General features: G+C 36.0%; 48 protein-coding genes and 4 riboswitches (2 of these 52 cut by a window edge). Of the genes, 12 read left to right on the top strand and 36 right to left on the bottom strand.

What is annotated here, in order from left to right; translation table 11 throughout:
- Positions 1-1,665 carry the 3' portion of a phosphoenolpyruvate carboxylase gene (gene ppc, locus HP569_RS03115; protein ID WP_182199691.1) on the top strand. Its footprint begins 1,101 nt before the window's first position, so the window shows 1,665 of its 2,766 coding nt (coding positions 1,102-2,766); the start codon falls outside the window, past its left edge; it ends in the stop codon at positions 1,663-1,665.
- A 204-nt stretch (positions 1,666-1,869) separates the two neighbouring features.
- Positions 1,870-2,079, top strand: coding sequence for an aspartyl-phosphate phosphatase Spo0E family protein (locus HP569_RS03120; protein WP_220464443.1), 210 nt, complete (start codon positions 1,870-1,872; stop codon positions 2,077-2,079).
- Between the two features lie 261 nt (positions 2,080-2,340).
- On the opposite strand, the gene HP569_RS03125 is transcribed toward HP569_RS03120, so the two are convergent.
- Positions 2,341-3,336: an LCP family glycopolymer transferase gene (locus HP569_RS03125; protein WP_182199693.1), complete on the bottom strand. Its 996-nt coding sequence runs from the start codon at positions 3,334-3,336 to the stop codon at positions 2,341-2,343.
- A 244-nt stretch (positions 3,337-3,580) separates the two neighbouring features.
- On the opposite strand from HP569_RS03125, the gene HP569_RS03130 reads away from it, so the two are divergent.
- Positions 3,581-4,522, top strand: coding sequence for an EAL domain-containing protein (locus HP569_RS03130; RefSeq protein ID WP_182199694.1), 942 nt, complete (start codon positions 3,581-3,583; stop codon positions 4,520-4,522).
- Between the two features lie 66 nt (positions 4,523-4,588).
- Here the strand turns inward: HP569_RS03130 and HP569_RS03135 are convergent, their stop codons facing one another.
- On the bottom strand, positions 4,589-6,334 hold the full coding sequence (locus HP569_RS03135; protein ID WP_182199695.1) for a phospho-sugar mutase: 1,746 nt from the start codon (positions 6,332-6,334) through the stop codon (positions 4,589-4,591).
- Positions 6,335-6,809: 475 nt separating this feature from the next.
- On the opposite strand from HP569_RS03135, the gene HP569_RS03140 reads away from it, so the two are divergent.
- Positions 6,810-7,766 (top strand): ribose-phosphate diphosphokinase, encoded by a 957-nt coding sequence (locus HP569_RS03140; protein ID WP_182199696.1) that lies wholly within the window; start codon positions 6,810-6,812, stop codon positions 7,764-7,766.
- A gap of 81 nt (positions 7,767-7,847) precedes the next feature.
- Here HP569_RS03140 and HP569_RS03145 read toward each other — a convergent pair whose 3' ends face one another.
- The 19 genes from HP569_RS03145 to HP569_RS03235 all read right to left on the bottom strand — a co-directional run bounded on the left by HP569_RS03145 (position 7,848) and on the right by HP569_RS03235 (position 26,266).
- Positions 7,848-8,534, bottom strand: coding sequence for an LrgB family protein (locus HP569_RS03145; protein WP_246366903.1), 687 nt, complete (start codon positions 8,532-8,534; stop codon positions 7,848-7,850).
- Entirely contained in the window at positions 8,531-8,896 is a 366-nt protein-coding gene (locus HP569_RS03150; RefSeq protein ID WP_182199697.1) for a CidA/LrgA family protein, read from the bottom strand. The genes HP569_RS03145 and HP569_RS03150 overlap by 4 nt, the downstream gene beginning before the upstream one ends.
- A 93-nt stretch (positions 8,897-8,989) precedes the next feature.
- Positions 8,990-9,871, bottom strand: coding sequence for a LysR family transcriptional regulator (locus HP569_RS03155; protein WP_182199698.1), 882 nt, complete (start codon positions 9,869-9,871; stop codon positions 8,990-8,992).
- Positions 9,872-10,022: 151 nt separating this feature from the next.
- On the bottom strand, positions 10,023-10,754 hold the full coding sequence (nagB, locus tag HP569_RS03160; RefSeq protein WP_182199699.1) for a glucosamine-6-phosphate deaminase: 732 nt from the start codon (positions 10,752-10,754) through the stop codon (positions 10,023-10,025).
- A 10-nt stretch (positions 10,755-10,764) separates the two neighbouring features.
- Positions 10,765-11,937, bottom strand: coding sequence for an N-acetylglucosamine-6-phosphate deacetylase (gene nagA, locus HP569_RS03165; protein ID WP_182199700.1), 1,173 nt, complete (start codon positions 11,935-11,937; stop codon positions 10,765-10,767).
- A 141-nt stretch (positions 11,938-12,078) separates the two neighbouring features.
- Positions 12,079-12,345 (bottom strand): AbrB/MazE/SpoVT family DNA-binding domain-containing protein, encoded by a 267-nt coding sequence (locus HP569_RS03170; protein ID WP_182199701.1) that lies wholly within the window; start codon positions 12,343-12,345, stop codon positions 12,079-12,081.
- Between the two features lie 115 nt (positions 12,346-12,460).
- Complete coding sequence (gene cyoE, locus HP569_RS03175; protein WP_246366904.1) at positions 12,461-13,378, bottom strand: heme o synthase; 918 nt, start codon at positions 13,376-13,378, stop codon at positions 12,461-12,463.
- 222 nt (positions 13,379-13,600) lie between these two features.
- Positions 13,601-15,295 carry an FAD-dependent oxidoreductase gene (locus HP569_RS03180; protein ID WP_182199702.1) on the bottom strand — a complete coding sequence of 565 codons (1,695 nt, stop codon included), beginning with the start codon at positions 15,293-15,295 and terminating at the stop codon, positions 13,601-13,603.
- A 185-nt stretch (positions 15,296-15,480) separates the two neighbouring features.
- Positions 15,481-16,464, bottom strand: coding sequence for a Gfo/Idh/MocA family protein (locus HP569_RS03185; protein WP_182199703.1), 984 nt, complete (start codon positions 16,462-16,464; stop codon positions 15,481-15,483).
- Positions 16,465-16,521: 57 nt separating this feature from the next.
- Positions 16,522-17,964, bottom strand: a complete 1,443-nt coding sequence (locus HP569_RS03190; protein WP_182199704.1) for a DEAD/DEAH box helicase — start codon at positions 17,962-17,964, stop codon at positions 16,522-16,524.
- A 103-nt stretch (positions 17,965-18,067) separates the two neighbouring features.
- Positions 18,068-18,928: an aldose epimerase family protein gene (locus tag HP569_RS03195; RefSeq protein ID WP_182199705.1), complete on the bottom strand. Its 861-nt coding sequence runs from the start codon at positions 18,926-18,928 to the stop codon at positions 18,068-18,070.
- A 691-nt stretch (positions 18,929-19,619) separates the two neighbouring features.
- The gene (locus HP569_RS03200; RefSeq protein WP_182199706.1) at positions 19,620-20,927 is read right to left on the bottom strand and encodes a hemolysin family protein; all 1,308 of its coding nucleotides are present in this window, start codon (positions 20,925-20,927) and stop codon (positions 19,620-19,622) included.
- 157 nt (positions 20,928-21,084) lie between these two features.
- Positions 21,085-22,182, bottom strand: coding sequence for a methionine biosynthesis PLP-dependent protein (locus HP569_RS03205; RefSeq protein WP_182199707.1), 1,098 nt, complete (start codon positions 22,180-22,182; stop codon positions 21,085-21,087).
- A 73-nt stretch (positions 22,183-22,255) separates the two neighbouring features.
- A riboswitch (SAM riboswitch) is annotated at positions 22,256-22,373 on the bottom strand.
- A gap of 116 nt (positions 22,374-22,489) precedes the next feature.
- Positions 22,490-22,693: a hypothetical protein gene (locus HP569_RS03210; RefSeq protein ID WP_182199708.1), complete on the bottom strand. Its 204-nt coding sequence runs from the start codon at positions 22,691-22,693 to the stop codon at positions 22,490-22,492.
- 56 nt (positions 22,694-22,749) lie between these two features.
- Positions 22,750-23,610, bottom strand: coding sequence for an ROK family protein (locus HP569_RS03215; protein ID WP_182199709.1), 861 nt, complete (start codon positions 23,608-23,610; stop codon positions 22,750-22,752).
- A gap of 203 nt (positions 23,611-23,813) precedes the next feature.
- Positions 23,814-24,233: an arsenate reductase (thioredoxin) gene (gene arsC / locus HP569_RS03220; RefSeq protein ID WP_182199710.1), complete on the bottom strand. Its 420-nt coding sequence runs from the start codon at positions 24,231-24,233 to the stop codon at positions 23,814-23,816.
- A 13-nt stretch (positions 24,234-24,246) separates the two neighbouring features.
- Complete coding sequence (locus tag HP569_RS03225) at positions 24,247-25,545, bottom strand: arsenic transporter (protein WP_182199711.1); 1,299 nt, start codon at positions 25,543-25,545, stop codon at positions 24,247-24,249.
- Positions 25,546-25,564: 19 nt separating this feature from the next.
- Positions 25,565-25,909 (bottom strand): ArsR/SmtB family transcription factor, encoded by a 345-nt coding sequence (locus HP569_RS03230; RefSeq protein WP_182199712.1) that lies wholly within the window; start codon positions 25,907-25,909, stop codon positions 25,565-25,567.
- 48 nt (positions 25,910-25,957) lie between these two features.
- Entirely contained in the window at positions 25,958-26,266 is a 309-nt protein-coding gene (locus HP569_RS03235) for a hypothetical protein (protein WP_182199713.1), read from the bottom strand.
- A 43-nt stretch (positions 26,267-26,309) separates the two neighbouring features.
- On the opposite strand from HP569_RS03235, the gene trhA reads away from it, so the two are divergent.
- Positions 26,310-26,957: a PAQR family membrane homeostasis protein TrhA gene (trhA, locus tag HP569_RS03240; RefSeq protein ID WP_182199872.1), complete on the top strand. Its 648-nt coding sequence runs from the start codon at positions 26,310-26,312 to the stop codon at positions 26,955-26,957.
- A 116-nt stretch (positions 26,958-27,073) separates the two neighbouring features.
- Here trhA and HP569_RS03245 read toward each other — a convergent pair whose 3' ends face one another.
- Positions 27,074-28,207: a DEAD/DEAH box helicase gene (locus HP569_RS03245; RefSeq protein ID WP_182199873.1), complete on the bottom strand. Its 1,134-nt coding sequence runs from the start codon at positions 28,205-28,207 to the stop codon at positions 27,074-27,076.
- A 155-nt stretch (positions 28,208-28,362) separates the two neighbouring features.
- On the opposite strand from HP569_RS03245, the gene HP569_RS03250 reads away from it, so the two are divergent.
- Together HP569_RS03250 and HP569_RS03255 are read left to right on the top strand one after the other, a co-directional pair.
- Positions 28,363-29,085 (top strand): metallophosphoesterase family protein, encoded by a 723-nt coding sequence (locus HP569_RS03250; protein WP_182199714.1) that lies wholly within the window; start codon positions 28,363-28,365, stop codon positions 29,083-29,085.
- Positions 29,086-29,270: 185 nt separating this feature from the next.
- Complete coding sequence (locus HP569_RS03255; RefSeq protein ID WP_182199715.1) at positions 29,271-31,052, top strand: methyl-accepting chemotaxis protein; 1,782 nt, start codon at positions 29,271-29,273, stop codon at positions 31,050-31,052.
- A 38-nt stretch (positions 31,053-31,090) separates the two neighbouring features.
- Here the strand turns inward: HP569_RS03255 and HP569_RS03260 are convergent, their stop codons facing one another.
- The 3 genes from HP569_RS03260 to HP569_RS03270 are packed head-to-tail and all read right to left on the bottom strand — an operon-like array spanning position 31,091 to position 35,730.
- Positions 31,091-32,350: a glycosyltransferase family 2 protein gene (locus tag HP569_RS03260; RefSeq protein WP_182199716.1), complete on the bottom strand. Its 1,260-nt coding sequence runs from the start codon at positions 32,348-32,350 to the stop codon at positions 31,091-31,093.
- Positions 32,351-32,353: 3 nt separating this feature from the next.
- On the bottom strand, positions 32,354-34,093 hold the full coding sequence (locus HP569_RS03265; protein ID WP_182199717.1) for a polysaccharide deacetylase family protein: 1,740 nt from the start codon (positions 34,091-34,093) through the stop codon (positions 32,354-32,356).
- Between the two features lie 20 nt (positions 34,094-34,113).
- Positions 34,114-35,730, bottom strand: a complete 1,617-nt coding sequence (locus tag HP569_RS03270) for a DUF2334 domain-containing protein (RefSeq protein WP_182199718.1) — start codon at positions 35,728-35,730, stop codon at positions 34,114-34,116.
- A 183-nt stretch (positions 35,731-35,913) separates the two neighbouring features.
- Positions 35,914-36,020, top strand: a riboswitch (SAM riboswitch).
- Between the two features lie 113 nt (positions 36,021-36,133).
- Between HP569_RS03270 and HP569_RS03275 the strand changes: the two genes are divergently transcribed.
- Positions 36,134-37,765, top strand: coding sequence for a sodium:solute symporter family protein (locus HP569_RS03275; protein WP_182199719.1), 1,632 nt, complete (start codon positions 36,134-36,136; stop codon positions 37,763-37,765).
- Positions 37,766-37,820: 55 nt separating this feature from the next.
- On the opposite strand, the gene thiT is transcribed toward HP569_RS03275, so the two are convergent.
- The 11 genes from thiT to HP569_RS03330 form a co-directional block, all read right to left on the bottom strand.
- Complete coding sequence (thiT, locus tag HP569_RS03280) at positions 37,821-38,390, bottom strand: energy-coupled thiamine transporter ThiT (RefSeq protein WP_182199720.1); 570 nt, start codon at positions 38,388-38,390, stop codon at positions 37,821-37,823.
- Between the two features lie 67 nt (positions 38,391-38,457).
- Positions 38,458-38,555, bottom strand: a riboswitch (TPP riboswitch).
- Positions 38,556-38,613: 58 nt separating this feature from the next.
- On the bottom strand, positions 38,614-40,857 hold the full coding sequence (locus HP569_RS03285; RefSeq protein WP_182199721.1) for a putative bifunctional diguanylate cyclase/phosphodiesterase: 2,244 nt from the start codon (positions 40,855-40,857) through the stop codon (positions 38,614-38,616).
- Positions 40,858-40,936: 79 nt separating this feature from the next.
- Positions 40,937-41,015: riboswitch (cyclic di-GMP riboswitch) on the bottom strand.
- A gap of 168 nt (positions 41,016-41,183) precedes the next feature.
- Positions 41,184-42,389: a dicarboxylate/amino acid:cation symporter gene (locus tag HP569_RS03290; protein WP_182199722.1), complete on the bottom strand. Its 1,206-nt coding sequence runs from the start codon at positions 42,387-42,389 to the stop codon at positions 41,184-41,186.
- Positions 42,390-42,605: 216 nt separating this feature from the next.
- Positions 42,606-43,841, bottom strand: a complete 1,236-nt coding sequence (locus tag HP569_RS03295; RefSeq protein ID WP_182199723.1) for an NAD-dependent epimerase/dehydratase family protein — start codon at positions 43,839-43,841, stop codon at positions 42,606-42,608.
- Positions 43,842-43,962: 121 nt separating this feature from the next.
- Complete coding sequence (locus tag HP569_RS03300) at positions 43,963-44,850, bottom strand: ROK family protein (protein ID WP_182199724.1); 888 nt, start codon at positions 44,848-44,850, stop codon at positions 43,963-43,965.
- 86 nt (positions 44,851-44,936) lie between these two features.
- Complete coding sequence (locus tag HP569_RS03305) at positions 44,937-46,331, bottom strand: glycoside hydrolase family 1 protein (protein ID WP_182199725.1); 1,395 nt, start codon at positions 46,329-46,331, stop codon at positions 44,937-44,939.
- A 6-nt stretch (positions 46,332-46,337) separates the two neighbouring features.
- On the bottom strand, positions 46,338-47,183 hold the full coding sequence (locus tag HP569_RS03310) for a MurR/RpiR family transcriptional regulator (protein WP_182199726.1): 846 nt from the start codon (positions 47,181-47,183) through the stop codon (positions 46,338-46,340).
- 63 nt (positions 47,184-47,246) lie between these two features.
- Positions 47,247-49,895: a glycoside hydrolase family 38 N-terminal domain-containing protein gene (locus tag HP569_RS03315; protein ID WP_182199727.1), complete on the bottom strand. Its 2,649-nt coding sequence runs from the start codon at positions 49,893-49,895 to the stop codon at positions 47,247-47,249.
- Positions 49,896-49,921: 26 nt separating this feature from the next.
- Positions 49,922-50,383 (bottom strand): PTS sugar transporter subunit IIA, encoded by a 462-nt coding sequence (locus HP569_RS03320; RefSeq protein WP_182199728.1) that lies wholly within the window; start codon positions 50,381-50,383, stop codon positions 49,922-49,924.
- A 4-nt stretch (positions 50,384-50,387) separates the two neighbouring features.
- Positions 50,388-51,854 carry a PTS fructose transporter subunit IIC gene (locus HP569_RS03325; RefSeq protein ID WP_182199729.1) on the bottom strand — a complete coding sequence of 489 codons (1,467 nt, stop codon included), beginning with the start codon at positions 51,852-51,854 and terminating at the stop codon, positions 50,388-50,390.
- Between the two features lie 250 nt (positions 51,855-52,104).
- Entirely contained in the window at positions 52,105-52,668 is a 564-nt protein-coding gene (locus HP569_RS03330; protein WP_182199730.1) for a TetR/AcrR family transcriptional regulator, read from the bottom strand.
- Positions 52,669-52,812: 144 nt separating this feature from the next.
- On the opposite strand from HP569_RS03330, the gene HP569_RS03335 reads away from it, so the two are divergent.
- The 4 genes from HP569_RS03335 to HP569_RS03350 form a co-directional block, all read left to right on the top strand.
- Entirely contained in the window at positions 52,813-54,876 is a 2,064-nt protein-coding gene (locus tag HP569_RS03335) for an efflux RND transporter permease subunit (RefSeq protein WP_182199731.1), read from the top strand.
- Positions 54,877-54,878: 2 nt separating this feature from the next.
- Positions 54,879-56,711, top strand: coding sequence for a YhgE/Pip domain-containing protein (locus HP569_RS03340; protein ID WP_182199732.1), 1,833 nt, complete (start codon positions 54,879-54,881; stop codon positions 56,709-56,711).
- Positions 56,712-56,884: 173 nt separating this feature from the next.
- The gene (locus tag HP569_RS03345) at positions 56,885-57,211 is read left to right on the top strand and encodes a four-helix bundle copper-binding protein (RefSeq protein ID WP_182199733.1); all 327 of its coding nucleotides are present in this window, start codon (positions 56,885-56,887) and stop codon (positions 57,209-57,211) included.
- A gap of 273 nt (positions 57,212-57,484) precedes the next feature.
- A protein-coding gene (locus HP569_RS03350; protein ID WP_182199734.1) for a MurR/RpiR family transcriptional regulator crosses the window boundary here: on the top strand, positions 57,485-57,671 show its 5' end (the start). 620 nt of this gene lie beyond the right edge of the window; only the first 187 of its 807 coding nucleotides appear in the window; it begins with the start codon at positions 57,485-57,487; its stop codon lies off the right edge, out of view.

Genomic DNA, 57,671 nt, shown 5'->3' on the forward strand with positions numbered 1-57,671 from the left:
CATTTGATTCAAGATAGCTTGATCACGCATCATTCATCTACTAATCCGATTAAACTGTTGCGTAAAGTTATTCGTCAGGTAGAAGTATTTGGCTTCCATTTAGCTACACTTGATGTGCGTAACCATAGTGGAGAACATGAATCAGCAATCGCAGAAATTTTGCGTCAGGTAAATATTGCACCAACATATAAAGATTTAAGCGAAACTGAAAAGTTATCTGTTCTAAAGAAAGTATTAGAGGATCCTCGTCCACTCATTTCAATTTATGACGAGTTCTCAGATGAAACACAAGAGATGATCAACACATTCAGAATGATAAAAGATGCAAAAGACATTTTTGGCGAACGTGCTATTGAAGTGTATTTAATTAGTATGACTGCTGCAGTAAGTGATATTCTTGAAGTTCTTGTCCTTGCTAAAGAAGTAGGTCTATACCGCGTCTATCCAAATGGACATGTGAAGAGTCGTTTGCATGTTGCACCTTTATTGGAAACAATTGATGATTTGAAAAATGGACCTGAGATGATTAAACAGTTATTTGATATCCCATTATATCGCAAGCACCTAGAAGCGCGTGGTGAGCTACAAGAGATTATGCTTGGCTATTCAGATAGTAGTAAAGATGGTGGAACATTAACTGCTAACTGGGAGTTATATCAAGCACAAGAAGAGATACATTCGATCGCCTCTTCATACGGCGTGAAATTAAAATATTTCCATGGTCGCGGCGGATCCTTAGGTCGTGGTGGTGGACCACTTTACACAAGCTTACTATCACAACCTCCTGTTACACTAGGAGATGGTGTGAAGATTACTGAGCAAGGTGAAGTATTGTCCTCACGTTATTTATTAACTGATATTGCTTATCGAAGTCTAGAACAAGCAACAACAACAATGATGACTTCTATAGCAGGACTAGCCGAGGATACAGCTCATAAGGAAGCTCCAACAAAAGAAGCGAAACAAGCAATGAGCGATATTTCTAATTATGCATTAAAGAAATACCAATCGTTAGTATTCGAGGACGATGGTTTCCTAACTTACTTTAATCAAGCAACACCTTTAAACGAGCTAGGTGCATTGAATATTGGTTCAAGACCAATGAAGCGGAAAGGCAGCGATCGCTTTGAAGACTTACGCGCAATTCCGTGGGTATTTGCTTGGACACAGAGTAGACAACTACTACCAGCTTGGTTTGCTGCTGGAACTGGCTTCCACAAATTTATTGAAGAAACAAATAATCTAGAACTATTGCAAGAGCTTTATGAAAAATGGCCGTTCTTCCAATCAACCATTAATAATTTACAAATGGCTCTAACAAAAGCTGATCTCCTTACAGCCAAAGAGTATACCAAAATGGTTACGGACGAAACGGTTCAAAAACGAATCTATGACCAAATTGTTGAAGAGTATCAATTGACTAAAGCGATGGTATTAAAAATTTCGAAACAAGAAGAGTTAATGGATCATAAACCAAACATTAAAGAATCTGTTCGATTACGTAATCCACTAGTTGATCCTCTAAACTTGATTCAAGTAAACTTAATTTCACAGCTTCGAGTTGAAGATACAAAAGGTGAAAACGAAGCAGTGTTAAGTAATCTATTAAACGAAGTATTACTAACAATCAATGGTATTGCGGCAGGACTTCGTAATACAGGTTGATTTGTTGACAAAGAGCTATTCTCAATAACAGGAGAATAGCTCTTTTTTATTTATAAATACAAAAAAGTGATAAATAATTACAAAAATAGTACTTTATCAGCATTTTTTCAATTTTTAAACAAAAATCGACAGAATTAGCTAAAGGCATTCTATTTACTTTCAAGTTTCTTTAGTATAAACTAACACTATCAACGTATATATTGGGTGGTGAGGATAATTCCATTCCTTCAAGAGAATAATAATAAATTGAAACAATCAGATAAAGAAAAACTAGAAAAAATAGAAGAACTAAGACATCAAATGTATCAGCATTTTGATAATACACAAAACAAACAAGACATTGTAGCTATCTCGCAAGAACTAGATAAACTAATTTATGATTATATTGCATCAACAAATAAAAGATGCAAATAACCACACTCCTTTTCCGTCTTCTTCTAATAAACCGCTTGTAGAATCACTTAAATTCATTGTTTTATTTGTGCAGATTTATCGACACCACTTGTAAAAAATACAATTATGTTTAAATGTCTAACTGTGATTTTATCATTGCATGAATTTATTAGCACTTAATATTAGGATCTAGTCCACATTTTTTTTATTATTTACGGTTTATTTGACAAAAAGACGCCACAATGGACGTCTTTTTTTTACTGAAATTATATCATTATGTCACTAGTTAGCGATCATATCATGTACTTTATTAATTTCTTCTTCTGGAACAATCAAGTAATAAACACCACCTATTGTCTGTCCTGTCCCCTCCAACATATAATTACTGATATTTTTTCTTGTATTGCGATAATTTAGAAATAGATTTTGCATATCAGCAAAGTCCATATTTGTTTCTACATTTGTACCTAATACATCTAAGATTTCACTTATTTTCGTAACAGAACCAATACTTGCACCTTGATTAATGATTCCCTCAATTACTTTTCGTTGTCTCTTGGTGCGACCGAAATCACCCTCTGGATCTTGTTTTCTCATCCGAACATAGCCTAGCGCTTGAGCTCCATTTAACTGAATTTCGCCTTCTTCATAACGATATCCTTTTTTATAATAGCCCGAATCTACCCATGAAATCTCATTCTGAACAGTGATTCCACCAACAGCATCGACCAGCCCTTCTAATCCCTCCATATTGACTTTTACATAATAATCTAACTCAATATCAAGGAAATTCTCCACTGTATCTACCGCCATATTGGATCCACCTTTTGCATAGGCGTGATTAACCTTCTCTGTTGTCCCATTGCCCACCAAGTCAACTCTAGTATCTCTCGGAATACTAATAATTTGAATACTATCATCACTAGGATTAATAGAAAGAACCATCAAAGCATCGGAACGACCACTATCATTCTCTCTCTCATCTACACCTAACAGTAATACGTTCAAGCGTTCTTTATTCTTTATTTTATCCTTGCCGACTGCAGTATCAATACTATCTATCCCTTGATGAATCTCCCCTTCGACTGTTTGCTTAGCATCCCACCAAATAGAGAAAAGGAAACCAGCGATTCCCAAAATAAGAAGGATAAAGATAATTAGTACAATTTTCAAGCCTTTTCTTTTCTTTGTTTTTTTATTATTTAATCTGCTTTCGCTCACCACAAAGGCACCTCTTCCTATCGTTACATATTGTTCTTTAATCAAAAATGCATGCATCTTAATGGACGTATGAGTCACGTAAAAAGTTTCACTAATTATGTCACATTATAGTTTTAAATTCAACAACAACAAAAAAGTTCTGGGTATTTAGGATTAGTTTTGTCTAAATTAGGGAATTGTGGAGTATATAAAAATACCTTGCTTTGTATTTGACTTAAAGTGAAGGAGAGAAACGAGGAGATATTCGTTGGCTTGTAGAAATTGTATAATAAAAGAGCTTTCTATTGAAATAGATTTAAAGATGAAGAAAGGCGAAGAAACCTTTTCGATAATTATCGAACATTTACGTCGAAGAAATATACCCTTTCAGATCGAAAATAACCATGTTTTCACTACTGAGCAAGGCGTTACGATGATCGCTGATTTTGTCCAGGACCATCTTAATATCAATAATGTTTTTTACAGAATTCACGACCATGAATGGGAATCATTAGCTAACATTGATCAAGTGATAGATGCAAAATGGATTGATGATGTCATTCAAAACAAACAGATTCATTGTCACTATCAACCTATTATAACAGCAGACCAAAAAATATATGGTTTCGAGTTATTAGCACGATTTACAGATGCAAAAGGCGAAACAATTTATCCAAATGTAATCTTTAATGCGGCTAGGAAACGTGGCCGCTTATATGCGTTGGATCGATTATGCAGATTAACTGCTGTACGATATGCTGCGAAAATTCCAAATAACTTAAAAGCATTTATTAACTTTATTCCAACTTCCATTTACTCACCAGCTTTTTGTTTGCGTTCAACGACCTTGTTAGCTGAGAAACTAAAGTTAGATACAAACAGACTTGTTTTTGAAGTAGTCGAAACAGATAAGGTCCAAGATGTGGAGCATTTAAAAGAAATTCTACACTACTATCGTACACGCGGGTTTCATTACGCATTAGATGATGTTGGAGAAGGATATAGCACAATAAACCTTTTAGCCGATTTAAAACCAAATGTGATGAAATTAGATATGAAATATGTTCAAGGTGTTGCTGGTGATCATAAGAAACAACAAGCTGCGATGTCTTTTTTAGAAAAGTCAATCGAAATTGGATCGATTCCTCTAGCAGAAGGGGTAGAAACGGAAGAAGACTATCTTTGGTTAAAACAGAAAGGATACGAATTATTTCAAGGATACCTTTTTGGTAAGCCCGCCCCTGATATTCAACTTTCTGTTTAAATTTTATTGTATAACAAAAAGTGAGGAACCATCTCATCACAAGATTTCCTCACTTTCCCTAAAAAATTATGCTTGGTTTGTTAATGCATGAACACGTGTCATAATTTCTGTTTCTATTTGACTTAATTTTTCCTTCGTTGCTTCAGCAGTATCTCCATTCACTGCGAAATAGAATTTAATCTTCGGTTCTGTACCTGATGGGCGCAAGCAGAACCATGAGCCATCTTCTAGCTTATATTTTAATACGTTTGATTTTGGCAATGTAATCGTTTCTGTTTTTCCATTACTAGCGTAGGTTCGCTCACTTGATTGATAATCTTCAATCTCAACAACAGAATAACCTAATACTTCTTTAGGAGGATTTGTACGAAACGCTGTTAATAACGATTGAATTTGCTCTGCTCCATCTTTTCCTTTTAATGTAAGAGATTGCAATGACTCATAATAATAACCATATTGCTCAAACACTTCTAGTAATCCTTGATATAATGTTTTTCCTTTTGTCTTGTAATAAACTGCAACCTCAGCCGCTAGCATACAAGCTTGAACTGCATCCTTGTCTCTTGCAAAATCGCCAATTAAATAACCGTAGCTTTCTTCATATCCAAATAGGAATTCATATTCACCAGTTTCTTTATACATTTTAATTTTTTCACCGATAAATTTAAATCCAGTTAATGTGTCCATAATATGCAATCCGTGTGTGTCTGCGATTTTTCGTCCAATTTCAGATGTAACAATCGTTTTAAATACAATCGCATTATTAGGAAGTATGCCTTGACGTTTCTTTTCTGTAATTAAGTAATGTAATAAAAGCGCTCCAACTTGATTTCCTGTCAATACTTGATATTTACCTGTTTCATCTTTTACTGCAACACCTACTCGGTCAGTGTCCGGATCGGTTGCCAACAAGATATCTGCATTTACCTTTTCACCTTGTTTTATTGCCAATTCAAATGCTGCATGCTCCTCCGGGTTTGGTGATTTAACCGTAGAGAAATTAGGATCAGGAAGCTCTTGTTCTGCCACCACTTCTACCTGCTTAAAGCCCATTTTTTTGAGACCTTCACGAACAGGGATATTCCCCGTACCATGTAGCGGTGTATAAACGATTTTAAAATCATCTGCTACTTGTTTAATACTGTCTGGATTAACGACAATCGTTTGCAATTGTTGCTGATACGCCTCATCAACTTTGTCTCCTATGATTTGTAGCAAGCCACTTTCTTTAATTGCAGCTTCATCAGCAACAGCAATTTCTAATTCATTTTCAACTTCATTTACTTTTTCTACTACTTCATCAGCTGGTCCTGGAGGTAGTTGTCCACCATCAGATCCGTATACTTTGAAGCCATTATATTCTGGTGGGTTATGACTTGCTGTAATGACAATTCCGCTATACGCATTTAAATATCTCACAGCAAAAGAAAGCTCTGGTGTTGGACGTAGCGCATCAAAAACATATGTCTGAATTCCATGATGACTAAGTGTTTTGGCTGATTCCATTGCAAATAAAGGCGATTTAAAGCGTGAATCATAAGCAATCACTACTCCACGTGTCTTTGCTACTTCACCATGTGCTTCAATATATCTCGCTAAACCTTCAGCAGCCTTGCGAATGGTATAAATATTCATACGGTTAGAGCCTGGTCCTAATTCACCACGCATACCACCAGTGCCAAATTCCAGTTCTTTGTAAAAACTGTCCTCTAGCTTCTTCTCATCACCTTCTATTTCATTTAATTGGGTTTTTAATTCTTCGTCTAGTTCAACGAAATTTTTCCATCTCTCATAATTACTTTTCCAATCCATCTTGATTTCCTCCGATCAATACGATAGCTTATCATCATTAAATTTCAAACAAACATATTAACTATTTGTATGAAAAGAAAACAATCTTATTCATATTTTTTATGCATTAAAAAGATGTATTTATTAATGATAATCGCTACACCATTTGTTTAACTTTTCATATATGTAATCCTTACTAATAACATATTATAACAAAGAATAATTTTATAGTCGCTATTTCTTTATAAAAATATTTAACAAACTGGTTACTAGGTTGTTTCATTTATTAAAAGATTGCCAAAACACAAAAAAATTTCTATTTTTTCAATAGAAGATAACTGGCATTATTTCATCATTTGTTTTACAATTGTTCTATAACTGTAGAACAAAATACCATCTACAGTCGTACATTTTTTACATAGAGGAAAAAACAAGGCGTCAAGCCAAAAGTGCTGTTATATAACGGACTATTTAACTTTTGAAAAAGGAGCGATCATTGGTGTCAACGTATAAATTAGATGAACTAAAAATATTTACTTTAAGCTCTAACCCCACATTAGCAGAAAAAATTGCAACACACACTGGTGTAACATTAGGTAATTGTTCGGTGAAAACATTCAGTGATGGAGAAGTGCAGATTAATATTGAAGAAAGCGTTCGTGGATGTGACGTATATGTCATTCAATCGACATCTGACCCTTCTGATCAGCATATTATGGAACTACTCATTATGCTAGATGCGCTTAAGCGAGCTTCTGCGAGAGAGATTAATGTTGTTATTCCTTATTATGGTTATGCGCGCCAAGACCGTAAAACAAAAGCACGTGAGCCAATTGTCGCAAAACTCGTATCAGATTTAATTGAAGCAGCAGGTGCATCACGTATCATGTTACTTGATATTCATGCGACCCAAACACAAGGATTTTTTGATGTTCCAGTAGACCCGTTAACAGGAATTCCTATCCTTGCCGCTTATTTCTCTGATAAAAAATTCGATGATGTTGTCGTGGTTGCACCAGATCATGGAAGTGTTAAACGTGCACGACGTTTCGCTGATCGTTTAGCAGCTCCAATCGCTATTCTCGATCGACGTGGACCAAGAGATGTAGATGCACCTCAACTAAGTGTCGTTGGTGATATTGAAGGGAAAACCGCAATCATTATTGATGATATCGTTGACACTGGAAGACGTATCACAACAGGTGCACAAGCATTGATTGAAAATGGTGCAAAAGAAGTATATGCAACATGTACACATCCTGTATTATCAGGTATTGCAACAGAAAAAATTGATGCATCACCGATCAAGGAGCTTGTAATTACAGATACTATTCCTATTCCAGATGAAAAATGGAGTACTAAAATGACACAACTGAGCACCGCTGCATTGTTTAGTGAAGCTATTTTGCGTGTTTATCGTCAAGAATCAGTAAGTCCATTGTTTGAAGAATAGCATCTTAATTAATCATTAGATTTTTCCCATTAAAAAAAGCGATATTATACTAGCGCAAAACTAGTGTAAATCGCTTTTTTATTATATAAATGCAACAAGTGTTGGGATTAAAAATTTTCCTAAAACAATCGTAATGGTCGCTGCAAGGATCATTGCTAATGTGGAAAAGGTTGTTGCCTGCTCACCATAATCCATTGCTTTATTAGTTCCTACACCGTGTGCACTCATTCCTAATGCAAGTCCTTGTGCAATAGGTGAAGTAATTGCAAACCGCTTAATAACTGCTGGACCCATAACTCCACCAACAATACCAGTAATAATAACAAAAACAGTAGTTAAAGTTGGTAATCCACCTATATCTTTTGAGATTTCCATTGCAATCGGAGTAGTGATCGATCTCGGAAGAACACTAATTAAGAAGTTCCGGTCAATATGCAACAGCATGGATAAACCATATGAAGTGAAAATAGCAATGAGTGACCCAGCGGTAATACTAATCATAATTAGGCTTAAATGTTTTTTTAATAAGGCCAAATGCTTGTATATCGGAATAGCGAACGCAATCGTTGCTGGACCTAGCATATGTGTTAGGAAAGCAGCGCCATCCATATACTTTGCAGCTGGAATATTGAATAAAGTAATAACTAAAATAATTAATATAGGAGTAAGCAGTAACGGATGAAATAAAGGAAAAGTAATTTTTTTGTTCAATTGTTTGGTTAACCGATAAAACAAATAAGTCATTACCGTTGCGAGTAAAATAGTCACTCTACATGCACTCCCTTTTTCTCTATCCAGTCTGCAATAAACGCAGTTAAACTCATCACAATAAACGTACTGATTCCGATAATAATTACGATCTGTACACCCTGCCAACTAGCAATTTCATTATAATTAACGATGCCAACCGCTGATGGTATAAAAAACAGTAATAACTCAGCCATTAACCAATTTGCACCTTTTTCTACCCATTCTAATTTCACAATTTTTAATACTAAGGCAAGGAATAGTAAGACTAAGCCAATGATCGAAGCAGGTAATGGAATAGCAAATAACTGCTTTAAGGCTATTGCCAAAAATAAAAAAAGATGAATAAATAATATTTGAACAATTATTGTTCCAATCCTCACAACGAACACTCCTGACCAACGTTTAATCTTTCCTATAGTATACACGCGGTACAGGTATTCGTATAATACATATATTTTATAATAGATATAACTTTAGGTTATATCTAAAGATTGAATAAAATGAATAAATCTTTGTCCAGCATGGGAAAGGTATTTATCTTTCTTTTTTATGATAGCTAGGTTCCATGGAATTTCAGGCGTTAAATCAATTGCTTGAATCGCTTGATTTTTCACTTTTTTACAAATCGACTCTGGCAAAATAGCGATCCCTAGATTAGCCGCGACCATCTCTGACATTAAGTCCCACTGAGAGCTTTTAAATAGAATATTAGGCTCATATCCAGCATCTAAAAAGCGTTGCCATATCATGTCATGTAACGCAAAGTCCTCATGATAAAAAATAAATTCTTCATTTTCTAACTCGCTTAAATCAACGGTCTGTCTGGCTGCAAATGCATGATCACGATGAACAATTAACTGCATATTTTCCTTAAAAAACGGAAAGATTTCAAATTGACTTTCATCAATTGGTAATACAGTAACACCCAGATCTAATTCTCCATCAGCAACACTTCTAACCACCTTTGCACCACCATGTTCAGTAATAGTAATTTTTATATTTGGATATGCTTGATGGAACGTCGCCAATACGTTTGGAAAGAATAAGCTTCCAATGATAGGAGGTAACCCAAAATGAATCTCTCCACGCTTTAAATCTGTCAAATCATGCAAGATCGTCATCATATCTTCAATTTGTTCATTCATTTTTTTAGCATATTCAAACACGACCATACCAGCATCTGTTAACTCACTTGCCTTGTTCGTTCGAAGCAATAACGTCATTCCTAGCTCCGTTTCTAAGTTTTTGATCATTTTACTTAACGCCGGCTGCGAAACATGCAACGCCTCAGCCGCCCTAGAAATACTCTGACGCTTCCCCACCTCAAGAAAATACTGCAACTGTCTAAACTCCATAACAAACCCTCCCTTGGGACATTGGGGTCAGACCCCTTTGCCCCATTTTGCTGTGGGACATTTGGGTCTGACCCCAATGTCCCACCAATCTCAATGTCCAATATGAATTAGAAAAGGGGCGGTGTGATTACACCTCCCCCCTTAGCGATTTTTATTTATTAATTTTTGATGCTGCTGCTTTATCAGCAATGATTATTACGTTTGGATGTTCTCTTAGAATAGAAGCAGGGAAATCTTCCGTAATAGGACCTTCCGCTAATTGATATAAAGCATCAGCTTTCTTTTCACCAGAAATAAGTAATACGATTTGCTCACTTTGCATAATCGTTTTAATTCCCATTGTGATCGCTTTTGTTGGTACTTCATCAATTGAGTCAAAGAAACGAGCATTTGCTTCACGAGTTGAAGGTGCCAAATCTACAACGTGTGTTTCTTGTTCAAATGGAGTACCTGGTTCGTTAAATCCGATATGACCATTTAAGCCAATACCAAGAAGCTGAAGGTCTACGCCGCCCGCATCTTTAATTTTTGCTTCATAATTATCACAAGCTACTTGCAAATCTTCCGTTTCTCCTAAAGGAAGGTTTGCTTGTGCTGCCGGTAAATTAATATGATTGAATAGTTTTTCATTCATGTAGTGATGGTAACTTTGTGAGTTGTCTAGTGAAATACCTACATACTCATCTAAGTTAAAGCTAATTGCATGTTCAAATGATACATCGCCTTGCTTATACGCATCAATTAACAATTCATAAAATCTTTCTGGTGTAGAACCAGTTGCTAAACCTAATACTGCATCAGGCTTCTGATTGACTTTCTCAACAAAAATGTCAGAAGCTTTCTTACTCATCTCTTCATAATTATCTACAATGATAAAATCCATTTCATCTCTCCTATTCTTTTTCACTTGAATATGCAATATTTCCTCTACAGATAGTATAGTGCACATTCCAATTATTGTCTATAAGTACAATATCTGCATCTTTCCCAATACTAATGCTTCCCTTTTGATCATATATATCCAATTGTTTTGCAGGGTTTACTGCAGTCATTTGTACAATATCTTGTATTTCCGCCTCGGTAAACTCAGTCATGTTCTTCGCAGCATCAATCATTCGCAAAATACTTCCCGCTAGCGTTCCATCTGCTAGCACTGCTTTTTCATGATTAACTGTCGCCATTTGACCACCTAGATCATATTCACCTGGTGGTAAACATTTTGCACGTAACGCATCTGTGATCAACATCAATCGTTCACTACCAATGTTTTGATAAATTAACTCAATCATTTCTGGTGAGACATGAATACCATCAGCAATTAATTCTGCTTTAATTTTATCAAGTAATAAAGTTGCTCCAACCGCACCGATATCACGATGGTGTATACCCGTCATCGCATTCGCTATATGTGTGACTTGATTTACTCCTTGAGCAATTGCTTTTTTCATCTCATTAATACCAGCGTCAGTGTGACCTGCTGATACATTAATTCCTTTTGCAGACAAAGCTTTAATAAATTCACCATCTGGATCGGTTTCTGGTGCCATCGTGATTGTTTTAATTTTATCGTTAGTTAGTTTTTGCCAACGATTAAACTTCTCAAGTTCTGCTTGTTGAATGTATTCTTTAGGCTGTGCACCAGCACGTTTGTCAGAAATAAACGGACCCTCTAAATGCACACCTACTATTTCTGCTTGTCCTGCTTTATTCGTATATGTTCCTACATTCTTTAATGCTTCTTCTATGTTTTCAACGGATTGTGTAATTGTGGTAGCAAGAAAGCTGGTGGTTCCTTCTTTCGGTAACGCTCTTGCCATTGTATCTAAAGCTTCAGGTGTAGCATCCATTACATCTGCCCCATTAGCCCCGTGAATATGTGAATCAATAAAGCCAGGTATCGCAGTTAAACCTTCGCCATCAATAATAATACTTTCCGCATCTTTAGGCATTTTGTCTAAGATGGCAGTAATTTTTCCATCCACTACTTTAATAATACCTTTTTCTTTGCATGCTGATTCTGCAATTATTCGTACATTTTTAATTAAAAGCGCATTATCTTTGGACATACGACCGCTCCTTACTTTTTATTTCATATAGCTAGATTAGCAAACAAAATTCAAGTTGTCTAGACCAATCCACTGGTTCGAAACGTTTTCATATAAAAAACGAATGTATTTGTATGAGACAAATACATTCGCTTATAATAATTATAATTGCAATTCCTGTCGTAATAACTCAATTCCTTTAGGGCTTAATGTAATTTTCCCATTAAAGAATGATTGATTTTGATCACTGACTTCTCCAGTAACTATACACGCTTTATTTGAATTGTACTTACGCAACACAATACGCTCATTGTCTGTGAAAATTTCTAATGGATCTTTGTTATCAATATTTAAAGATGTTCTTAATTCTTTAGGCAAGACAATTCGACCTAAATGATCCGTTTTTCTTACAATTCCAGTACTTTTCATTTGACACCTTTCCTCTCGTAGTTTTTTCTTTTTTTGTAAAAAAATCATACAATAGTCTTTCATTCCCTTTAATGAAATAATACTACTTTACGAGAAAAAATACCAGACTTTTTGACTAGATTATAAAAGTTGTCACAATAATACCAATAAATAAGAACATAATATAGTTGACGGAAAATAGAAAAATTCGATTCGCCCAATTCCAGTCATCCTTTTGCTTTAGATAACCTCTAATTGCGATACCCAATCCGATGCTCGCCATAACGACTGCAACGCCTGTAAAAATAGGACCAAGTGGGTAAAATAACAATGAAGCAGGAATTAAGCTAGCTAAATAATACGTTGTCCGCCGTTTAGCTGTGGCAATCCCGTGTGTAACAGGGAGCATCTTCACATTCGCCGCCTTGTATTCATCGTGTTTTTTTATCGCAATCACATACGTATGTGGCATTTGCCAGATGAATAGAATTACAACCATAGCAACCGGAATAAGTGAAAATTCTGTTGTAATCGCGTACCAGCCAATTAACGGAGTAACTGCACCAGATACACTTCCAATAATTGTGTTCCATGTATATTTTCTTTTAGACCATATCGTATACAAATAGGCATAGGTAACCCAACCAATTAATGCAAAAACAACGGTCAAAAGCGTTGTAAAACTTAATACAACGAATCCAACAATCGATAGAATCATAGCAATATTAAATACAGTAGATAAAGCAAATTGACCTGTAACAGTTGGACGATGCATCGTTCGCTTCATTATCGCATCAATATCGGCATCATACCAATTATTAAATGCAAGCGCACCAGCAATAACAAGTGTCGTTCCTAATAAAGTGAGAATAGTAGATAGCACTGGATTAGCCACCGTCTGTTGACCTAGATAAAGAGCCGCAGTAATTCCAGCTAGCACTGGTAATATATTAGAAACGAGAACAAGACCTTTGAATAAAGCTTTGATATCTTGTACAAGTGACATTTTATTTGTTTTCATTGTATATTTAGATAGCATAGAAGTTTCTTTCATAATCATTTCCTCCAATACATATTAAGTTTATTATAACATGCTCTAGAAGAAAAAATGAGTATAGTAGATTTGTTGATTTATAATTGAAACTCGTACGATTATTTTTTTAATGAAAAAGTAGTGTAAATATGATGCGCCACCTATGGAGTTAGACTAAGAAAATCTAACTTAGGAGCATAAACACCATTATTCACACTACTTCTTCCGTACTTACTACGCTAATTATTTAAAATTATATTTTGTTACAATTGGCTCTCTATTTTGTGTTTGATCATTAAAGTATTCATATAAAGAAAAGCCTAGATATGATCCTGACATATTAAATACATTGTCATATCCCATGTTTCTAAGTGAAGCAACTACATTATAGCTACGTTGGCCAGAACGACAGTGAACGTAAACTGGTTGATCAGTAGGAATTTCATCCAATCGATTTCTGAATTCACTTAATGGAATATTTTTTGAAGTTTTTAAATGACCTGCTTCATATTCGTTTTTCTCTCTTGCATCAATAATGAAAGCATTATTTTCAACAAGCTCTCTTACATCTGATACTTTGACCTGTTGAATATCACCATTCAAAATATTTAATCCTACTAAGGCAGCAAAGTTCACAACATCTTTAGCTGTTCCATAAACAGGTGAATAAACTAATTCTAATTCTTTCAAATCTTCTAACGTACCATTCATCATGATCATCGTCGCGATTACGTCAATACGCTTATCTACATTTCCTTTTCCGATTGCTTGTGCACCAAGGATTTTTCCAGTTGGTACTTCAAACAATAGTTTAAAATGCATTACATTACTTCCAGGCATAATTCCTACTTTATCTGAAGGAATTACATATACATAATCATAATCGATTCCCGCTGCTTTCGCTTGTTTTTCATTCACACCAGTAGATGCGGCGTTTAGATCAAAAATCTTAATTCCGGATGATCCAATGACACCAGTATTACGATGCGGGATACCATACATATGATCAGCTGCTGCACGAGCTTGTCTTTGCGCAGGTCCAGCTAGTGCAAGGCGAGTTTTTTGACCAGTAATTTTGTGATGAACTTCAATAGCATCACCGACAGCATAAATATTTTTATCTGTTGTACGGTAATTATGATCGACCTTAATACCACCAGTTGTACCGATTTCTAGATCTGCTTGTTTAGCTAGTGTTGTTTCTGGACGGACACCAATTGCCATAACTACTGCATCGGCAGCCACTTTATTTCCTGATTGTAGCTCAATTTGTTGGTCTTCAATTTTTGTAATACCATCGCTTAACACAAGATTGATACCTTTATCCATCATTTCTTTGTGCAAAATTTGCACCATATCATAGTCGAATGGTGCCATGACTTGATTTTGTGCTTCTACTAAAGAAACGTTTTTACCTGCATACGCTAAATTCTCTGCAACTTCAATCCCGATGAAGCCACCACCAATAACAGCAATGTTTTCAATTTCTTTTTGTTGTACATATTGGTTTAACTTTTCAATGTCAACTACATTACGTACAGTAAATACATGCTTGTTATCTGCACCTTCAATCGGTGGTACGATTGGACTTGCACCAGGAGACAGCACTAACTCGTCATACGCCTCTTCATACGTTTCGTTTGTTTGTGTATTTTTTACTGTTACCGTTTTTTCTGCGCGATTTATTTGAATTACTTCACTGTTTGTTCTTGCTTCGATACGATATTGTACATCAAACTTATCTGGATTCATCAACACAAGACGCTTGCTATCTGCAATTTCTCCACTTAAGTGATATGGCAAAGCACAATTTGAAAAAGAAACGTGTGGTCCTCTTTCAAACATAATAATTTCTGCTTGCTCATCTAAACGACGCACTCTTGCTGCAACAGATGCTCCTCCAGCAACGCCACCAATGATTAATACTCTTTTACCCATTAATAAAACCTCCAATATAATTAACTATACATTATTCATTTTTAACAACTTTATCGTTATTTATTTCACAAATTAATAATACCATTGGGGGTATATTTTTGCAACAAAAATAGAACACGTTCATAAAAAAGTCATAATCTTTAAAGAAAATGGGACATTGGGGTCTGACCCCAATGTCCCGTTTTCTATTCGAATGGATAGGTCAAACCCCATTGCGTTCGAATTTGATCCATTAGTTTCATTATTTGAAGTGATTCATTTAATGAAATAATGTCGCTTTCCATTTGATTATTTTGTAATAGGCGACCTACTTCTTCCGCCTCAAAGCAAAGGCCTAACGCTTCACGATTATCCTTAAATGTTTGTATTGTATCACCGACATGTAAGGAAGCTTCTCTTGCACTATGGAATGACGGAATTTGAATGTAGCCTTTGGTTCCATGTATCGTTGCTTCATTCTTTAAACCAACGCGAATCGCACCATTTAAACTAGCTGTTTTGCCGTCCGGATAACTTAGTAAGATGGAAAAATGTTCATCTACACCTGTTTCACCGATATGTGCCGTACTCATTATCTTTTCCGGGTTCGGCCCTAAAATCATTGAAGCAAAAGAAACAGGATAAATTCCGGTATCTAGAAGCGCACCGCCACCTAGTTTTGGGTTCAGTAAGCGCGATTCTGGTAACCATGGTGCTCTCAAGCCAAAATCGGCTCTTACTAATCGAATGTCACCGATTTCATTTGATGCAATCCATTTTTGAACTTGACGAATTGCAGGCAAGAATCTCGTCCACATTGCTTCCATTAAAAACAACTTCTTTTCTCTAGCATACGTAATTAACTCTTCTAGCTCATTTGCATTAACTGTGAACGGTTTTTCGCATAATACAGCTTTACCAGCACGTAGGGATGTAAGTACACATGTTTTGTGATATGGATGTGGTGTTGCAACATAGATAACGTCCACATCTGGATCAGCTACTAATTCCTCGTATGATCCGTATGCTTTAGTAGCACCATATTTGTTTGCAAATTCGGTTGCAGATGCCAAGTTTCTCGAACCAACTGCATAACACTCTCCATTCTGTGCATAAGTTAAATCACTGGCAAAAACTGCTGCAATATCACCTGTTGCTAAAATACCCCATTTTAATTTTTCAGATACCATGATAAGCTCCCCTTTTAAAATGGGACAAAGGGGTCTGACCCCAATGTCCCAACCGCTTTATTTTTTTGCTTGGTGTACTTTTAGTTGTTTTCCTTTTATTGTTTTATGTTTCATTTCTTGTAGGACGTGTTTTCCTTTTCCGTTCAAGATTTCTACATAGGACTGGTTGTGCTCCACTGTAATAATACCGATATCGTCTGCTGAAATTCCTTCAATACTTGTTATTGTCCCAACAAAGTCTAACGCTCGAATTTTTTTCTTTTTCCCACCGTTAAAATATAACTTCATAATATCTTGGTCAAGGTTTTTCTGAATTCGATTATTCGGCTGTGATTTTTGATTTATTTTTTTATTGAAAGCAGGTTTATGCTTTTCTACCTGCTCATCAGAAGGGAGCGTTGCTTGTTTTAGCTCTTCTCCTATATAGTTCTCAATCATTTCTAAGTAATATCGCTCGGTATCGGTCACAAAAGTAATAGCATTCCCTGTCTTACCGGCTCGACCAGTACGACCAATTCGATGCAGGTAACTTTCTTTTTCTAGAGGGATATCATAGTTAATAATAAGCGGTATATTCGCTACATCAATCCCCCTGGCAGCGACATCTGTTGCTATAAGATAACGGAATGATCCAGATTTAAATGCATCCATCACTTGAAAACGATCCTCTTGCTTCATTCCACCATGAATTTTTTCAGCTGGATAATGCCACGCCTTTAGTTGATTTACCAGTGTGTCGACTTTTTGCTGCGTACGGCAGAAAACGATACAACGATCTGGATTTTCAGTGATCAAAATGGACTGAAGTAAGTCTAGCTTGTTATCATCCGCTACGTACATCGCTTTATGAGTAATTGGATTTTTGGTCTGGCTTACTTTATCTAATTTGATTGTAACTGGAGCATCCATATATGATCTACAAAGGGACTCCACTTCTTCTGGAAATGTCGCTGAAAACAGCGTAGTAATGCGATTAGCTGGTAGTTTTTCAATAATTGCTTCTACTTGATCAATGAATCCCATATTAAAAAGCTCATCCGCTTCATCAATCACTACATATCTTATCTCATCAATTGGTAATGTACCTTTTTCTAGATGATCGAGCACCCTTCCTGGTGTACCGACAACGACATGATTCTTTTGTTTCAAAGCTAGTTTCTGTTTTTCATAAGATTGCTTGCCAACAACAGTTGTTGCACTTACACGTTTGAACCTTCCGATGTTTATAATATCTTGTTTAATTTGTTGTGCTAGTTCACGCGTTGGCGTTAACACAAGCGCTTGGGCTTTATTTTCCAACCAATCGATTTTGTTACAGAGAGGAATAGCAAATGCAGCCGTTTTCCCGCTACCAGTTTTGGATTGAACAATTAAATCCTTGTTTTCTAAAAAGACCGGAATCACTTCTTGTTGAACATCCGTTGGTGAAACATATTCTAATCTTTCTAACGCTTGTAAAATAGATGAATCCAATTGAAATTCCTTAAAAGATTGCTTCATCGCCTCACCCCTGTTCTAGTGGGACAAAAGGGTCTGACCCCAATGTCCCATTTTCTATTTTAAAAAATGGGACAGTGTTTCTTAACACTTGTCCCATTTTGTTTTATACGATTTGAAAGCTGACCCATGTTTCTAGTGAGTCTTTTGGTTCTATCAAAATTAATTCTTCTTTGCGTTCCATTTCCATATTTTTCGCTGTCCATGGTTCGATACAAACAAAATCTTTTCCTGCTTCTGTCCAAATCACGGTATAGCGGAAATCTGTCGCACTTTCTATGAGTAAATCAACATCGCCATCATATTGAGTTTCTAATTTCTCGTGATCTGTTTCTAAGACAATTGCTTCCTTCAAACCTTCCATGTCGACTTTACCATCAAAAGGTTTTTCTTTGTTATCATTATAATCAAAATATGTCGTAGCATCTGTCTTTAGCGAAACTACTTTGGAATCGGCTTTAAAATACGGATGCAAACCTGGATAAACTGGCATTTGCTTCGTGTCTTTATTTCGATAAGATTGATGAATAAACATTTGATTTTGCTTTAATGTATATGTAAATACAACTTCAAAATCAAATGGGAACGTTCCTTTTGTCCCAATGCTGCTCTCGAACAAAATGGAAATAGATGCTTTTTCCTCATCAACTGAAGTATCAATTACTTCCCAAGGATGAATACGCGCAAGACCATGATTGGCCATGTCATATGTTTTACCATCCCACTCATATTGCTTGTTCTGTAACTGTCCAGAAATCGGGAATAAGATTGGAATACCGCCACGAATATTCTGCTTACGATCATAGAGTGTTTCTTCATTCAAATACAAATATTCTTTTCCGTTTACACCGTAACCGATAATAATACCGCCACGCTCCGGGCAAACTTTGATCCAAGATGAATCATCTTCATTACTTAAATGATACATTACAAACGACTGCTCTTCATATGTTTCAACTTTGTACATAAATAGATAGCCCCTCACTAATTATAATGATTGAATATTTCTCTCTATAAAAAACAATACAATTTACATTATACAAGAAAATTTGTAACAATCCTATGAAAAATGTTACATTATTTAAATTTTTTTAATATTTACAGTAATAAGATTGGTAGCGCATTTCTATTAAACCATACGAGATAAGACGTATAATCCGTATACCTCTTATGCTTTTGCTTCATACACGAATAGCTTATCAGCCACGCCAAATTATCATTCATTTATTTAATTTTTCATCCTTCCTCATTTTATGCATATGCATAATTTTCACAATAAAAGTTACCGTATAGAGGAGGAAAGAAGCGATTATCGCATAGGAGTAGAATTCGTTTTTTTCAGAGTACAGATCGAAACCAATCTTTCCCGACATATGCAATTCTAATATCCGCATTGCTTTGATTAGAAAAAAAACGCATAAAATAAACGAACTAAACTCAATAAAGCTGAAGATTCTTGACATTTTCTTTTTCAAGAACCTCGCCCCTTTAGTTAACATTTCCTTCATATATACATTGTAATCTCTTTACAATTTTAGGGTCAAAAGGATTTTCGGAAAAGTTTTGCATTACCTTTTTTGGAATTAGAATTAAACAGGGACAGGACCTGAAAGCACAAAACGGCATTTTGATTCAGGTGAGAAAAATTCATATAAAAGTTATTTCTCGCCAATTGTTACATAAACTTTCTCTATTCGCTTATCTGACACTTCTTCTACTTTAAATGTCACATTTTTATAAACGACTGTTGACTTTTCTTCTGGATTGGGAATGTAGCCGATTTTACCGACTAAAAAACCGTTCAATGTTTCATAGTCATCAACCGGCAAGTCTAAACTGAGCTGATACTCAATGTCATACAAATGCGTATTACCCTCAATCCGATATTCATATGGTGAAATCTTAATTATTTCATTGTATTCCTCTTCAAATTCTCCGTGTTCACTTGAAATCTCGCCAACGATCTCTTCAATAAGGTCCTCAATCGTAATTAACCCATCCGTTCCACCGTATTCATCAACAATAATAGCAATGTGCACGTTATTTTTTTGCATATCTTTAAAAATAGCATCAATACGCTGTGTTTCCATCACAAAATACGGTTTTCTTAAATGATCGCCCAGCACAAATGATTTATTTTCTTTTTGAATAAACGGAATAAGATCCTTTGTATGCAAAATACCAACAATGTGATCTACATTTCCATCATAAACTGGAAATCGTGTATATCTTTTCTCGTTAACTACTTTGACAACTTCAGACAATGGAGTATTTATCTCAATCGCGCACATATCTGTACGGTGTGTCATAATATCAGACACTTCTTTATCGTTGAATTCAAAAATATTGTTAATCATTAATTTCTCATCGGTATGAATCGTTCCTTTTTCCCCACCGATATCAACCATCATACGAATTTCTTCCTCAGTGGCTTCTTCATTCTCTGCATGTGGGTCAACACCAAATAAACGCACCAATGTATTAGTAGATAAGTTTAAAAAAGATACGACCGGCAAACTAATTTTAAACAAAATTGTCAATGGTTTTACCGCAATGTTAGCAATCGTTTCTGCTTTTTGAAGCGCCAATTGCTTCGGCACAAGCTCCCCCACCACCAAGGTAAAGTATGATAACAAAATTGTAATTAAAATCACTGCCATTGTATTTAAAATACCTAAAGAAATCGGAACACCCATTTCATATAAGGATTCAGCTAAAGGTTTAGCAAAGGTATCGGCAGCGAATGCACTTGCTAAGAAACCTGCTAATGTAATCCCAATTTGAATGGTTGCCAAGAAACGCCCTGGCTCCTTTAGTAATTTATCAAGCATGATCGCCTTTTTATCTCCACGCTCGGCCTCTCGTTTCACTTTATTATCATTTAACGATACTAATGCAATTTCTGATGCCGCAAAAAATGCGTTAGTTAAAATCAACACAATCAGAATTAAAATAGAAATTGTCACACAGAACAGCTCCTGTTTGTTATTATTTTATATGAAGTCTATACCCTATTATCATACTGTTTTAATCATTCATACACAAATTTTTTAAGCAAAATTAAGCTGATTTTTATTAGACAAAAAAACGAAACGACTATACTAATCGTTTCGCTAGCCATTTTTATAATTGATTGAAACACTGTGTTAAATCATTGATTAAATCGTCCGCTTCCTCAATCCCTACCGAAAAACGTAATAATCTGTCATCTATTCCCCGGGAAATACGCTCATTCTCTGGTATATCTGCATGCGTTTGTGTTGTTGGATAAGTAATAAAGCTCTCGACCCCACCTAAACTTTCTGCAAAAGTGATTAATTGAAGGTTTTTCAAAAATGGCGCCACCCATTTACTTTGTTTTAATCGAAAAGATAGCATACCTCCTTTTCCCGGATAAAGGACTTGTTCAATATGAGGATCTTTTTTCAAATAATCTACTATTTGTTGTGCATTTTTCTGTTGCTGTATCACTCTTAAAGATAATGTCTTTAATCCCCGCATTAACAACCAAGAATCCATCGATGATAGGACCGCTCCAGAAGCATTGTGAAAAGTAGCGATTTTTTCACTTAGTTGTTCGCCTTTTGTAACGACTAAGCCAGCTAACACATCATTATGTCCTCCGATATATTTCGTAGCACTATGAATAACAATGTCTGCTCCCTGGGTAAGTGGTTGTTGTAATACTGGCGTTAAAAATGTACTGTCGACAATAAATAGCAAGTGATGTTTGTTTGCCAACGCCACATACGCTGCAATCTCTATCTCTTGCATTAACGGATTGGTTGGTGTTTCAATAAAAATTGCTTTCGTATGTGGTGTAATACATCGTTCGACCTCTTCCACACTTTGAAAACTACAGTAATTAGTTTGAATCGCATAGGCTTGCTTATAGTGCTTGAATAAGCGATACGTTCCTCCGTAAACATCTTCGGGTGCAATAATTTCATCACCACTTGAAAACAAAGAGAGAACAAGCTGGATCGCAGCCATTCCTGAGCTACACGCAAATCCCCGGTCCCCTCGCTCAAGTTCTGCAATGCCTTGTTCCAAAATGGCACGTGTTGGGTTCTTAGTTCTTGAATAATCATAACCAGTAGTTTTCCCTAATTCTGTGTGTTGATAGGCGGTAGACATATAAATAGGTGGGTTAACCGCACCTGTTTTTGGATCACTATGATTGCCTAACTGTGCGAGCCTCGTGTTTAAATGATAATTCATTGCTTTTTCTCCTCCTTTCATAAAAATAAAAAAGACCTTCTAAGAAGAAGGCCTTTATCGGTAAAAGTCATTCCTCTTATCTTCTAAACACGGTTATGTGTGTTTATTTGGAGTTAGCACCGTGCCTTTTCGTAAATAGGCTGGTTGCTGAGACATCTTCGGGCCAATCCCTCCGTCTCTCTGGATAAGAAATTAAAGTATGTAATTTTCAGAATTTTTTGTTTCGAGTGATTGATTAATAGTCTAATACATTTGTTCAAAATGCGCAATAGCTTATTAATCTTTTCCATTTACAATATTAGACAAACTAGCGAAACAGCTTTTTTATTAGCTTAAATATATCAAAGCTAGTTTTATTATATACTTTATTATACGCAGCTTTCTTCGGGTTTCGAACCCAGCCATAACCTTTAGGCATTTTAACACCGGCTCGATGAACAACTTGCCGCTTTAGACTCGTTCTAGCAGAGATCCTCTTTTTCAAACTTGGCTTTCTCATTCCAAACTTCATTCAGCGACCTCCCTTATTGAGAGTGGGACAAAGGGGACTGACCCCAATGTCCCATTTTAAATGGCTTTTTCGGCGGCTAGTAGTAGGCTTCCTGTTATTCCTGCATCGTCAACAAGGCCTGGTGGAACAATGTAGCTTTCTAAGTCAGGTACAGTAAGATAATCATTTAGTAATGTGGTGAAGTGTGCACGAATCATTGGGAATAAATGCGCTTGCTTCATCACACCGCCACCTAAAATAATCTTTTCAGGGCGTAAGATCATTGTATAATTCACTAAAGCTTGCGCAATGTAATAAGCTTCTATATCCCAATACGGATCGTCTTTAGCAACATCTTTTCCTTTTTGATTTAAACGTTTTTCAATAGCTGGACCCGCTGCAACACCTTCTAAGCAATCACCATGATATGGGCAGACACCTTCAAAGTTGTCATCCTCATTCATTCTTACCGAAATATGCCCCATTTCTGGGTGTCCGAATCCTTCCATAACGTCTCCATGTATAACTGCACCACCACCAATACCTGTGCCAACTGTTAGATAGATACAGGACTTCGCTTGTTGTGCACTTCCTAATCGATATTCACCATACGCGGCTGCATTTACATCTGTTGTCCATGCAACCGGAATGTTGTACTTTTCCTTAATTGCCCCAACAAAATTATAATTATTCCACCCTTTTTTCGGTGTGGAAGTGACATAGCCATATGTAGGTGAATCAAGATTAACGTCTATCGGTCCAAATGATCCTATCCCTATTGCACTTAATTCATATTGGTCAAAAAACTCAAATACTTTTTTTAATGTTTCTTCTGGAACAGTAGTCGGTATGCTAACACGTTCAATCATTTCAAACTTCTCATTACTTACAGCACAAACAAATTTTGTACCTCCAGCTTCAATACCTCCATAATACATGACGAATTCCTCCTCGGTTGCCTCTTTAAAATGATAGTTTCTCTCTTACTTTACCATTTTTTCTTCAAAATTTGAAACCCTTTTCAGACCAATTGTGTGTGAAAGGGAATTTTTTCAAAAAAGGCTTACTAGAGCAATATTCTAGATAATATTGCAGCCGTTATGATCCGCTTATTGCATCGCTTTAGAAAAATTGTTTTTGATTACTTACCAGTTTCCGCGAAACATTTGATTCTTTCTCCAATTTCATCACGAACCCGTTGGAAAACCTGCCACTTCTCTTCTTCTGTTCCTTCCGCTTTTGCAGGATCATCAAAGCCCCAATGCTCTCTTTTTACTTGTAGAGGAGTAACCGGACATTTGTCTGCAGCATCTCCACATAAAGTCACTGCTAATGTAGCTTGATTTAAAAAATCATTGTCAATGATCTCTGATTGTTGATTGGAAATATCTATGTCGATTTCTTTCATCGCTTTAACGGCATTTGGATTTAATCCGTGCGCTTCAATTCCTGCACTACGGACCTCCCATTCATTTCCGAGATATTTTTTCGCAAATCCTTCTGCCATTTGGCTTCGACATGAATTACCTGTACATAGAAAATAAATTGTATTTTTCGTCATGATTTAAACCCCTTTATAGTAATAATAATGTTAAGAATAAACCGATCAATGTGATCAATAGGATTGGTATCGTTAAGACAATCCCTGTTTTAAAATAAGTTCCCCATGAAATTTTTATTCCTTTTTGGTTTAATACGTGTAGCCATAATAAGGTAGCTAATGAACCGATCGGTGTGATTTTCGGACCTAAGTCAGAACCAATCACATTCGCATAAATTAATGCTTCACGAATGACACCAGTCGTACTTGTTTCTGCAATGGCTAACGCATCAATCATTACTGTTGGCATATTGTTCATCACAGATGATAGAAATGCCGCAACAAATCCCATCGCAATCGTCGCAACAAACAGTCCTTGCTCTGCACTTTGCTGAATGAACTGTGCTAATAAATCTGTTAGTCCTGCGTTTCTCAACCCATAAACGACAACATACATGCCGACTGAGAAAAACACAATATCCCATGGCGCACCTTTTATTACTGTGGACGTACGCACCGCTTTACTTCTTCTCGCCATTAATAAGAATACAATCGCAATCGTGCCAGCAATCAAGGAAATTGGTACAGCTATAAACTCACTTACAAAATAACCAATTAATAAAATAGTTAATACATACCAAGATAATCTAAATAATTTATGATCCTTAATAACATCCTTTGGTTCTTTTAAATGTGCTAAATCAAACGTTTTCGGAATGCTTTTTCTAAAATATATATATAATACCGTAATTGTAGCTACTAAAGAAAATAAATTAGGAATAAACATGCGAGATGCGTATTCTATAAATCCAATGTTAAAAAAATCTGCTGAAACAATGTTAACTAAGTTACTCACAACTAATGGCAAAGAGGTCGTATCTGCAATAAAACCACTAGCTATAATAAATGGGAAAATAATTTTTTCACTGAAGTTTAAGTTTCGTACCATCGCCAAGACAATCGGTGTTAAAATTAATGCCGCCCCATCATTCGCGAAGAAGGCCGCAACGATCGCCCCCAGAATACTAACATAAACAAACATTTTGACCCCATTACCATTTGCAGTTTTTGCCATATGTAAAGAAGCCCATTCAAAAAATCCAATCTCATCCAGAATAAGTGAAATAATAATAATAGCAACAAAAGCTAAGGTTGCATTCCAGACAATTTGTGTCACTTCAATTACATCACCAAAGTCAACTACTCCGAAAATCAATGCTAGGATTGCACCACCACATGCAGAATAACCGATTGATAATCCTTTTGGTTGCCAGATCACAAATACGAGTGTAAGAATAAATATTAAAATTGCTAAAATAACTGATAAAGACAAAATACTAATCCTCCTACTACTAACAACAAGTAATTCGCTTGCCGCTTCGTTCTAATTCGATTAATTTTTCCTTTTGACTCGGAATTTGAGATAATACTTGTTCAATAAAAGAAAAGGTGCTGTTCTCAGTATTAATGGAGTAAAAAATCCACTGGCCACGTCTATCCTCTTTTACAATGTCGGCATCCCTTAGTTTTCGTAAATGCTGACTAATTGAAGGTTGACTTACCTGAAAAATTTCAACGAATTCACATACACAACAATCCTGTTCCTGCAATAACTTCACAATGGTTAGCCTTGTTTTATCCGCTAATAATTTTAGTATTACTGTTGCTTGTTCGATCGATAATTGCTGCTGATTCAAAAAATACCCCTCCCTTTATCGCACACATATTATCATATAATAATATACTTATATATTCAATGATATTTTTGTGTGAGCGCCGATATTTTTGATTGAGCGCCGATATTTTTGATTGAGCGCCGATATTTTTGATTGAGCGCCGATATTTTTGATTGAGCGCCGATATTTTTGATTGAGCGCCGATATTTTTGATTGAGCGCCGATATTTTTGATTGAGCGCCGATATTTTTGATTGAGCGCCGATATTTTTGATTGAGCGCCGATATTTTTGATTGAGCGCCGATCCTCTTCATAAACCGAAGAGGATCGCTTATTGTTAACAATAAGTAAAAATATTGCTATTATCCATTTTACCATTCATAATATGTAACAGAGATTAATTATGAAAGGAATATTCGATATGTCTGAAACACACCGCTTTTCAAAAGGTGAGGAAATTGCAAATTCTATTACACATGGAATTGGAATATTAATCAGTGTTACTGCGTTAGTATTGTTAATTGTTTACTCTTCTTTATATGGAAATGCCTGGCACATTGTCAGCTTCACATTATTTGGAACAACAATGGTGTTGCTGTACACTTCATCAACACTACTACATAGCTTACCTGAGGGGAAAGCGAAAAATGTATTCGAAATTTTAGATCATTCATCGATATACTTTTTTATCGCTGGGACATATACACCATTTCTTTTTGTCGTAGTACAAGGAGCAGCGGGATGGACACTGTTTGGTATTGTATGGGGAATAGCAATTGGTGGCACGATCTTCAAGATTTTTTTTGTCAAAAGATTCGTGTTTGTATCTACCCTTCTTTATATCGTCATGGGCTGGCTTATTATTTTCACTTGGGGATCACTATCGGAAAGGCTTCCTGATACAGGTATTGCTTTACTTGTAACGGGAGGAATTTTGTACACTGTCGGTGCGATTTTTTATATATGGCGTTGGTTTAAATTTCATCACGCACTATGGCATTTATTCGTACTTGCAGGAACAATTCTACATTTTTTCTGTGTCATCATGTACGTGCTACCGATTGAATAAAAAAACTCCACTTCTAATTAGAGTTTACATTTGCCCTCTAGTGTATGATTTCTAAGTCACACTCTAGGGGGCAAACCATTAATCATCTAACTACAAGCAGAGTCTTTTCATTGTTGCTAATTCGAAGTCTTTTTCTTAATTAGCTTTCCTTTTCTCCACAAAAATTCCTCTAATGTAATTTCGAGTTTTTTTGCAATTTGATTCAATTGACGAATTTCTACATCTGTTACTAATGATAAAACGACACCACCATCTGAGCCAGCACGACCGGTTCTTCCCGCGCGATGTAAGTAATGATCAGGATCTTTCGGAACATCAACTTGAACGACATAAGCCAAATCCTTTACATCTAATCCTCTCGCTGCCACATCAGTAGCTAATAATAGCTTGGTTTCACCCTTAGAAAATTGGCGAATTGCTTTCTCTCTTTTCTGCTTCGGTAAATCACCATGCAAAGCATCCACTGCGATACCTTGATAAGCTAATTTTTCTTCCATCACGGTTAAATTACCACTATCTCTAAAAAATACAAGAAGCTGCTCATCTAAATTACGAGCCATACTTCTTAAAACCTCAATTTTCTCACGTTCTTCAGTAACAATGAATTGATAAGAAACATCTGGGGTTCCTGATTCTTCGTTGGTTACCCGGACTACTTCTGGACTTACCATAAAACGATTTGCTTCTTCTGCTAGCCCTTCAGAAATGGTAGCGGAAAACAATAATAATTGGCGTTCTTTTGGTGCCGATTTAATAATACCAAATAAGTTGTTTCGATGTTCAGGGACTAACAATTGATCCGCTTCATCTAAAACAATCGTTTGTAATGCATGCACTTTTAACTTTTTTTGTTTAATTAATTCAAGTACACGGCCTGGCGTACCAACGATAATTTGTGGCTTTTTCTTCAGTTTTTCAATCTGGCGTTTGACATTTGCTCCACCAATCATCATCATACTTGTGATTGGTGCGTCTGTCGTCCACTCTTGAATTAATCGATGAATTTGGGCTACTAATTCATGTGATGATGCTAAAATAAGTAACTGTGCTTGCTTTTGTTCTACATCAATTTTTTCTAACAAAGGTAACAAGTATGCCAACGTTTTTCCACTTCCTGTTGGAGAAACACCAATGACGTCCTTGCCTTCTTTTATAATTGGATATGTTTTTTCTTGAATGGGTAACGGGGTTGAATATCCAGATACTTTCCATGCTTGTTGTAAAAATGGTTGTAATGTATCAACGAACATAATAATCTCCTTCAATAAAGACTGATTTTTTAATAGTTTATCCAACTATATCACAAAACCGCAAGATAAATAAGAGGGATTATCTAGACGTGTTTTCGGGTAAATTCTAACTAACAAGTATTATTTAGGTAATGATTAAACAAGGAGGCACACACATGAAAATAGCAGTTATTTCCGATATTCACGGAAATGCAGTTGCATTAGACGCGGTGTTGACGGACATTAGAGAAAAAGACGTCGATCATATTGTAGTGCTTGGTGACATCGCCTATCGCGGACCAGAACCACAACGATCCATTGAGCTTGTTCGATCGTTAGACGCAACAGTAATTAAAGGAAATGCGGATGAATGGATCGTCAGAGGGGTAAATCAAGGAGAAGTTCCTGACCAAGTGCTCAACTTAATGAATCAAGAAAGAGATTGGGCAGTCAGACATTTAGATCAAGCTTCCATCGATTATTTGGAAAATCTATCTTCAACATTGGCTTGGAACAAAAATAAAATGGATATATACGCTTTTCATGCCACACCGACTAGCTTGTTTGATGTCGTTTTACCAGATGTGACAGTAGATACGATTAAAGAAAAATTCATTGATAATTACGATGCTGACATTTATTTGTATGGACACATTCATCTCCCTTATATACGACAAGTTGAAGGAAAAACAATTATAGATACAGGTAGTGTAGGTTTACCATTTGATGGAATACCTAAAGCTTCGTATGCTATGATCGAGTTATCCGACCATAACATTTCAACATCCATTGAGCGCGTTAACTATAATATAGAGAAAACGATTCAAGCATACGAAACCGGAAATTATCCAAACACAGAAATGATGACAAAAATTCTTCGCACCGCACGAAACGCATAATGGGACATTTGGGACTGACCCCAATGTCCCATTTTTTTGTCTGAATATATTAACATTTCTCTTTTTTTGTCGAAAATATTAAAAAAGGATGTTTTATTTCCTTAAATAAAGAAAAACAGAGAGGATGTCAACAGAAAAATAGAAACAGAGATAGAAAATTTTTTATAAAATGAAGGGGATTATCAATGAAATTCATATCGAAACTTAAATTTAAATTACCACTAGTTGTGCTTATATTATTAATTGTTCCTTTAACAATTGTCGGAATTATCTCATATAATAAGACGGAAATACTAGAAAAAGCAATTATTCAGAAAGAAAATATCGAAGCAGTATCACCGAAATACGAGAAAATCTTCAAAGAATATGAAAACAGATTAAATCAAATGACTGAAAAGGATGAATTTCAAGTCAATCAAGTTAACCCGTCCGAACCTAAAGAGTCATATCAGAATATGCCTCGAGTTAACGATCCTGCACTTACCAATTACTATGAAGATTTTTTATCTGAAATGGTTGTCGACGATACATTTATCAAAAATTTATATATTGGTACACCAGAAGGCGCATTGTATTTACATGAGATCGACCCGGAAGCTGATCTAAAAAATTATGATCCTACAACAAGAGATTGGTATCAGCTTGCTATTAACGCAAAAAATCAAGTAGCTTGGACAGATCCGTATATTGATGCTGCTAGCGGTAATTCGACGATTACCCTTTCCAAAACCATTAAGAATGATAATGACGAAATTGTTGCAGTAGCCGCAATTGATTTTGAAATGTCGCAACTAGCAACGATGATTCGTAAAGATATACTGACAACGACATTTATAACATTAGGGGTTGCAGTTGTAGTCGCTATGGTTATTTTCTTGTTTTTAATTCGTTCTCTACTAGTTAATATCTCAACAGTTAAAAATGAGATGAATCGATTGGCAGAAGGAGATTTAACAGGAGAAAAAGTAATAGTTAAATCAAAGGATGAATTTGTTGAATTAGCTGATTCAGTTAATAAGATGAAATCAAATTTATATCAAATGATAGAACATTTACGTGATGTAACTAGCAGTGTTCAAAAACAAAGTGACCATCTTTCTAATTCCTCTGAACAAGTAAGTGAAGGGAGTGAACAGGTTGCAGCAACAATGGAAGAGCTTTCTTCAGGTGCAGAATCTCAATCTAATCACGCAGTAGATTTAGCTACAGCGATGCAACAATACAACCAAACTGTCACACAAGCAACTAATAACAGTTCTAGTGTCGCGAAGAGCTCTGATGAGGTAATCCAGTTAAGTGAAGAAGGTGCGAAACAGTTGCACTTATCAGTCGATCAAATGCAGGAAATTTATCAATTAGTTCAAGATTCTTTTAATAAAGTGAAAGGACTAGATCAGCAATCAATGGAAATCGAAAAAATCGTTTCTGTTATTCAAGATATTGCTGAACAGACGAATCTATTAGCACTAAATGCTGCAATCGAAGCTGCCAGAGCTGGAGAAGAAGGAAAAGGATTTGCAGTAGTTGCTGATGAAGTTCGAAAGCTAGCAGAACAAGTTAGCAGATCGATTACTGATATTACAACAATTGTTCAATCCATTCAAACTGAATCTAACCAAGTAGCTCACTCCCTAGAGGCTGGATATTCTGCCGTTGAAAAAGGGTCAAGTCAGATTAAAAAAACTGGACAAGCTTTCCAAGGTATTAATGAATCTATTACTAGTATGGTTGGAAAAGTCCAAGATATCGCCAATGATTTACAAACAATTGCGACGAACAGCCAAAAAATGTATACATCTGTTGATGAAATTGCTGCGATTTCGGAACAATCCGCTGCAGGAATTGAGGAAACTGCAGCTTCAGCAGAAGAAACAAACTCATCAATGGAAGAAGTAGCTAAAAGCGCCGAACAATTATCCGAACTAGCAAATAGATTACAATCACAAGTCGATCAATTTAAACTATAATGCATAATGGGACATTGGGGTCTGACCCCAATGTCCCATTATTGTTTGCTATTTGCGTAGCGTTTGGTTTTGTCCCATTTTATTTCTTGTTTCAAGATAATGCGTTTCAGTTCTAGGTAGGTTGCATAAATGACTAACCCTAACCATAATTGAGAGTAACTAAAGTACATCACTATTACAGTTAGCATACTTTTCACAGTTAGTTGACCTTTCTCGATACTCAACGTTAACATTCCCTCTATAATAAACAACAAAAATCCAATTCCAATTAAGAAAAATGATACATAGCCAATCGTAAGTTCTAAATCAACAAACATATTAACGAGGAGTAAACCGTGCGACATAAATACACCAAAGAAAAATAATAAATAGGTAAAGAAAAAATAAAATAAATCAATGAGTACTTTTTTATTTTTCAATCGGTAGAATTGTATGACAAACTTGGTAATAACATATAAATTCCCTCTAGCCCAACGTGTACGCTGTTTCCACCAAACTGTCCAGGATTCTGGCTCTTGTTCCCAAGTTACTGCCGACGGAAAAAAACGAATATGATAGCCTAAATTATACACACGAAAGCTTAGCTCTGTATCTTCTGATAGTGCTTTTTCATCCCATCCACCCAATTCATCCAAAATGGACCGTCTAATAGCAAAATTTGTTCCTGGTATAGTCGCCATTTTAAACCAAAACCATCGCCCAGCTTGAGCCAGCCATTGAAATGAAATAGTTTCGATGTTAATCAAACGCGTTAAAAAATTGCGTGTCGCATTAATTACACGAAATTTACCAACAACAGCACCTGCTTTTAAGTCATTGGCCAGTCCTGCTGTGAGCCAATAGATTGCATCAGAATCAGGTATGTTGTCCGCATCATACACACAGATAACCTCGCCAATCGCCTGTTTCAAACCTAGATTTAATGCGCGTGATTTACCCTTTCCACCAAGTGGGGGCACGGTATGAATCGCTTTAATAAACGAATACTTTTCCACATACCGCTCAACAATCTTCCCAGTGTCATCACTTGAATTATCATTAATCACAATTACTTCATACCGATCAATAGGATAGCTCAATCGACACATCGCCTCTAATGTATCACCAATAACTAGTGCTTCATTATGTGCTGGAATTAAAATGGATACAGTTGGATAAGTATGTTTATTTTGCTGCCATTTCTGTTCAATGTGACGATTTTTACGATATAGGAAGTAACCACCTTGCATTAAAAACAAGTGATACACTAGCATGATCCAAATCGAATACAACGAAATGTATAATAAAATATTTGCCAATATTTAATCCCCCCTCCTCACTTTAAATCCATTTTTGCGTTCGTGTTTAATTAATAACATGTAGTATAAAAAGAGAAATATAGTAAAAAAACCCAATCCGACAAATACCCATAATGTAATATTTGCCGTTTTGTTTATATGATAGCTTAAGAGTCGATGATCTGTTTGGAATAATTTAAGATGAGCGATCGATGATTCAATTTCACCATCTGCAGATTTAATAACGACATGATCTGTTTTTGTTTGTTGATCCAATGCTTTTAAATCGATCCATGTAATATTAGGAATTTCCTCTAATAATTCAAGCATTGTTTCAAATCTTTCCACTCCTAAGTAAGGATGATAGAAGCCTGCGATCATGCCATCACGTAACACCATTTGACGTTTAATTGCTTTATCCATCTTCTCCAATGCATATGAAGAATTTTCGATATAACCAATTGTCTCTGGTAACAACGTCATTCCATGAAGGAAGCTTGGCTTTGTTTCATATGGAGCTTCCATCATGATCTGCCAATTTTGATCGCTTAATTGTAATTGCCCAACATATGTCGAAAAAAATGTAGAAGTAATCTGATAACCGTTTTGTGACATCGTATAATGTGGTGCTTCAAAAGCGAGTGGATAAAGTCCATAATTAGCTAGTTCATGAATGCCTTTCGTTAATTTATTCTCTATATAATTAGACTCTATTTGCTTCTTTTCAGAAAGATAAGATTGATAATCCGCTTCACTCGAAAAATCTGCTCGCGTTTGCTTCACTGGCTGCTCATTTGCTCGATGATAAATCGGCATATTATGCTCCACATCCCAGAATTCAAACCCCTCACCTGTTTCACTATCTCTAAACTGATGTGTATAACCGTGCATGACAATACTTCCGCCATTATTTTGGACGAATTTTAATGTTTCAAGCAAATCCTCTGAATCAGATAGATAGTGTTTTTCTTTTGTTTTTGGATGAATATATACAGGAATAACAGCGACCATATATGGGATGCCACGTTCTTTCAATAATTCAGCGATCGCCATTAGCTTATCTGCTTCTACCAGTGGATGAACATCTTCTAAGCGAATATAACCTTGATAAGCATGAGCGTGGGCAACGGAGAACACCTCATGTAGCACCTCTGCAATAAATGTAGAGAGCGGCATCGCCAAGGAGGTTGTTGCTAAATAAAAGTGGTTATCCTTCTGAATAAAAAGTGGATAATCGTTGTTTACATCATCCTTGCCTACCAATAATGCTTTTACCTGTTCATTTGTTTCAATAGTAATAATCTCTTCTATATTAAGACTAAATACATTCGCTTCATCATTGGTCAAAAACACTTGATTAACTTTCCCTTTACTTTTTTGTTTGATAAAAGAAAAATGTTCACCTAACTTTTCTACATTTTCTCCTATGGCTAAAATTACCCCAGTAAATGTTGACAACTGTTGTTTCAACTTATCTGGTATCGCAGCTTCTCTATCACCATAATAAATAACATGTGTACGTTGCTTAAAATCATCAGTAGTAACCTCTGTGACATCTCTGAATAGTATCTCAGTCGAAAAATGACTAACTAACAAATCTACTTTGCGCTGATTAACGAACCCTTGTTCATCATCGAATTGTCCAATAACAAGTATTCTCGGCGTTGATTGAGATTGTTCTCCATGGGTAAATATAAAGGTATTGCTAAAAATGATACTGCTTATAACCACAACAAAAATGCCCTTAGCCCAAAACTTATTCATCTTTATCCCCCAAACAAACATTAATCCAACCGCTTCAATCGTAAAATAGAAAACAGAATGAGGCCAAGAAGCAGAATAGCACCAATGATCAAGCCAAGCTTGAATGTTGTTGTCTTCATTTTACTTTTCTCTTGATTCGTTGAAGCTGCTAATGTTTTATTCATTTGATTTACATCAATCTCTCCTTTACTAGATGTAATATGAAATAAATCGGTAGTTACTTCATGCTTCTCTCTCTTCAAGTCAATCCAATTTTCCTTTTCAATTCCATCCAGTTCTCTGATTAATTCATATAGTAAATCGTCACCCATAAACGGATGATAAAATACGCCCAGAACACCATCTCGTACCATCTGGATATGATCTATCCTTTCTTTAATCACTTCAATCGATTGAGCAGGATCATCATAAGTAATATAACCAGCAGTCTCAGGAATCAATAGCATTCCTTGTAACAGATTGGGTTTAGTAATGTATGGCGGGGCACTCATTTTCCTCCAATTTCTATCTGTTAACTGTACTTGACCAACGATTGTAGAAAAATGCTTCGATAAAATTTCGTATCCTTCAGCTGACATCGCATAATGAGGTACTTCAAAAGCTAATGGATATAATCCGTTATCAACTAGATCTTGTACCCCCTGTTCAATTTTTTCTGTCATATAATCTTTTTCATTTATTTGTGTAATGGGCCGATTATCTTTTTTATTCCAAAATTCAAATCCTGATCCTGTTTGACCTTGTTCGCTTTGATCCGTATAGCCGTGTAATACAATGGACCCTCCCTGCGATTGCATTTCCTGCAATGCATTTACCAGTTCTGGACTCTCCCAAAGAGAAAATGTATCCCTTGTTTTCGGGTTGGTATAGACAGGAGTAACAGATACCATATAAGGAATATCTGCTTTGGCAAGAATAGTTGCAACAGCTTTGAGCCTTGTCGGATCACTTCTCGGATGAATATCTTCAATTCGAATATATGCTTTTTGATTAGAGTGCTGATGTGTCTCAAACAAATCATGAAGGAAGTCTGCAAACAAATAACTCGCCGGAGAGAATAAATTTGTGGTTGCATAATAATAGTTGTTTTTTTCTTTTACTAATAATGGGGCAGTTTGTTGATCAAGATTTGCACTTAATATAATCTTGCTTTTATCCAATTCTTCTGTTTTATATAAAATCACAGGCAAATCTTCAACCTTTACTTTCTCAGCCTGTGTAGGATTCGATTGGATGAAGGAAGCATAGACAACTTGTTTATCCGTTGAATAGGAAAATCGTCCGTCGAAGTTTTCTACATTATGCCCGATAACAACAAATGGACCTTGAAACGATTCAAGTAAATCTATTGTTTTTTTAGGAACTGTTTTTTTTGTTATCCCGTAATAAAATGCATGTGTCGTATCGTTTAAATCTTCACGTTTAAGTTGATCACTTTCGATCCAAGTAATCTCAGAAGTAAAGTGCGCTAACAACAAATCCAACAGGTTTTTTTCTATATCTATTACTTCTCTATCAGCGGAATAGACAACCAAAATATTTGTCTCCGTTGTATCTTGAGCTACAACTGATATTTCTTCTATTGAAAAAAATATAAACACGAATAAAAATATTGCAGCGATTCTATTTCGTTTCATTCGACTAGCCTCCTTCTATTTCATAATCTATTAGCGCTTGTTACTATGCCTATGTCGACATAGGCAAAAAAATACCTGTTCATAGATTGGAATCGATACACTTAATCGAATTAATAATTAAAATATTCAGAATAACTTGACAATAAGTATCAATCCCGATATGATTAGTAGAAATTAAATACAATCTTATTAAGAGTGGTGGAGGAAACTGGTCCTACGATCCCACGGCAACCATTTGTATATACAAATAAGGTGCTACATCCAGCAGCTAATCAGCTGAAAGATAAGAAGAAAATTTTCCTGTTTTGAATATAATCAAAAGAAACCTTCTTCTTATTATTAGTGAATAAGAAGAAGGTTTCTTTTGTTTAAAATGAATGATTACATTTAAAGGGGTGGCAACATGACAGAATATGGTGTTTGGATGATTGGTTTTGCACTTATTTACACATTGTTATTAATTGTTACTGGTAATATCGCTCGAGTAAAAGCATCGAATGGAAATAACTTTTTTGTAGGCGGTCGTAATTTTAGGTGGTGGACAGTTGCTTTTTGTATTACCGGCCTATTCTCTGGATCAACTTATATTTCCATTGTGGAATTGTCTTATCTAACAGGGGTTTCTGCAATTTGGTATGGTATCGCTGAAACAGTCCAAGTATTAATTATTGCGCTATTAATGATTAAATCTTTTCGTAAACGGATGATGATTACGATATCCGGGTTAATTGGCGATCAATTTGGTCGAACGGCAAAGGCGATTGCTGGACTTATTACAGCTTTTGCTTTTCCAATGTGGTCAGTCGCAACAGCGATTGCTTTCGCATCTGCATTAAATGTATTTACAGGTATTTCACTAAGTTTCTCGGTTGCCTTTACCGCTATATTATTGTTTGTCTATTTACAAGCAGGTGGCATGTGGTCTGTTGCTTTCACACAAACGATGAATAGTATTGTATTTTTAATCATGTTAATTGTCGGGCTCATTGCATTTTTTATCAATCCAGGAGTGGAAGGATTAAAGCAACTCGCTCTCACTAGTCCAGCGATGTTTGATTTTAATGCAGTCGGTACACAAGTAATCGTAGCTTGGTTTGGTACTTTCATCGTTAATGTGATTCTGGCACAAGCTGCTTTTCAAATGGCTCTATCGTGTCGAACCCCTGAGGAAGGACAAAAAGGATTAATTGGTGCTGTCTTTTTAGGAATTCCTTTCATATTATGCGGTATACTTTTTGGATTAGCTGCAGCGGTTGTTGTTCCAGGAGAGTCACTCGGATTAGTAGCACTACCTAACTATTTAATGGAAGTATTGCCCGCCCCGCTTGTCGGTTTATTTTTCTTAGGAATTTGGGCGTGTGCACTTAGCTGGGGCGCACCTTGTCAATTTTCTGGAGCTACGAGTTTAGGGAAAGATGTCGGTAGTGCCATTTTTCCAAAAGCGAGCAATGAGCAGTTAGTTCGTTATACAAAGATTTCGTTATTATTACTTACTGGTTTAATGATCGTCTTTGGCTTACTCCGGACAGAGCAATCTGCCTGGTGGAATGTACTAGCATGGACAACGAGAAATGCGGCGACATTTGCTCCGGTTGTTGCTGCATTGTTCTGGCCAGTTGTCACGAAACACGCTGTAGTTAGCTCTTTACTCACCGGATTTTTTACCGGATTGGTTTGGTATCACTTAGGAGGATGGCAACCAACCATTTTTTATTTAGATATTCATCCTGTATGGGTTGGGATGTCTACTAATGTTTTAACAATTATTCTCGTTACTCTTGTGACAAACTATCGACATATCCATGTTTCGATAAAAAATCATGCAATAAAAGATTATTTTGTTGTTTTCTCTAGCCTTGTTCTTGCTACTTGTACCATTCTCTTTTTTAAAGATTTACATGCAGTCGGTTTACTTGGTTTGTTCGGTTTTTCAACGATCGTGACCTTCTTTTTATCTGCTATTTTATTTGTACGAGAAAAAGTCGAGCAAAGGGATCAGACATCTTCCTTAACCGCGTCAGCTGAGCAGTTTTAATAAAAAAAAAGATCAAATCCAGCGCTCTAAGAGTTCACTAGATTTGATCTTTTTATTATGACTGATTTCTAAGGATTAAACGTGGTGATGTATTGATCAATAAAACAAGTAAAATAGAACAAAATACAAAAGCTCCTAGCATTGTCACACCGTTTGTTAAGAATGAAAATAGTACCACATTCATGTCTTCAGGAGCGTATTCTCCCCAGAAAATGAATCCAGCAACAAAGTGCCAGAAATAACGAGCTAAGCTTCCAACAAATGCAGCGATCACAATCCAAACGGCTGCTTTCTTTCTATTAGAAGCACGTAAATTCTCTTGAATAACTGGATAAAACAAACCCGCGAAACCTATAAATGCAAAGGCAATAAAATATTCAATGAAGCCTTGAATAGGAGTTAGAATATACGCATCACCTAACACGATTTGCAATATTCCCCACAGAAAACCAGCCAATAGACTTACTCTAAACCCCCATCGAAATGCTAGTATAAATATTGGAATCATAGCAAATGAAATAGAAATAGATGGTGATAATTTAATGGATGGTATGAGATCAAACAGAAATGCTAATGCTCCAAAGATAGATATTTCGATTAAAGCTAATAACTCTAATTTTCTCACAAAAAAGTCCCCCTTGTTATTGTTTAAAAAACCTCAAGGGAGAACTAATATATACACGGATCACTGCATATACGACATTCCACATTCCTGCGCTAGTACTAACTAACAGGTTCAAAGGGTCAGAACAATGTTCACTCTCAGCATATAGCTCCCCTTGTGGTTTCTTATTTAATTTAATAATAATTGTAACACAATTCGGAAAATAGTAAAGTCTTCATTGCTTTTATTCATGATCATGTATAAAATGGTCTAATCGTTCTATCGGTAACGGCTTTGAATACAAATAGCCTTGACCATATTTACAGCTTAAATTAGCTAATATTCTTGCTTGATAAGCTGTTTCTATTCCTTCCGCGACCACTTCTACATCTAAATTCAGTCCGATATCAATAATAGACTTGATAATAGATATGTTTTCTTTCTTTTCCAACTCTGCAACAAAGGATTGATCGATTTTAATCGTATCTAACGGTAAAGATTGTAGGATATTTAGTGAAGAATATCCGATACCAAAGTCATCAATCGCAATTCGGACCCCAATGGCATGCAATTCTTTTAACGTATCAATCGTTTGACCAATGTTACCCATTTTAGTTTCTGCAATCTCTAACTCTAAATACTTTGGTTCTAACTCTGTAAGCTCTAAAATTTGTTTAATTCTCGTTCCAAAGCATTTTTGCTCTAACTGTTTTGCGGAAATATTCACAGCTATTGTAAAATCATCATACCCTGCATCTACTAATTGTTTCATTTGCTTACTAGCGCGTGTAATGACCCATTCATCAATAGCAAATATAGTTCCAGTTTCCTCCGCTATCGAAATAAACTCACGAGGTGAAATCATACCTAGACGTGGATGATCCCAACGAATAAACGTCTCAAAACCAATGACACGCTCTGTCTCCAAGTTAACTTTAGGTTGAAAATGGAGAGAGAATTGTTCTAGTTCTATTGCTTGTTTTAACTCCACCTCTATGTTTCTTTTTCTTAAAATATTTTGATATATTTGTTGATTAAAATAGCAAAATTGCGCTTTTCCTTTTTCTTTCGCTAAATACATCGCAGCATCAGCGTGATGAAGTAATGTTTCCTGCTTCATCCCATCATCAGGATACACACTAATCCCAATACTTGGTGAAATAGTAATCGTATGATTATCAATCAAAAATGGATTAGCAAATAAATTCAATACCGTTTTTGCATACAATGTACCAAACACTCTTTTTACATTTGGAACAATAATGACAAATTCATCTCCACCAATTCGATAGACCGTACCGACTGGTTCAAAAGCATTTTTCAAACGACTTGCTGCCGCAGATAGAAGCTTATCACCTACATGATGTCCCATTGTGTCATTCACATTTTTAAATTGATCCAAATCCATCAAAAACATGAGAAATGGTTGTGATTTTCTCTTAGACTCTTCCATAACTGTTTCTAAATCTTTTGTGAATTTTGTGCGATTTTTCACTCCTGTTAATGTATCGTGAAAAGCTAGATAACTATATTCCTTCATTAACTTTCTATTGCGTTGCATAACGTACCACTGCCTGCTAATGATCATAACTAACATTAAAACCATACCGATCATTAACGCATTAATTTTCCAATTATAGCTTTCAAGAACCGTTAATAATAGTACAAAAATAATAATATATGGTAGTTTAGATTCCTTACTTTCTACGTATTTAACCATTTTCCATTCTGAAACTTCCGTATGTCTTTTAACTAACTTAGCTGAGAAGAGAATGAATAACAACCCTAAAGTCCAAACAAAGTCTGCAGTTACCACACCAATATTATTCACGTAAAAATAATAATATAGAATAACCCCTATCATATGAAAGAACATGCCTAGCACTACAAACAAGACTGGGTCTTTTTCAGAGCTTCTTCTAGAAATATAAAATAACAACATACTTGCGAACAAAATGCTCAATGTACAAATTTGAAAGGCTAAAATTAACAAGGTCATTGGTTTAGAATAATTAACTAAAGTCATTGTGGGCTGAAAAAAGTAATGGATGTGTATCGCTATAATAAATGTCATAAACACACTAATCGTAAAAGAAAATGATTGTACCGATTCTTTGATTTCAATCGTCTTGATTTTATATATTAAAGCGATTAAAAAGAATATATAAGATATAACCAATGTTGGCAGTGACGCTAATGGAAATGTAATTGCTTGATGAAACAGAAACATATACAACCATATGAAACTAGTTATGCTATAAAAAAATAAACCAATCGCAATGATTAACCAAAAACGATGTTTCTTATCCTTAGTAATTGAGCTAGCTTGATATGCCCACCGTAATCCAATCAAACTAGATATGGAAGAAATGGAAATATTCCCGAGCGAATGAAGCCCTTCCCTATTATTAATAAATAATAGAATGACAAAATAAATTGTCGCCAAGCTAATTATTGATGTAATTATTTTTGGTTTGGTAAATAACATCTACATCACGACCTTTTATATACTTAATAACAAAAAAGGTTATTCCCATAAGAAATAACCCTCAAACTAGTTATATCTCATTGGTAGCTCAGCCGCCATTCATATTCAGGCCTGAAGCTTTGCGTCCTTATTTTTCAATAAGTTTGCCTTTATCAGTAAGATAGTATTAATCTACATCTATCATTATAGTTCTATTTCATCACAAAATCCAACAATAATTGTTACTTTTTCACTATTTTTTTCAAAAAGCGGGACATTGGGGTCAGTCCCCAATGTCCCATACTGATAATAATCAGGTTACTGGGGAATGATCTCCAACAGTCTGATTATCGTTTTTTCTCTGTTTCGGCAATAATAACAGCACAAGCTGCATCGCCAGTTATGTTAACAGCTGTTCTTGTCATATCTAAAATTCGATCTATCCCTATAATTAATGCAATCCCTTCAACCGGTAAGGAGACTTGATTTAATACCATCGCTAGCATTACTAGCCCCACTCCAGGTACTCCAGCCGTACCAACACTAGCAAGTACAGCAGTCAGAACTACCATAGCCAATTGAGACAAGGATAAGTCTGTTTGATAGACTTGAGCAATAAATATCGTTGCCACTCCTTGCATAATTGCTGTTCCATCCATATTAATGGTTGCACCTAATGGTTGAACAAAGCTACTAATCGATTTTGGTACGTTTAATTCCTCCTGCGCAACCTTCATTGAAACCGGCAAAGTTGAACTACTACTTGACGTACTAAATCCAACCGTCATAGCTGGGATAAAGGCTTTGAAAAAATGAATCGGATTGCGTTTTGCAATGAGTGCTACAGCCGATCCGTAGGTGAAAATAGCATGAATGAATAGCACAGAAAAAACGGTAATCATATATAGTAGCATTGCTTTTGCTCCGCTTATACCTAATGAGCCCATTGCAGAAGCCAATAAACCAAACGCGCCATATGGAGCAAACTTCATAACAATATTTACCAAAAACATCATAATCTCGTTGCCTTGCTCAAGCAAACGATAAACGGCTTCTGTTTTTTTTCCTAACATCGCTAATGCAAAACCAATAAACACCGCGAAAGTGATAATTTGCAACATATTTCCTTCTACCATTGCTTGAATAGGGTTAGTAGGAATAATACCAGTAAAAGTATCTATTACTGAAGGTGCTTCTGCCGTTTCATAGGAAGCTTCTGCTGTTTCAATTCCTACACTACCCGGCTGAAGAATCATTGCCATTCCCATCGCAATCGTAATAGCAATTGTCGTTGTAGCAAGGAAAAACAAAAGAGCTTTTCCACCTATACGACCTAATTTCTTCGGATCTCCAATCGCAGCAGTTCCTAATGTAATTGAAATAAATACAATAGGTACCACGAGCATTTTAATTAGATTTAAAAAGATCGTACCTAATGGCGTGAAAAAGTACTTATCTATTGGTTCAAATATATCCGGCGCAAAAAAATGCAATGCTAGACCGATCACCGCACCTAGAATGAGCCCTATTACTATTTTTAAAGTTAGTTTCATTTTGGTTCCTCCCTGCATAGCCTACACTGATGTCTGTATCTGTTTGATAGTTGAGTTATTCTCGAAAGTTAAGAAAAGGATAAAAGGAAAGGTTAATTCATAGAGTAGAATAGAATGTTTGAGATAAAATAGTAGCATAATTCATAACAACACCTTTTTAATTAAAATACAAAACACACCAGTTTGTCAATAAAAAAGGAAAATGGGACATTGGGGTCAGTCCCCTTTGTCCCATTTTGGTATGCCTGGTTGTTGGTCTTTTGTCCATAAGCTGGTTGCTGGTATTTTCTGATAATCCACTCGGTCTTTATATCGTTTGGCTACTTCAGTCACTTCTTGCAATAAACCTTCATTTAATGTAATAGGTTGTAGACCTTTGGATAAGAACAAATCATTTCTTACTTGTAACTCATTCTCTTTCGCCTCTTTACGCGGATTGGAAACATAAGCTATTTCTCCATCAGTCAATTTACTAATAAGTTTTGCTAAGTCAGCCACTCTATGTGTTTCTGTCATTTGATTAAAAATAAGTACACGATCATTATTCGCTGGCGGATTCTCTACAGCTAGTTCAATACAACGAACACTATCTTGAATATGAATAAATGCGCGTGTTTGCCCACCTGTACCATGAACAGTAATAGGATAACCAACAGCAGCTTGCATTAAAAATCGATTTAAAACTGTACCATAATCCCCATCATAATCAAATCTATTAATAAGGCGATCATCTAAATTCGTTTCTTTTGTGTTCGTACCCCAAACGATTCCTTGATGTAGATCCGTTATCCTAACATTATCATTTTTATTATAATATTGGAAAAGTAACTGATCTTGAGATTTAGTCATGTGATAAATCGAACCCGGATTGGTCGGATACAGTATTTGCTGTTCCACACGTTCTCCATCTTCTTTTTTTACTTCAATATCTAAGTACCCTTCTGGAATCTTCAATCCTGCTGTTCCATATCCATAAACACCCATTGTTCCTAAATGTACTAAATGAATGTCCAGGGTTGATTCAACGATTGCGCATAGCACATTATGTGTAGCATTCATGTTGTTATTAACCGTATACCGTTTGTGCTTAGATGATTTCATTGAATAAGGTGCTGCTCTTTGCTCAGCAAAATGAATAATGACATCTGGCATTTCCGTTTGGATCATGTCCAACAATCGATCATATTCATTCGCAATATCGAAATTATAAAAATTAATTGTCTTGCCGCTAATCTCTTTCCATGCGTTTAATCTTGTATGCATCGGTTGAATTGGTGTTAACGATTCTGCCTCTAATTCATTATCAATATTCCTTCTGGACAGATTATCAATGATAGTAACATCATGCCCCTTTTGGGATAAATGCAGGCTAGTAGGCCAGCCACAAAAACCATCACCACCTAAAACGATGATTTTTTTCTTTGATTTAGAATTCGCTTGATCTAGACCCAATATATACCACCCTTTGCTAGATTTTTGAACACGCCTCAGAAAATTTCTACCCAAAGTATAACCGCTATAAATAAATATTTAAAGGAAAATGGGACAAAGGGGTCAGACCCCATTGTCCCATTTATTGTTGCAGGTAGTGATAAGCTGCGCCAATTAAGTTTGCGTCTGAAAAGAAGTGACATCTATCTACTTCAGGATTAATCGTAGCTATATCTATCTTTTCTAACACAAGTGCTAGCTTCTCATTGATCGCCTGCAAGATATCTTCTCTATTACTTATTCCGCCGCCAATTAATATCAACTCTGGATCATATGCATACTGAATATTATACAAACCTATGGCAAGCATATGGTAAAATTCATCTATTGCTTGAATACACGCTTGATCCCCTTCTGAAGCAAGCTCAAACACCTTTTCACCAGTCAACGTTGATACATCAACCTTTTTATAGGAAGCTGCGCGTCTAATAATAGAAGATGTAGAGGCCAATTCGCTAAATGTATTCTGTCCTTCTCCTAAATTCGCAGGATTCAAAACCATATAGCCAAATTCTCCACCATGCAAGTGAACACCTTTATGTATTCCGCCATTTTTGATCAAAGCTCCGCCTACTCCGGTTCCAATGACCACAACAGCGATGTCATTCTTCCCTTCCGCTGCGCCTTTCCAAATTTCTGCAAGGGCAGAACAATTAGCATCATTTTCGATTTCAACACGTAGACCCGTTTTCTTTTCGAGTAGCTCGATTATATTCGGCCCATGAATATACGGAATGGCGCTTGCCCCTTCAATCACACCAGTTTCAGTTACCGCACCTGGCGCACTAATAGCAATTCCCTCAATCATATATTCTGAAAAATATTGAACCTTGTCATGAATATGAGAAATTAGATCTTCTAAACTAGTTGGGGTTTTCGTTTTACCCTTTTCAAGTAATTGACCATGTTGATCAACAATCCCAAACTTAATGTCCGTTCCACCTAAATCAACAGCAAGAATAACCGACATACTTCATCACAACCTTCTATTAGATTATAATGGGACATCGGGGACTGACCCCAATGTCCCAAACTACAACAGCCCGACTGCACCGATCAAAATCCGTTATGTTTTGCGACTTCTTTAAACCAGAGTCCGCTCTTCTTCAAATGGCGTTCCTGGGTATTGATGTCTACACGATAAAAGCCATATCTGTTTTTATATGCATTTAACCATGACCAGTTATCCATAAACGTCCACACTTGAAAACCAAAACAATTCGATCCTTCTTGAATCCCTTTATGCAGCCATTTCAAATGCTCTTGATAAAATTCAATACGATAGTCATCTTGAATCATTCCAGAATCATCCATAAAACGCTCTTCATCAGAGACACCCATCCCATTTTCAGCTACATACCATGGAATATTGTTATAATTATCTTTTATATTAATCGCAATGTCATACAAACCCTTTTCATAAATCTCCCAACCGCGGTGTGGGTTCATTCGACGTTCAGGCCAAATATACGGATCACCAAAATGACTAGGTAGTATACCCTGACTGTCATCAATCGGACTTTCTTTCTTTTTGACTCTTCGCGGTTGATAATAATTCACACCTAGAAAATCAACAACATTTGATTTAATAAGCTCACGATCTCCTTCAACCGTTTCTGGCATTAGATCATGCTCTTTTATCAATTCGATGAGTTCAGAAGGATATTCACCTAAAACGGATGGATCTAGGAAACTTCTATTAAAAAATAAATCTGCAATTCTAGCAGCCTTGACATCTTCCTCATCTTCACTACGAGGATAAGAAGGTGTAAGATTTAAAATTATCCCTACCTCTCCATCCTGCTTTGTTTTTCTATATTCTTCGATTGCCATCGCACTGGCTAACATCGTGTGATAGGCTACGGTTACTGCCCGTTTCATATCGACTACACATGGATAATGAAAATCATTTAAGTATCCCATTTCTACAGGTACAATCGGCTCGTTAAAGGTTGTCCAAAGCTTTACCTTATCACCAAATAATTGGAAAGCTGTTTTAGCGTAATGAGCAAATGATTCAACTACTTTACGATTTTCCCATCCACCAATTTCCTGAAAATGAAATGGCATATCAAAGTGATATAAATTAATGATTGGTTTGACACCGTTATCAATAAGTTCATCAATTACATTTTGATAAAAATCAACAGCCTCCTGATTCACATTCACACCATCCGGTAACAAACGAGACCATGAAATAGACGTTCGGAAGGAATTCATATTGATATCTTTCATCCGCTTAATATCGTCTTTATACTGATGATAAAAATCAGACGTTTCAGCTGGGCCAACACCTTGATAAAAACGTTCAGGTGCTATTTCATACCAATGATCCCAAATGTTTTTAGCCTTGCCACCTTCACTTGCAGCACCCTCCGTTTGAGTACCAGAAGCCGCAGCCCCCCATAAAAATCCCTCAGGAAAAACATACTTACTCAACCCTAACACCATCCTTCTCTAGTTTACTGGGACATTGGGGTCAGACCCCTCTGTCCCACTTTTTGGTTTACGATGTAAAAAGGCATATTCTGTGCCTATCCATTTATTAATGTTTTCACGATACATATTAATATATTGTGAATAGATGAGGTCAATAATCACAAGCATTGGGATCTGACCAGATAATTGTCCAATATTTCCTGCATTTTTTAGATCTGATGTCAATAACAGATAATCTGCTAATTCCGCGATTTCTTCTGATTGATTAGAAGTTACAACGACAACCTTTGTCCCCTTCTCTTTTACCCGTTTAATAACAGGAATGATGTTCTTGTTTTCTCCGCGTAACGTCAAATAAAATAATAGATTATTTTCTTTCATAAGAGAAGAAACCATTTCTATTGAATCATAATCTCGAACGATTTCTACATATTTCCCTAAACGAGTGAAGCGAAATTTGAAATCTTCACCAGCTATTGCACTTAAACCGAGACCGTATATATGAATGATTTTATGATCATAAATATATTCGCATACACGTTTAATACTTTCATTATCGATTTTCTCGTTAATCTCTTTAATTAACTCCAAATATTGAAATTGAAGGTTGTTTGTCACATTGCTTTCATTCTCTGGATAGTCTTCAAGTGCTTGCTTATATTGATAAATAAACTCTTTGTAATTTTCGAAGCCTATCTTCTTACAAAACCTTGTAATTGATGCTGTAGATACGTTAATTTGCTTGGCTAAGACTGACTGTTTTATTGGTGGATGTTTCTCAAGAAAAAAATTAGCAATTTGCTCATCCACATATGTAAACGCTATCTTTGATGTTTCTATTAAAAAAAATAAATTACTTTTCATTATCATCCCCCCTCAAATTCGCTACTATTTATTATAACTTATTGAGGGGAGAACTTAAACCAACTAAAAATGAATTGAAATTGTCTTTATTTCTTTTGGTTTAAAAGTACCTAATGTAACAGCATTACTGTTTAATTCCATTGGCTCTATTTCTTTTTCTGCCATGGTAACTAAACGACATTCTTTCACTTCATGACTAAATGTTAATTTACCACCATCGTCAATTGCTGCACTAGTTGGATTAAAGAAGCGAATGATATAGCCACTACCATCGATCTCTTTCTTAAAACTACTAAACACAACATTTAATTCACTAGCATTAAATAAGGACAATCCATTTGGTACATCGTAAGATAAAGGATGTGTAACAAAATATTTTAATGTCGTTGTAAATTGATTCAATGATTGTTGTTGATAATAAGGCATTGAGATAGAATGTTTTTGCCATTCGCTAAATAAATCCGATGCATTAAATGTACGATCTAGCATAAACGAACATTTAAAGGTTAATTTTTTCTGCAATTGACTATCTGGTGTTTCGATATAACGGAATTGATTCCCAGAAGCAACACCTGGTCGGCGCATTAAATCAGGTTTACCAAGATAGCCAACAGAACGAAACAATGTTAATGCAATACTATTATACTCCTGATTTAAGATTTGATATTCTTTTATACCTTTAGAAAAAGCAGTAAGACTATTATTCTTATCATGGATATTAACAAAATTCAGCATTGGATATATAGTAGATGGTTCTTCCTTCCAACCTTTTTCTCTCCAACTATCCAAGTTAGGATCGACCGTTTTCCTTGCAATCGTACCAAAAGGTGTATCTGCAATACTTTCTGATGTGCTGATATTACTATTAATAATTAATCGCATTCGATGGTCTAATGCTTGATTATCTATAGTTAGATGCATATTGATCATCGCATTGTCTTTATTTAATGAAATCTGCAATACATATGGTACCCGTTTGCTTCTTTCACCTAATTCACGTTCTTTTAAATTAGCTGCCACTTGAAATGAACCAGTCATTTTGATTGAACTTGTATACATACCTTGAAACGTAGTAACCGTTGCATCAGAAAAATCATACCTTATCACATCATCATTCACTGGTGGTGAATAATCATAGTTATCCCCGTCATCACCTGAATCTTCAATCATTAAGAATTTTTCATGATAGGTATCTTTCTTTTTATCGTATACATTGATTTGATCAGCTTGATATTCTACTTTATAAAAATCATTCTCTATTGCATGCTGCGTAGCATTAACTTCATTTGGTTCGTTTTCTAACCCATCCTCTACATTCTTTTCATCTTCAACAACCGTTATCACTTCATAGCCCATTGCTCCTATTTCTATAGGAAATACAATCGTTGTTTCGATGTAAAATGCATCAGGATTTGGCTCTTTCACTTTTCTAATTGGATCATTTGTTTTCTTTTCAACATGAATAATTTGGTAAGGTAGTTTTACACCATCATGATAAAGCGCAAAATCATATACAGTTGTTGTTACATTTAATTTTAGCATTTGCTTTCTTTTCATTGGCAACGTATTAAAAATCGTAATTTGGTTTTCTTTCACTTCCGCTCTAGACTCACTTACTTTACGTGTTAAGTAATCTACAATAGAGTAAGAAAGTTCATCCGCCTCGATCAAACGATTTAAAATAGTTCGGTTTGTTTTATCACTATTACAACCGCCCGCACTGTCATGCGCATGGTTTCGTAATGTTAATTTCCATACTTTATCGAGCAAATCCTGTTTATAGCCAATACCAATCGTGTCTGCCAAAGCCATTAATGGCTCAACCTGATAAATTAATCTTCTTTCTATTTTGTCATTCAGATACTTATGATCATATCTTGATGAGTATATGGAACGATGAATTTTAGATACTTCTCCATCTAACAACTCGCCTTGCACAACGGGTAATGTTATACCTTCTTGTTTTATTTCATTAAATAATTGATCATAGTTACTAGCTACAAGTTTTTCATTTTCTAATTGTTGATTAAATTTTTCAATTTGATCTTTTAAATTATAATCAATGTAGCGCTGATCACCACCTACTGGCAGTGCAATATGTGACGATACGGTATCTTTGCTAATCTGTTCAACCAGAGCTTGTGCATCATCTGATTCAATTAACTGCACACCAACAAAATAACCATCTTTTATATTATAAGCAATGACTTGACTCTGGTCTTCGGACTCCCAATAAAATTCACGTTGATCCATCACATCACGAGAAAGGCCTCGCCAAAAAACAGCTTTATCAATACCCATTTGAGAAAATATTTTTGGTGTATCAATCGATTGTCCAAAAGCATCCGGGATATAGCCGAGCATATCTGCTCCACCAAGCGAATTACCCATTTTTATACCTAATTCAAGGTTGCGAACAATTGATTCTCCACGAATAATAAGCTGATCAGTTTGTGTGTACCATGGTCCTATCTTAAGTTTTCCGTCTTCCACTAATTTCACTAAACGTTCTTTTTTGTCTGGATTTGCTTCTAAATAATCTTCTACGATACTTAATTGTCCATCTAGCATATAGTAATCGACAATTCCTTTTTCAAGAGCTTCTATTACTTCATCTACATGGTAACAGAGTTGAATGAACGACTCATTGCTAGTAAAATACCATTCGTAATCCCAATGTGTATGGGCAATAACATGAATTTTCTTCTCCATTTCGCAACCCTACCTAACGCTGTTTGTTAATTATCTTCCATTACTATTTTTTCTTTAATCAAGTTATAGATTTCTTCTTTATCATTTGTGTTTAAAATTGCACTTGTAAATGCATCATCAATCAAAGCGCGAGAAATGGTGCTTAATACTTTCAAATGCTGTTGATTTTCTCCTTCTGGAATAGCTAATGAAAATGCTAACTTTACAGGTTTTCCATCCATTGATTCCCATTCAATTGGGTTAGTGAACTTGACAACCATAACGGAAGGATTCAGCACTGTTTTATTTTTGCAATGAGGAATGGCAATACCGTCTTTAAAGCCAGTTGTTACTTCTTTTTCACGTTTCTTTAATCCCTTGTAAAAAGCTTTTTCAGATTTAACAATTTCTCGTTCTTGAGCAAAGTGACCAATAAACTTTAATGCTTCATCTTTTGTTGTCGCATCTGAGTTAAATGTAATATTATCTAGACTAAACATATTATCCATCATTTTAATCCACCCTTTTTTTTGTAAATCCTATAATCAAAGCAGTGACTAATACACCTGTCATAACACTAAATATCCAAGTAACAAATGGGATTGGCTGTTCAATATAACCAATAAATGTACCAAGTGGAGAACCGATACCACCATAAAACTTAGTTCCTAAACCAGTAGCTAAACCACCCGCTACAGCTGAACCCGCAACAAAAGCTGGAATCATACGAACTGGATCTTGTGCAGCAAATGGTATTGCACCTTCTGTCACACCGACAATTCCCATTCCAAATGCACTGTTTGCTGAAACTTTTTCTGTTGCTGAAAATTTCTTTTTAAATATGATAGAAGCTAGCCAAATACCAAGTGGTGCAACTGAAATCGCAGCTTGTGTTGCTGTTTGTGGAACAAAGTTTGCACCTTCAATTCCATATTTAGTAACGGTGTCTGTAAACACAGCTGTACCGAATATTAGTGCCGTCTTATTGACAGGTCCACCTAAGTCAAAACCAACCATTGCACCGATTACTACACCGATAATTACTGGTGCAGCTGCATAATTTTCACTTAAAACAGTTAGTCCTTCATATAGAGAACTCATTAATCCTGCAATTGGATTTCCTAGAACATAAATTACAATAATAGAAATAAATAACGTACTAACTAAAGGAATGAGCATAATTGGAACAATAGGTTGAATTAATTTTGGATAAGGAATTTTTTTCAACAATCTAACTAAATAACCCACTAAAAAGGCAACTAAAATAGCAGCTAAAAATCCACCACCAGCGTCTGCTCCAAGCATTTCCGCATCGTTTGCTATATAAGCACCAATCATTGCTGCAGCTATAGCCGGTTTACCAGCAATAGAGTTTGCTACAAACCCTGCAAATAACGGAATCATTAGTGTAAAACCAACTTGTCCAACACTAAATAAGTTCGACATTAATTCACCGAAGATAGTCGAATCATCAAATCCCCAATTAACAATTCTTCCTGCTGCATCGCGTTGAAAAGCGGCAACGTTTGCAATTGCTAATATAAGACCAGAAGCAATAACCATTGGGATCATATATGAAATACCAGCCATGATATGTTGGAAGAAACCGCCTTCTTCTGTTTTACCCATTTTCACTCCACCGGCTTTCGTTCCCTTTTCACCGTATGGTTCAGCTTTTTCTAAAGCGGTTTCAATCACACCTTGTGCATTTTTCATTGCTTCACTTGCTCTAACTCGTAATACTCTTTTTCCAAAAAAACGTGACATATCAATATTAATTTCTACTGCTAAGATAACTACATCTGCTTGTTCAATTTCTTCTTGCGTTAATGCATTTTCAACGCCAATTGAACCTTGTGTTTCAATCTTTATATCATACCCTTTTTCTTCGCCAGCCTTTTCTAGTGACTCGGCAGCCATGTAAGTGTGCGCAATACCAGCTGAACACGCCGTTACTCCGACTATTTTCTTGTTTGTCATTATCTGTATCCTCCTCAGTTGAACCACTTATTAAAACGCATACATGAGAGCGCTCGAAACTTATATATAAGTTTTAATAATTTTATTATAAAAGCAGGCCGAAGCATTGTATATACTTTCAACGCAAAGTGTTAAAAGTATCAAAAAAACCATTTTTAATGAAAGTACTTTCATTAAATCGGGACATTGGGGTCAGACCCTTTTGCCCCAAATGGGGCGGAAGGGTCTGACCCCAATGTCCCACCAACTCCTATAATCCGCTTATACCTTTGTTTGCTAGGTTGCTAATCATTTTTGCCATTTCTTCTGGTGTTTTATCCATTCCGTTCTTCAACCATGTTTCAATCACTTGAATACTACCACTCACATAAAACAAGCTAATGTATTCCGTTAACTCCTGATCCACTTGATTTTCTCGGACTAAATTATAAACAGTATGCTCTAATGCGTGCTTCATCACTCGCTTTTTAAAAGATACGTCCCCATGTTCACTAAGTAATGTTTCACAGGCCGCTCTATTTTCCACTACATATTCCAAAATCTTTATCGTCATCTGAAGTCCTTCATCTTCCTTACTATAATTATAGCTAGCTAATGTCTCATTCATATCTGTAATAATTTCTTCCTCTATTTGATGAAGTAAGTCATATTGACTGGCATAATGTGTATAGAATGTAGAACGGTTAATATCTGCCCGTTCACAAATTTCTTTTATAGTAATGGAACGAATTGGCTTCTCACGCAAAATCTCCATTAAACTTTGCTTCAATATCATTCGTGTATATTTTTTTCGACGATCTAATTTCTCGGTCATCTTCTTCACACCTCTTTTTTTTAATCACCTATCCAACAAACTACATACATTCTGTTGAGAAATGTACGTTTCGAAATAAACTGTTTGTTGATTATCCAACACAGCGTTATTATAATAGTACAATGATATCGTTGCAAGAAAGGGATGATTAAAATAAATTTTTCTACATTATTAATAAAATACAAAAAACCGATCGTTATCCTTTTTTTCGCGATTGCTCTTATTAGCGTGTTTATGCAATCTTTTGTAAAAGTGAACTACGATATGGTAGATTACCTTCCAGAAGATGCGCCCTCTGTGGAAGCAATGAACGTACTAGAGGAAGAGTTTTCTGAATCCGTAACAAATGCACGTGTTATGGTTAAGAATGTTTCGATACAAGAAGCGCTTCAATACAAACAAGAATTAGCTGCAATAGACGGTGTATCTAATGTCATGTGGTTAGATGATGCAATCGACATAAAAACACCAATTGAAATTGCAGATGAAGAAACCGTCGAAAATTATTACAAAGATCAATCCGCTTTATTCTCTTTAACCGTTGCTGAAGGGAATGAAGTCGAAATAACAAATGATATATATGAATTAATTGGTGAAGAAAATGCAATGTCCGGCGAAGCAGTTGACATGGCTTTTTCACAAAAAATGACTGGTGCCGAATCATTCAATGCTGCGGCCTTATTAGTACCCATTGTCATTATTATCTTAGTATTATCAACGACATCGTGGTTAGAGCCTGTATTTTTCTTACTTGCAATTGGTGTCTCTATTTTAATTAACTTAGGTACAAATCTATTTCTAGGAGAAGTATCCTTTGTCACGCAATCGGTAAGTCCAATTCTACAGCTCGCCGTGTCACTTGATTATGCGATCTTTTTATTACACAGCTTTCAATTTCACAGACAGCAAACAACAGATATAGAAGAGGCCATGCGTAGGGCGATGAAGCAGTCATTCCCGGCTATCGCAGCAAGTGCAGCTACCACTTTCTTCGGTTTTATGGCATTAACATTAATGGATTTCGAAATTGGAGCAGACCTAGGACTTAACCTAGTAAAAGGGATTCTACTTAGCTTTATTAGTGTGGTTGTATTTTTACCGGCATTAACATTGTGGTTCTATAAATGGATCGACCGCACACAACACAAGAATTTGTTGCCACCAGTTAAAAATATTGGTCATGTCATTATGAAATTTCGTATTCCTAGTTTGCTAATCGTATTCATTATCCTTGTTCCAGGATTTATCGCGCAAAGCCAAACGAACTTCATTTATGGTTCAGGTGAGCTTCCTGATAACACTAGAGCTGGTAAGGATACAATGTTAATTGAAGAAACATTTGGAAAATCAACTCCAATGGTCGTACTTGTACCAAAAGGAGATGTTGGGAAAGAAACTGCATTGAGCAATCAATTGAGCGACTTGAACCATGTAACAAGTGTTATTTCCTATCCAAATACAGTTGGATCTGTCATTCCTTCTGATTATCTAGATGATGCCGTGACCGATCAATTTTATTCCGAAAATTTTACACGAATGATTTTATACACGGATACTGACAAGGAGGGAGACGTAACTTTCTCTTTAATTGATACTGTGCATGAAACGGTGAATGATTATTATGACAACCAAACACATGTATTAGGAGAAAGTGTTACCTTATATGACATAAAAAATATAGTGACCAAAGATAATACTATCGTAAACGTGATGACATTGGTCGCAATTGCAATCGTGTTACTCATTACATTCCGATCAATTACGCTACCGATTATTTTATTAGTTACTATTCAGACAGCCGTTTGGGTAAACTTATCAATCCCTTACTTTACGGATGCACCGCTCGTCTATGTTGGTTATTTAATCGTCAGTACCGTTCAGCTAGCCGCAACAGTCGACTATGCGATTCTACTTTCTGAAAATTACACAGAAAATAGAAAAGAAATGCCAGCGTTCCAAGCAATCAAGCAGACAATCAATCAAAAAATATTCTCAATTTCCATTTCTGCTTCCATTTTATCGAGTGTTGGTTTCATTTTAGCGTGGACATCCTCAAATCCAATTGTTTCTTCTATTGGACTTTTATTAGGTAGAGGGGCGTTGCTAGCGTTTATTCTAGTCGTATTTTTCTTACCGGCAATGTTATACACGTTTGATAAAGTTGTTCAAAAAACCACTTGGAAAGCAAACTTTTTTAAGGAGAAATGATGATGAAAACTAGAAAACTATTTTTACTAACGATGATCCTAATGTTAGTCTTTCCTTCAGTCATAACACATGCGGAAAATAATGATGGTGAAGTAGTTGCTAAAGAGGAAGTAGTCTATGCTACACTTGGTGCGGAGGGTATGTTAACAGATATTTATGTTGTTAATATTTTAGACGTGACCAATCCAGGACAAATAATAGATTATGGAAAATATACAAGTGTTAAGAATCTAACAACCGTTTCACCTATTGAGCAAAAGGAAGATGAAATTATAATCGAACCTTCGGAAAAAGGTGAATTTTATTACCAGGGAAATATGGCGAATCAAGCTTTGCCTTGGGATGTGCAAATTGATTATCGCTTAGATGGTAAGAAAATCAGCCCTAAGCAACTCGCTGGACAATCCGGTCATTTAGAAATGAAAATTAAAACAAGCCAAAATGAAGCAGTAGACAAATCTTTTTTTGAAAACTATTTATTACAAATTTCAGCGACAGCTGGATCTGATGTATTCAAGCATGTTCAAGCAGCAGATGCTTCGATTGCAAATGCAGGAGAAGATTTAGTCGTCAATTGGACAGTAATGCCAGAGAAAAAAGGTGATTTTACTTTAGAGGCGGATGTAACCAATTTTGAGATGCAAGGGATTGAAATTGCTGCACTTCCTTCATCCATGCCAATTGAATCACCAGATACAGAAGCATTAACTAGTGATTTTGAAAGCTTGCACAACGCGATTAGTGAGATAAATAATGGTGTCGGCGAATTAGAAAATGGCATCAGCGGTTTGAATAGCGGTGTGGGCGAATTGAAAAATGGCTCCGCATCATTTCAAGGTGGACTGAATGAGGCGGCCGGTTCATCTAGTTCTTTGGTCAATGCTTCAGATACAATTGGTCAATCATTAGAAAAAATAAGCGAATCCATTGGAAATAGTGCTGAAGCGCCGGATCTGAGTGAATTATCACAGCTGCAGGAGGGCTTAAATCAAATTGCAAAAGGGTTAGAGGATGCTTCCGATGGGTTAAGTAATTTAAATAAAGGATTCACTGAAGCAAATAACGGGTTAAAACAAGTGATGCAAGGCTTGCCAAACCCACCGGCAAGCGATGAAGCATTACAAGCGAAGGTAGCTGAGATGAAAGCTGTGGTAGATGCTTTTGCCGACGATGACCCGAAGAAGCAAACAGCAGTAGAAATGATGAAAACATACCAAGCAGCGATTCAAGCAAAAGGAGCATACAATCAAGCGAAGGAAGTATTTAATGCCGTTGGTCCCGCGCTAACTGCTACAGGAGAAAGTTTGATCACGATGTCGGGGCAATTATCAACGATGGCTAGTGAACTAGGTGGAGCGTTAGAATCGATGGATATCGGCAATTCTTTTGCACAACTCGAGCAAGGACTTACGCAATTAGCAAACAATTATGGCGATTTTCATGCTGGATTAGTTGAGTACACTGGCGGAGTCGAACAATTATCAGATTCATATGCAGGAATTAACCAAGGTATTAGTGAACTAACTAACGGAACGAACGAATTAGCTACAGGCGCTGGTGAATTGCATAACGGAACAAAGGAGTTGGAAACATCAACAGCCGATTTACCAAATGAAATTAAAGAACAAATTGACGCGATGTTGGCGCAATACGATAAATCCGACTATGAACCAGTGTCGTTTGTCTCCAAAGAAAATAAAGACGTTGAACGCGTTCAATTTGTTATCCGAACAGAAAATATAGAACAACAAGAAGATGAAGCATCATCAGACACAGAACAACAACCAAAACAACAAAAAAACCTCTGGGACAAAATAATCGACCTATTTAAATAATAGGCTTTGTATGATTTTGGACGTTGGGGTGGGGCGTTGGGGTCTGACCCGATCGTCCCACTTAAACTGAAATGGGATATTGGGGTCAGACCCAACTGTCCCATTTTCATGTTTACTAAATCTAATTTTGGGAAAGGTATTATTACAATACTTTTTAAAAGGAGATGTTTGTTGTGAGTCATGAAAAACACCAAAAACTTCTAGCAGTTCTTCATGAATGTATGGCTGCTTGTAATCACTGCTTCGATGCTTGTTTACAAGAAGATGATGTAAAAATGATGGCACCATGTATTCGATTAGACAGAGAATGTGCAGACATGTGTGCGTATTTAGAGGGAGCAATTACAAGAAATTCTCCTTACGTCAAAGAGTTAGCAGCTATATGCGCGAAAATTTGCCATGACTGTGGTGTTGAATGTAACAAACACGAACATGATCACTGTAAGAAGTGTGCCGATGCTTGTTTCAAATGCGAAGAAGCATGTAAAACAATCGCATAAGATTATACACAAGATTTCAAGATGAAAATAGTTGTTTCAAAAATCCCAAACAAGCTGATTACAGAACCCCGCCTTTCTGTGATCAGCTTTCTTTATGCTTAAAATGGGACGTTGGGGTCTGACCCGATTGTCCCAATTGGGGCAAAGGGGTCTGACCCCAGCGTCACCCCAGCGTCCCACCACGGCCTCATCCCTACAACCAAATTACATTTTACAAGTGCTTTACATTCCAAGTATAATAGAAATATTACATGTGCTTTGGGGGTTCGATTCATGCAAACAATCCTGGACAAAATCCAATTAAAATATCATACATTAAGTAAGACCGAAAAAAAAATCGCCAATTATGTCATGACACACAATCAGGAGTTACTTAACATACATATTAAAGAATTAGCCAGCAAAATCGAGGTATCTGATGCCGCGATAACACGCTTTTGCAAGAAAATAGGCGCAGCAA

The organism is Paraliobacillus salinarum (genome assembly GCF_014083865.1).
In the GTDB taxonomy this organism is placed as follows: Bacteria; Bacillota; Bacilli; order Bacillales; family Amphibacillaceae; genus Paraliobacillus; species Paraliobacillus salinarum.

Excerpts from the sequence above, each read along its gene's own strand:
- HP569_RS03125 (WP_182199693.1), bottom strand. The coding sequence starts at position 3,336 with ATGCATGCATTTTTGATTAAAGAACAATATGTAACGATAGGAAGAGGT.
- HP569_RS03130 (WP_182199694.1), top strand. The coding sequence starts at position 3,581 with ATGAAGAAAGGCGAAGAAACCTTTTCGATAATTATCGAACATTTACGT.
- HP569_RS03135 (WP_182199695.1), bottom strand. The coding sequence starts at position 6,334 with ATGGATTGGAAAAGTAATTATGAGAGATGGAAAAATTTCGTTGAACTA.
- HP569_RS03155 (WP_182199698.1), bottom strand. The coding sequence starts at position 9,871 with ATGGAGTTTAGACAGTTGCAGTATTTTCTTGAGGTGGGGAAGCGTCAG.
- nagB (WP_182199699.1), bottom strand. The coding sequence starts at position 10,754 with ATGGATTTTATCATTGTAGATAATTATGAAGAGATGAGTAAGAAAGCT.
- nagA (WP_182199700.1), bottom strand. The coding sequence starts at position 11,937 with ATGTCCAAAGATAATGCGCTTTTAATTAAAAATGTACGAATAATTGCA.
- HP569_RS03170 (WP_182199701.1), bottom strand. The coding sequence starts at position 12,345 with ATGAAAAGTACTGGAATTGTAAGAAAAACGGATCATTTAGGTCGAATT.
- cyoE (WP_246366904.1), bottom strand. The coding sequence starts at position 13,378 with ATGAAAGAAACTTCTATGCTATCTAAATATACAATGAAAACAAATAAA.
- HP569_RS03180 (WP_182199702.1), bottom strand. The coding sequence starts at position 15,295 with ATGGGTAAAAGAGTATTAATCATTGGTGGCGTTGCTGGAGGAGCATCT.
- HP569_RS03185 (WP_182199703.1), bottom strand. The coding sequence starts at position 16,464 with ATGGTATCTGAAAAATTAAAATGGGGTATTTTAGCAACAGGTGATATT.
- HP569_RS03190 (WP_182199704.1), bottom strand. The coding sequence starts at position 17,964 with ATGAAGCAATCTTTTAAGGAATTTCAATTGGATTCATCTATTTTACAA.
- HP569_RS03195 (WP_182199705.1), bottom strand. The coding sequence starts at position 18,928 with ATGTACAAAGTTGAAACATATGAAGAGCAGTCGTTTGTAATGTATCAT.
- HP569_RS03205 (WP_182199707.1), bottom strand. The coding sequence starts at position 22,182 with ATGAATTATCATTTAAACACGAGGCTCGCACAGTTAGGCAATCATAGT.
- HP569_RS03210 (WP_182199708.1), bottom strand. The coding sequence starts at position 22,693 with ATGAAGTTTGGAATGAGAAAGCCAAGTTTGAAAAAGAGGATCTCTGCT.
- HP569_RS03215 (WP_182199709.1), bottom strand. The coding sequence starts at position 23,610 with ATGTATTATGGAGGTATTGAAGCTGGAGGTACAAAATTTGTTTGTGCT.
- arsC (WP_182199710.1), bottom strand. The coding sequence starts at position 24,233 with ATGACGAAAAATACAATTTATTTTCTATGTACAGGTAATTCATGTCGA.
- HP569_RS03235 (WP_182199713.1), bottom strand. The coding sequence starts at position 26,266 with ATGGTAAAATGGATAATAGCAATATTTTTACTTATTGTTAACAATAAG.
- trhA (WP_182199872.1), top strand. The coding sequence starts at position 26,310 with ATGTCTGAAACACACCGCTTTTCAAAAGGTGAGGAAATTGCAAATTCT.
- HP569_RS03245 (WP_182199873.1), bottom strand. The coding sequence starts at position 28,207 with ATGTTCGTTGATACATTACAACCATTTTTACAACAAGCATGGAAAGTA.
- HP569_RS03250 (WP_182199714.1), top strand. The coding sequence starts at position 28,363 with ATGAAAATAGCAGTTATTTCCGATATTCACGGAAATGCAGTTGCATTA.
- HP569_RS03255 (WP_182199715.1), top strand. The coding sequence starts at position 29,271 with ATGAAATTCATATCGAAACTTAAATTTAAATTACCACTAGTTGTGCTT.
- HP569_RS03265 (WP_182199717.1), bottom strand. The coding sequence starts at position 34,093 with ATGAATAAGTTTTGGGCTAAGGGCATTTTTGTTGTGGTTATAAGCAGT.
- HP569_RS03270 (WP_182199718.1), bottom strand. The coding sequence starts at position 35,730 with ATGAAACGAAATAGAATCGCTGCAATATTTTTATTCGTGTTTATATTT.
- HP569_RS03275 (WP_182199719.1), top strand. The coding sequence starts at position 36,134 with ATGACAGAATATGGTGTTTGGATGATTGGTTTTGCACTTATTTACACA.
- HP569_RS03285 (WP_182199721.1), bottom strand. The coding sequence starts at position 40,857 with ATGTTATTTACCAAACCAAAAATAATTACATCAATAATTAGCTTGGCG.
- HP569_RS03290 (WP_182199722.1), bottom strand. The coding sequence starts at position 42,389 with ATGAAACTAACTTTAAAAATAGTAATAGGGCTCATTCTAGGTGCGGTG.
- HP569_RS03300 (WP_182199724.1), bottom strand. The coding sequence starts at position 44,850 with ATGTCGGTTATTCTTGCTGTTGATTTAGGTGGAACGGACATTAAGTTT.
- HP569_RS03305 (WP_182199725.1), bottom strand. The coding sequence starts at position 46,331 with ATGGTGTTAGGGTTGAGTAAGTATGTTTTTCCTGAGGGATTTTTATGG.
- HP569_RS03310 (WP_182199726.1), bottom strand. The coding sequence starts at position 47,183 with ATGAAAAGTAATTTATTTTTTTTAATAGAAACATCAAAGATAGCGTTT.
- HP569_RS03315 (WP_182199727.1), bottom strand. The coding sequence starts at position 49,895 with ATGGAGAAGAAAATTCATGTTATTGCCCATACACATTGGGATTACGAA.
- HP569_RS03320 (WP_182199728.1), bottom strand. The coding sequence starts at position 50,383 with ATGGATAATATGTTTAGTCTAGATAATATTACATTTAACTCAGATGCG.
- HP569_RS03325 (WP_182199729.1), bottom strand. The coding sequence starts at position 51,854 with ATGACAAACAAGAAAATAGTCGGAGTAACGGCGTGTTCAGCTGGTATT.
- HP569_RS03330 (WP_182199730.1), bottom strand. The coding sequence starts at position 52,668 with ATGACCGAGAAATTAGATCGTCGAAAAAAATATACACGAATGATATTG.
- HP569_RS03335 (WP_182199731.1), top strand. The coding sequence starts at position 52,813 with ATGATTAAAATAAATTTTTCTACATTATTAATAAAATACAAAAAACCG.
- HP569_RS03340 (WP_182199732.1), top strand. The coding sequence starts at position 54,879 with ATGAAAACTAGAAAACTATTTTTACTAACGATGATCCTAATGTTAGTC.